The sequence below is a fragment of the Luteibacter sp. 621 genome (genome assembly GCF_050435445.1).
Classification (GTDB): Bacteria; Pseudomonadota; Gammaproteobacteria; order Xanthomonadales; family Rhodanobacteraceae; genus Luteibacter.
In genome coordinates this window covers 1-55,992 of the sequence record NZ_JBNDKI010000017.1, presented here as the reverse complement: position 1 = coordinate 55,992, position 55,992 = coordinate 1, and the positions used below count along the sequence as shown (strand labels likewise).

General features: G+C 64.8%; 53 protein-coding genes and 1 riboswitch (1 of these 54 only partly in view). Of the genes, 35 read left to right on the top strand and 18 right to left on the bottom strand.

Annotated features, from left to right (window positions below; all coding sequences use genetic code 11):
• The 5 genes in view from ABIE56_RS16730 to ABIE56_RS16710 are tightly spaced (at most 58 nt apart) and all read left to right on the top strand, a layout consistent with a single transcriptional unit that may run on beyond the window.
• Positions 1–97: the end of an ABC transporter ATP-binding protein gene (locus tag ABIE56_RS16730; protein ID WP_429244924.1), read on the top strand. It extends 716 nt beyond the left edge of the window; the window shows 97 of its 813 coding nt (coding positions 717–813); the start codon falls outside the window, past its left edge; the stop codon is at positions 95–97.
• On the top strand, positions 94–861 hold the full coding sequence (gene mlaE, locus ABIE56_RS16725) for a lipid asymmetry maintenance ABC transporter permease subunit MlaE (protein ID WP_429244923.1): 768 nt from the start codon (positions 94–96) through the stop codon (positions 859–861). Before ABIE56_RS16730 ends, mlaE begins: the two co-directional genes overlap by 4 nt.
• A 58-nt stretch (positions 862–919) precedes the next feature.
• The gene (gene mlaD, locus ABIE56_RS16720; protein WP_429244922.1) at positions 920–1,795 is read left to right on the top strand and encodes an outer membrane lipid asymmetry maintenance protein MlaD; all 876 of its coding nucleotides are present in this window, start codon (positions 920–922) and stop codon (positions 1,793–1,795) included.
• A gap of 23 nt (positions 1,796–1,818) precedes the next feature.
• Positions 1,819–2,517, top strand: coding sequence for an MlaC/ttg2D family ABC transporter substrate-binding protein (locus ABIE56_RS16715; protein WP_429244921.1), 699 nt, complete (start codon positions 1,819–1,821; stop codon positions 2,515–2,517).
• Positions 2,514–2,810, top strand: a complete 297-nt coding sequence (locus tag ABIE56_RS16710; protein WP_429244920.1) for an STAS domain-containing protein — start codon at positions 2,514–2,516, stop codon at positions 2,808–2,810. The genes ABIE56_RS16715 and ABIE56_RS16710 overlap by 4 nt, the downstream gene beginning before the upstream one ends.
• A 1,079-nt stretch (positions 2,811–3,889) precedes the next feature.
• On the opposite strand, the gene ABIE56_RS16705 is transcribed toward ABIE56_RS16710, so the two are convergent.
• Positions 3,890–4,720 (bottom strand): MlaA family lipoprotein, encoded by an 831-nt coding sequence (locus tag ABIE56_RS16705; RefSeq protein ID WP_429244919.1) that lies wholly within the window; start codon positions 4,718–4,720, stop codon positions 3,890–3,892.
• A 177-nt stretch (positions 4,721–4,897) separates the two neighbouring features.
• Here ABIE56_RS16705 and rpoZ point away from each other — a divergent pair, with 177 nt between their 5' ends.
• From rpoZ to recG, 4 genes are all read left to right on the top strand, one after another.
• On the top strand, positions 4,898–5,188 hold the full coding sequence (rpoZ, locus tag ABIE56_RS16700; protein ID WP_429244918.1) for a DNA-directed RNA polymerase subunit omega: 291 nt from the start codon (positions 4,898–4,900) through the stop codon (positions 5,186–5,188).
• A 119-nt stretch (positions 5,189–5,307) separates the two neighbouring features.
• On the top strand, positions 5,308–7,488 hold the full coding sequence (locus ABIE56_RS16695) for a RelA/SpoT family protein (protein ID WP_429244917.1): 2,181 nt from the start codon (positions 5,308–5,310) through the stop codon (positions 7,486–7,488).
• 51 nt (positions 7,489–7,539) lie between these two features.
• Positions 7,540–7,923: a RidA family protein gene (locus ABIE56_RS16690; protein ID WP_429244916.1), complete on the top strand. Its 384-nt coding sequence runs from the start codon at positions 7,540–7,542 to the stop codon at positions 7,921–7,923.
• A 19-nt stretch (positions 7,924–7,942) separates the two neighbouring features.
• Positions 7,943–10,060 (top strand): ATP-dependent DNA helicase RecG, encoded by a 2,118-nt coding sequence (gene recG, locus ABIE56_RS16685; RefSeq protein ID WP_429244915.1) that lies wholly within the window; start codon positions 7,943–7,945, stop codon positions 10,058–10,060.
• A 78-nt stretch (positions 10,061–10,138) separates the two neighbouring features.
• Here recG and ABIE56_RS16680 read toward each other — a convergent pair whose 3' ends face one another.
• The gene (locus tag ABIE56_RS16680) at positions 10,139–11,113 is read right to left on the bottom strand and encodes a mitochondrial fission ELM1 family protein (protein ID WP_429244914.1); all 975 of its coding nucleotides are present in this window, start codon (positions 11,111–11,113) and stop codon (positions 10,139–10,141) included.
• A 136-nt stretch (positions 11,114–11,249) separates the two neighbouring features.
• Here ABIE56_RS16680 and ABIE56_RS16675 point away from each other — a divergent pair, with 136 nt between their 5' ends.
• The 6 genes from ABIE56_RS16675 to ABIE56_RS16650 all read left to right on the top strand — a co-directional run bounded on the left by ABIE56_RS16675 (position 11,250) and on the right by ABIE56_RS16650 (position 16,176).
• The gene (locus ABIE56_RS16675; protein WP_429244913.1) at positions 11,250–11,843 is read left to right on the top strand and encodes a malonic semialdehyde reductase; all 594 of its coding nucleotides are present in this window, start codon (positions 11,250–11,252) and stop codon (positions 11,841–11,843) included.
• A gap of 72 nt (positions 11,844–11,915) precedes the next feature.
• Positions 11,916–12,500, top strand: a complete 585-nt coding sequence (locus ABIE56_RS16670) for a YceI family protein (RefSeq protein WP_429244912.1) — start codon at positions 11,916–11,918, stop codon at positions 12,498–12,500.
• A gap of 208 nt (positions 12,501–12,708) precedes the next feature.
• Positions 12,709–12,915, top strand: coding sequence for a zinc-finger domain-containing protein (locus tag ABIE56_RS16665; RefSeq protein WP_429244911.1), 207 nt, complete (start codon positions 12,709–12,711; stop codon positions 12,913–12,915).
• A 60-nt stretch (positions 12,916–12,975) separates the two neighbouring features.
• Entirely contained in the window at positions 12,976–14,115 is a 1,140-nt protein-coding gene (locus tag ABIE56_RS16660) for a glycosyltransferase family 4 protein (RefSeq protein ID WP_429244910.1), read from the top strand.
• The gene (locus tag ABIE56_RS16655; protein WP_429244909.1) at positions 14,112–15,392 is read left to right on the top strand and encodes an O-antigen ligase family protein; all 1,281 of its coding nucleotides are present in this window, start codon (positions 14,112–14,114) and stop codon (positions 15,390–15,392) included. Before ABIE56_RS16660 ends, ABIE56_RS16655 begins: the two co-directional genes overlap by 4 nt.
• Entirely contained in the window at positions 15,382–16,176 is a 795-nt protein-coding gene (locus ABIE56_RS16650; protein ID WP_429244908.1) for a glycosyltransferase family 2 protein, read from the top strand. The genes ABIE56_RS16655 and ABIE56_RS16650 overlap by 11 nt, the downstream gene beginning before the upstream one ends.
• Here ABIE56_RS16650 and ABIE56_RS16645 read toward each other — a convergent pair.
• A complete protein-coding gene (locus tag ABIE56_RS16645) occupies positions 16,123–17,037 on the bottom strand; it encodes a VirK/YbjX family protein (protein ID WP_429244907.1) in 915 nt (304 codons plus the stop codon). The two genes, ABIE56_RS16650 and ABIE56_RS16645, sit on opposite strands and share 54 nt — an antisense overlap.
• A 167-nt stretch (positions 17,038–17,204) precedes the next feature.
• A complete protein-coding gene (gene lpxL, locus ABIE56_RS16640; protein WP_429244906.1) occupies positions 17,205–18,122 on the bottom strand; it encodes an LpxL/LpxP family Kdo(2)-lipid IV(A) lauroyl/palmitoleoyl acyltransferase in 918 nt (305 codons plus the stop codon).
• 80 nt (positions 18,123–18,202) lie between these two features.
• Here lpxL and waaA point away from each other — a divergent pair, with 80 nt between their 5' ends.
• Positions 18,203–19,468, top strand: a complete 1,266-nt coding sequence (gene waaA, locus ABIE56_RS16635) for a lipid IV(A) 3-deoxy-D-manno-octulosonic acid transferase (RefSeq protein WP_429244988.1) — start codon at positions 18,203–18,205, stop codon at positions 19,466–19,468.
• A gap of 6 nt (positions 19,469–19,474) precedes the next feature.
• Here the strand turns inward: waaA and ABIE56_RS16630 are convergent, their stop codons facing one another.
• The 3 genes from ABIE56_RS16630 to ABIE56_RS16620 form a co-directional block, all read right to left on the bottom strand.
• Positions 19,475–19,747: a hypothetical protein gene (locus ABIE56_RS16630; protein ID WP_429244905.1), complete on the bottom strand. Its 273-nt coding sequence runs from the start codon at positions 19,745–19,747 to the stop codon at positions 19,475–19,477.
• Between the two features lie 226 nt (positions 19,748–19,973).
• Positions 19,974–21,350, bottom strand: coding sequence for a TolC family outer membrane protein (locus ABIE56_RS16625; RefSeq protein WP_429244904.1), 1,377 nt, complete (start codon positions 21,348–21,350; stop codon positions 19,974–19,976).
• Positions 21,351–21,388: 38 nt separating this feature from the next.
• A complete protein-coding gene (locus ABIE56_RS16620; protein WP_429244903.1) occupies positions 21,389–22,048 on the bottom strand; it encodes a protein-L-isoaspartate O-methyltransferase family protein in 660 nt (219 codons plus the stop codon).
• Positions 22,049–22,412: 364 nt separating this feature from the next.
• Between ABIE56_RS16620 and ABIE56_RS16615 the strand changes: the two genes are divergently transcribed.
• The 4 genes from ABIE56_RS16615 to ABIE56_RS16600 all read left to right on the top strand — a co-directional run bounded on the left by ABIE56_RS16615 (position 22,413) and on the right by ABIE56_RS16600 (position 26,884).
• Positions 22,413–23,069, top strand: a complete 657-nt coding sequence (locus ABIE56_RS16615) for a TetR/AcrR family transcriptional regulator (protein ID WP_247429907.1) — start codon at positions 22,413–22,415, stop codon at positions 23,067–23,069.
• 34 nt (positions 23,070–23,103) lie between these two features.
• A riboswitch (TPP riboswitch) is annotated at positions 23,104–23,203 on the top strand.
• Between the two features lie 70 nt (positions 23,204–23,273).
• The gene (gene thiC / locus ABIE56_RS16610; protein ID WP_429244902.1) at positions 23,274–25,118 is read left to right on the top strand and encodes a phosphomethylpyrimidine synthase ThiC; all 1,845 of its coding nucleotides are present in this window, start codon (positions 23,274–23,276) and stop codon (positions 25,116–25,118) included.
• A 127-nt stretch (positions 25,119–25,245) separates the two neighbouring features.
• Positions 25,246–25,818, top strand: coding sequence for a ferritin-like domain-containing protein (locus tag ABIE56_RS16605; RefSeq protein WP_429244901.1), 573 nt, complete (start codon positions 25,246–25,248; stop codon positions 25,816–25,818).
• A 43-nt stretch (positions 25,819–25,861) separates the two neighbouring features.
• Positions 25,862–26,884 (top strand): DUF2333 family protein, encoded by a 1,023-nt coding sequence (locus tag ABIE56_RS16600; RefSeq protein WP_429244900.1) that lies wholly within the window; start codon positions 25,862–25,864, stop codon positions 26,882–26,884.
• A 150-nt stretch (positions 26,885–27,034) separates the two neighbouring features.
• Here the strand turns inward: ABIE56_RS16600 and ppa are convergent, their stop codons facing one another.
• The 7 genes from ppa to ABIE56_RS16565 all read right to left on the bottom strand — a co-directional run bounded on the left by ppa (position 27,035) and on the right by ABIE56_RS16565 (position 35,000).
• Positions 27,035–27,568, bottom strand: coding sequence for an inorganic diphosphatase (ppa, locus tag ABIE56_RS16595; protein WP_429244899.1), 534 nt, complete (start codon positions 27,566–27,568; stop codon positions 27,035–27,037).
• 121 nt (positions 27,569–27,689) lie between these two features.
• Entirely contained in the window at positions 27,690–29,768 is a 2,079-nt protein-coding gene (locus ABIE56_RS16590) for a prolyl oligopeptidase family serine peptidase (RefSeq protein WP_429244987.1), read from the bottom strand.
• A gap of 350 nt (positions 29,769–30,118) precedes the next feature.
• Positions 30,119–32,167, bottom strand: a complete 2,049-nt coding sequence (locus ABIE56_RS16585; protein WP_429244898.1) for a sodium-translocating pyrophosphatase — start codon at positions 32,165–32,167, stop codon at positions 30,119–30,121.
• A 221-nt stretch (positions 32,168–32,388) separates the two neighbouring features.
• Positions 32,389–32,772, bottom strand: coding sequence for an RcnB family protein (locus ABIE56_RS16580; RefSeq protein WP_429244897.1), 384 nt, complete (start codon positions 32,770–32,772; stop codon positions 32,389–32,391).
• A 15-nt stretch (positions 32,773–32,787) separates the two neighbouring features.
• Positions 32,788–33,222: an RcnB family protein gene (locus tag ABIE56_RS16575; RefSeq protein WP_429244896.1), complete on the bottom strand. Its 435-nt coding sequence runs from the start codon at positions 33,220–33,222 to the stop codon at positions 32,788–32,790.
• A 137-nt stretch (positions 33,223–33,359) separates the two neighbouring features.
• Positions 33,360–34,646: an amidohydrolase family protein gene (locus ABIE56_RS16570; RefSeq protein ID WP_429244895.1), complete on the bottom strand. Its 1,287-nt coding sequence runs from the start codon at positions 34,644–34,646 to the stop codon at positions 33,360–33,362.
• Positions 34,647–34,661: 15 nt separating this feature from the next.
• Entirely contained in the window at positions 34,662–35,000 is a 339-nt protein-coding gene (locus tag ABIE56_RS16565; RefSeq protein WP_429244894.1) for a DNA-binding protein, read from the bottom strand.
• Between the two features lie 429 nt (positions 35,001–35,429).
• Between ABIE56_RS16565 and ABIE56_RS16560 the strand changes: the two genes are divergently transcribed.
• The 7 genes from ABIE56_RS16560 (at position 35,430) to ABIE56_RS16530 (ending at position 44,334) form a co-directional block, all read left to right on the top strand.
• Positions 35,430–36,707: an HlyD family secretion protein gene (locus ABIE56_RS16560; protein WP_429244893.1), complete on the top strand. Its 1,278-nt coding sequence runs from the start codon at positions 35,430–35,432 to the stop codon at positions 36,705–36,707.
• Positions 36,700–38,865 (top strand): peptidase domain-containing ABC transporter, encoded by a 2,166-nt coding sequence (locus tag ABIE56_RS16555; protein WP_429244892.1) that lies wholly within the window; start codon positions 36,700–36,702, stop codon positions 38,863–38,865. The genes ABIE56_RS16560 and ABIE56_RS16555 overlap by 8 nt, the downstream gene beginning before the upstream one ends.
• A 173-nt stretch (positions 38,866–39,038) precedes the next feature.
• Positions 39,039–39,707: a Fic family protein gene (locus ABIE56_RS16550; protein WP_429244891.1), complete on the top strand. Its 669-nt coding sequence runs from the start codon at positions 39,039–39,041 to the stop codon at positions 39,705–39,707.
• A 68-nt stretch (positions 39,708–39,775) separates the two neighbouring features.
• The gene (locus ABIE56_RS16545) at positions 39,776–40,234 is read left to right on the top strand and encodes a hypothetical protein (protein WP_429244890.1); all 459 of its coding nucleotides are present in this window, start codon (positions 39,776–39,778) and stop codon (positions 40,232–40,234) included.
• Positions 40,235–40,297: 63 nt separating this feature from the next.
• Positions 40,298–41,632: a hypothetical protein gene (locus tag ABIE56_RS16540; RefSeq protein ID WP_429244889.1), complete on the top strand. Its 1,335-nt coding sequence runs from the start codon at positions 40,298–40,300 to the stop codon at positions 41,630–41,632.
• Between the two features lie 72 nt (positions 41,633–41,704).
• Positions 41,705–42,925, top strand: coding sequence for a putative DNA modification/repair radical SAM protein (locus ABIE56_RS16535; RefSeq protein ID WP_429244888.1), 1,221 nt, complete (start codon positions 41,705–41,707; stop codon positions 42,923–42,925).
• On the top strand, positions 42,925–44,334 hold the full coding sequence (locus ABIE56_RS16530; protein WP_429244887.1) for a UdgX family uracil-DNA binding protein: 1,410 nt from the start codon (positions 42,925–42,927) through the stop codon (positions 44,332–44,334). Before ABIE56_RS16535 ends, ABIE56_RS16530 begins: the two co-directional genes overlap by 1 nt.
• Before the next feature lie 84 nt (positions 44,335–44,418).
• Here ABIE56_RS16530 and ABIE56_RS16525 read toward each other — a convergent pair whose 3' ends face one another.
• Complete coding sequence (locus tag ABIE56_RS16525) at positions 44,419–45,675, bottom strand: 6-phosphofructokinase (RefSeq protein ID WP_429244886.1); 1,257 nt, start codon at positions 45,673–45,675, stop codon at positions 44,419–44,421.
• A gap of 202 nt (positions 45,676–45,877) precedes the next feature.
• Here ABIE56_RS16525 and ABIE56_RS16520 point away from each other — a divergent pair, with 202 nt between their 5' ends.
• The 6 genes from ABIE56_RS16520 to ABIE56_RS16495 all read left to right on the top strand — a co-directional run bounded on the left by ABIE56_RS16520 (position 45,878) and on the right by ABIE56_RS16495 (position 52,519).
• Positions 45,878–46,459 (top strand): adenylate kinase, encoded by a 582-nt coding sequence (locus ABIE56_RS16520; protein WP_429244885.1) that lies wholly within the window; start codon positions 45,878–45,880, stop codon positions 46,457–46,459.
• A 47-nt stretch (positions 46,460–46,506) separates the two neighbouring features.
• Positions 46,507–47,865, top strand: coding sequence for a UDP-N-acetylmuramate:L-alanyl-gamma-D-glutamyl-meso-diaminopimelate ligase (gene mpl / locus ABIE56_RS16515; protein ID WP_429244884.1), 1,359 nt, complete (start codon positions 46,507–46,509; stop codon positions 47,863–47,865).
• Positions 47,866–47,875: 10 nt separating this feature from the next.
• Positions 47,876–48,481, top strand: coding sequence for an LON peptidase substrate-binding domain-containing protein (locus ABIE56_RS16510; RefSeq protein ID WP_429244883.1), 606 nt, complete (start codon positions 47,876–47,878; stop codon positions 48,479–48,481).
• A gap of 10 nt (positions 48,482–48,491) precedes the next feature.
• On the top strand, positions 48,492–49,307 hold the full coding sequence (locus ABIE56_RS16505) for an SDR family oxidoreductase (protein ID WP_429244882.1): 816 nt from the start codon (positions 48,492–48,494) through the stop codon (positions 49,305–49,307).
• Positions 49,308–49,523: 216 nt separating this feature from the next.
• Positions 49,524–50,861 (top strand): sigma-54 interaction domain-containing protein, encoded by a 1,338-nt coding sequence (locus ABIE56_RS16500; RefSeq protein ID WP_429244881.1) that lies wholly within the window; start codon positions 49,524–49,526, stop codon positions 50,859–50,861.
• 407 nt (positions 50,862–51,268) lie between these two features.
• Entirely contained in the window at positions 51,269–52,519 is a 1,251-nt protein-coding gene (locus tag ABIE56_RS16495; protein WP_429244880.1) for an acetylornithine/succinylornithine family transaminase, read from the top strand.
• A 107-nt stretch (positions 52,520–52,626) separates the two neighbouring features.
• Here the strand turns inward: ABIE56_RS16495 and hemL are convergent, their stop codons facing one another.
• The gene (hemL, locus tag ABIE56_RS16490; RefSeq protein WP_429244879.1) at positions 52,627–53,910 is read right to left on the bottom strand and encodes a glutamate-1-semialdehyde 2,1-aminomutase; all 1,284 of its coding nucleotides are present in this window, start codon (positions 53,908–53,910) and stop codon (positions 52,627–52,629) included.
• Positions 53,907–54,557: a thiamine phosphate synthase gene (gene thiE / locus ABIE56_RS16485; RefSeq protein WP_429244878.1), complete on the bottom strand. Its 651-nt coding sequence runs from the start codon at positions 54,555–54,557 to the stop codon at positions 53,907–53,909. The genes hemL and thiE overlap by 4 nt, the downstream gene beginning before the upstream one ends.
• 95 nt (positions 54,558–54,652) lie before the next feature.
• Between thiE and ABIE56_RS16480 the strand changes: the two genes are divergently transcribed.
• On the top strand, positions 54,653–54,844 hold the full coding sequence (locus tag ABIE56_RS16480) for a rubredoxin (RefSeq protein WP_247429863.1): 192 nt from the start codon (positions 54,653–54,655) through the stop codon (positions 54,842–54,844).
• 268 nt (positions 54,845–55,112) lie between these two features.
• Complete coding sequence (locus ABIE56_RS16475; RefSeq protein WP_429244877.1) at positions 55,113–55,292, top strand: hypothetical protein; 180 nt, start codon at positions 55,113–55,115, stop codon at positions 55,290–55,292.
• A gap of 2 nt (positions 55,293–55,294) precedes the next feature.
• On the opposite strand, the gene ABIE56_RS16470 is transcribed toward ABIE56_RS16475, so the two are convergent.
• On the bottom strand, positions 55,295–55,741 hold the full coding sequence (locus tag ABIE56_RS16470) for a DUF192 domain-containing protein (protein ID WP_429244876.1): 447 nt from the start codon (positions 55,739–55,741) through the stop codon (positions 55,295–55,297).
• Positions 55,742–55,992 lie beyond the last annotated feature (251 nt).

The window sequence follows — 55,992 nt, the reverse complement described above, 5'->3', positions numbered from 1 at the left end:
GCAGTTCTTCGGCGGCCAGGCCGATGGCCCGGTCCCGTTCCAGTACCCGGCGGGCGATTACGCCACGGCGCTCGGCTTTCCCGGAGGCAAGGCATGACAACCAGGGATGACAATGTCGTGATGCGCAGCCTGGCGCAGATCGGCGCCTGCGGGCTGTTCCTGCTCACGATCCTCGCGGCGATCCCGCGCAGCCTCAAGCACGGCCGCGAAACCATCCGCCAGATCTGGTTCGTGGGTGCGATGAGCCTCACCATCGTCATGACCTGCGGCCTGTTCGTCGGCATGGTGCTGGGCCTGCAGCTGTACGACGTTCTGTCGATCTTCGGCGGCACCTCCGCCACGGGCACGGTCGTCGCCATCGCCATCTATCGCGAACTCGGCCCCGTCGTTACCGCGCTGCTGTTCGCCGGCCGCGCCGGCACCTCGGTTACCGCCGAAATCGGCCTCATGCGCGCTACCGACCAGCTCGATGCCATGGAGATGATGGCGGTCGATCCCATCGCCTATGTGGTCGCGCCGCGCTTCCTCGCTGGCGTGGTTGCACTGCCGCTGCTGGGTATCGTGTTCTGTGCCATGGGTGTGTTCGGCGGCCACCTGGTTGGCGTCACCTGGCTGGGCATCGATAACGGCACCTTCTGGTCCAACATGACCGCCGCGGTGGATGTCCACAAGGACATCATCGATGGCGTACTGCTCAAGTCCATCGCCTTCGGCATCGTGGTCTCGCTGATCGCGGTGTTCCAGGGCTACACCACTCCGCCCACCAGCGAAGGCGTCGCGTACGCCACCACGCGCACGGTGGTCGCATCGTCCATTGCCATCCTGGCGCTGGATTTCGTCCTTACCTCGTTCCTGATCTGAAGGCACGGAGGCCCGCCATGAACGCAACCCTTTTCGCTTCTACTTCGAGGATCGTGCCGTGACCCAGAGACGTTCCTATGCCGTCGGCACCGGCCTGTTCATCGTGCTTGGTTTTGCCGCGCTGGCGTATCTCGCCACCCAGACCACCTCCGTCGCCAACCAGGGCGGCGGCGATACGTACAAGGTGGAGACCCGCTTCGCCAATGTTGGCCAGCTCAAGGTGCGCGCCCCGGTGAAGGTCGCCGGTGTCCGTGTCGGCTCCGTGCAGGCGATCGAGCTGGTGCCGGGCAAGGAAGAGGCCAAGGTTACCCTGGCCATCGACGATGCCCGCAAGGACATCCCGAGCGATTCCGTGGCCACGATCTACACCAGTGGCCTGCTGGGCGACCAGTACGTCGGCATCCAGTTCGGCCAGTCGAAAACCCCGGTGAAGGAGGGTGGCGAGATCGGGCTCACCCGTCCGGCGCAGCAGCTGGAAGAAATGCTCGGCAAGTTCTTCGGCGGCGGCAGCGCTCCGGATCGCCTGGGTGGAACCTTCCATGTCACGGGTGATTTCACCAACATCGGCGGCCTGCAGCCGGGCGCCGCGGTGAAAATGGCCGGTGTGCCCATCGGCAGCGTGGAGTCGGTGGTGGTGAAACCGGGTGCGGTCGAAGCCACGGTGACCCTTGCGATCGACAAGCGCTACTCCCAGATACCAGATGACTCGGCCGCGGCAGTGTTCACAAGCGGTTTGATCGGTAGCCAGTATGTTGCGATCCAGCCCGGCGGCTCGCCGTCGTTCCTGGCCGAAGGCGATCAGCTCGTCCTGACGCAGTCGGCGCTCCAGCTGGAAGACCTGATCGGCAAGTTCCTCGTGAACGGCTCGCCGAGCGACAACAAATCCGGTGGCGCCCAGGGCGGCACCCAACCCGATACCTCCGGCAAGAAGTAAGACCGGAACCCAGGAGACACCGCATGTTGCGTCAGCTTTCCCTTGCTATCGCCCTCGCCGTCGGCACGGTTGCCGCGGCCCCTGTATTCGCCCAGGCCGCCGCCCCGGCCGCCCCGGCCGCCGCGACCCAGGGCCAGGGTCCGGAGCAGATCGTCCAGACCATTTCGGATGACCTGGCCAAGGCTATCGAAGGCCACCAGGCCGAGCTGAAGAACGACAAGGAAAAGCTGATCGCCGTCATCGACGACACCTTCCTGCCGCACTTCGATATCGACTACGCGTCCATCCTCGTGCTGGGCCAGAACGCGGTCAAAGCAACCCCGCAGCAGCGCGAGCGCTTTGCCAAGGCGTTTTACAACTCGATCACGCATCGTTATGCCGAGGGCTTGCTCAACTACACCCGTGGCCGCGTGAAGGTGCTGCCGTTCTCTGGCGACCTCAACAACAAGCGTACGGTCGTGCGCACCCAGGTCATGCTGGATGACGGTAAGTCGGTGTCGGTCGATTACGCGTTCCGCAAGAGCGCCAGCGGCGACTGGAAGGCCTACGACGTGATCATCGAGGGCATCTCGTACATCACGAACTATCGCAACCAGGTGGATGCCGAGATCAAGAAGGAAGGCCTGGACAAGCTCACGGCCGACCTTGAGAGCAAGGGCGCTGGCGCCATTGACGAGATGAAGCAGGATACCGGCGGCGCGCAGGGCGGCGCTGGCAAGTGATCCAGTCGGCCACGTATCAGCTGGCCGAAGCGCCGGGGATCCTTGCGATCTCCGGCGCGCTTACGTTTGCGACGGCGGCGTCGGCGCTCGAAACCGGGCGCGCCGCGCTCGGCCGCGGTAAGCCGGCCACGCTGGATCTGTCGGGCGTGACCGAGGCGGATAGCGCGGGACTGGCGACGGTGCTGGCGTTGCTGGCGCACGCGCGCCAGAACGGCACGGACATGAAGGTGGCGAACGCACCCACGGGCCTGGAGGCCCTGGCCCGCGTCTCCGGCGTCACCCCCTTCCTCTAACCCCGTACTGTAGGAGCGCGCTTGCGCGCGATTCCCGACTAAGAAAGCCCGGCTTCGTGCCGGGTTTTTTTATGGTTGCTCGACACGGCTCGCCTTCGGCTTCGCGGGGCTCGGCTTCGCCCTCGCTTTGTACACTTGGGCCATGAGGCAGCGAGCCTTCGGCGCCCACCCTCGCTGCTCAGACAGGTCTCCAGCGTTCGCAAAGGATGCCGCTACGCGGCCATGTACCTATTAGGCCTACGGCCGCGAACCGGGTGCCGTGAGGGGCTTTTCGACGAGACATCCGTGTCTCGTCAAAAAGGAACGGCCATCCATGGCCGTCCCCCCTGCGGGGCTATTCCCTCCCGTCCCCCTCGCCTCCGAAACTCGCCTCGAGGGTGGGCGCCGAAGGCTCGTTTGATGACTGCGGTGAGTGGGCCGGAGAGCGAGGGTGTGGCTCGATGCAACGTCCCGCCAGCCGCCGCAACCCGCTGTAGGAGCCCCCTGTGGGCGACATCTTGTCGCGAGCACGCCCAAGGCCTGTTGCGGTGAGGCGAAAGCTGTCGCCCACAGGGTGGGCTCCCACAACAAGCGGGCATCGCGCGGTCTCAGGCGGATATGCGTATCGGCGTGGCGCGACAACACAGGCAGCGGGAGGGTTGCACGTCGCGACTGGGCGGCGCGAGCGATGACGCCCGGCGCACCGGCTCTCCCACCCATCAACCTCATGGATGAAAAGAGCCCTCGGTGCCCACCCTCGAGGCGAGTTTCGTAGGCGAGGCCGACGGGAGGGAACAGCCCGCAGGGGGACGGCCATGGATGGCCGTTCCTTTTTGACGAGACACGGATGTCTCGTCGAAAAGCCCCTCACGGCGGCCGGTTCGCGGCCGTAGGCCAAGTAAGTACATGGCCGCGTAGCGGCATCCTTTACGAACGCTGGAGACCTGTCTGAGCAGCGAGGGTGGGCACCGAGGGCTCTCCGCCCATACGTTCAAGTGTAGAACGCGATGGCGCAAGCCGAGCCCCGCGAGGCCGAAGGCGAGCCGCCTCTCCCAAACGAAAGCCACAAAAAAGCCGCCCGAGGGCGGCTTTTTCGTCAATCAGTCCGGGTTCTGCCCGTTCTGCTTCTCCCACGAATGCTGCTCCTTGAGCAGTTCATCCGGGTCGAAATCCTTGCTATCACCCACGCCCTGCATCTTCTCGATCACATCCTCCGGCGGGTTGCCGTCGTAGATCTGATACAGGCGCTGCTGGCGGTACGCATCACGCATGAACACATACGGATCGTATGCCGACGCCAGGAAGCTCTCCGCATCGATCGCACGGGCCCGCAAGGTCACCAGGTACAGCACCGACGGCACGTAGTACTCGCCGTGGTGGAAATCGTGGTTACGCGACAGGTAGCTCAGCGGATCGAAGAAATAGCTATCCACCGGCAGGCGCCACACATCGCGGACCGTGGTCGGGCCGACGAAGGGCAGGACCAGGTACTCGCCCTCGGGCACGCCCCAGCGGGCCAGGGTCACGCCGAAGTCGCTGTCATACAGCGGCATGCCCAGCATGCTGGCCGGGTCCTTGAAGCCCAGGAAGCCGATGCCAAGGTTCACGATGAACCGGCCGGTGGTGACCGCGGCCTGGCCCGGGCGGCCCTGGAGCAGCTGGTTACCAATGGTGATCGGCAGGCGGATATTCGTATAGAAATCGCTCACCGCCGTGCGGACGCCCGGGGTGGTGACGTTACGGTAGCCCACAGCGACAGGGCGGATAATCGCCTTGTCGAGCTTGTCATTGAACGCATAAACCTTGCGGTTCACGTTCTCGTTCGGGTCATCGGTGCGCGGCGGCGCCACATGGCAGGCCGCCAGGAGCGCCAGGGCAACCAGGCCAAAGGCATGGCGGGCCAGACGCTTTAGGTTGATCTTGGGGTCCATCGGGGTGACTCTGGGGGTGGGGCGATACTTTAGTGTACCGCTTGGTTTTATTATTTGCACTAACGCCCGTCCTTCCTGGCCAGAACCCGGCATGATACCCCCCACCCCAATGGACAGCCAACCGGCTGGGCCGCTAAACTGCACGGTCATAAGTGTCTTTGTTGTCAAGGATTTGAAATGGCCCGTATTACTGTCGAAGACTGCCTCGAGGTAGTCGACAATCGCTTTGAGCTCGTGCTCATGGCGACCAAGCGCGCTCGCCAGCTCTCCAAGGGCGCCGAGCCCACGCTCGATCCGAACAACGACAAGCCGACCGTGCTCGCCCTGCGCGAAATCGCCGATCGCCGCGTCACCGAAGAGATGATCGACGAAATCGACAAGGCCGCTCGCGAGCGTGCCGAGCGCGAAGCCCTCGAGTGGGCCGCCACGGAAGTGGACGACGACCTCTCGAAGGGCGGAGATGACTGATGACGTCGGGTCCCTGTCGACCCTGCGTTCATTCATTCACTGCGCACGTTGTTGAAGCGCGGCCGCTGAGGCCGCGCGCGGGAGGCCGTGCCGCCTGATCCAGGGCGCGAGGCATTCCCATGGAAGTCATCCCCGCCAAAAAGCTGACCGACGTCTCCGACGACACTCCGGTGCCCGCCTATGTGCAGGCGCTGGAAGAGCGCGTGGGCGCTTACCTGCCCAAAGAGCAGGTCATGCGTATCCGCCGCGCCTTCCTCGTCGGTGCGCTTGCGCACGATGGGCAGACGCGTAAATCCGGTGAGCCGTACATCACGCACCCGGTCGCCGTGGCGCAGGTGCTGGCCGAGCTCGGCCTGGATGCCGAGACGATCATCGCCGCGATCCTGCACGATACGCTCGAGGATACGCAGCTCAGCCGCGAAGAACTCGCCGGCGCGTTTGGCGAGACGGTCGCCGAGCTGGTCGATGGCGTCACCAAGCTCGACAAGATGCGCTTCTCCAGCCGCGCCGAAGCCGATGCGGAAAGCTTCCGCAAGATGCTGCTGGCGATGGCGCGCGATCTGCGCGTCATCCTGATCAAGCTTTCCGATCGCCTGCACAACATGCGCACGCTTGGCGCGAAGGATTCCTCCTCCCGCCGCCGCATCGCGCGCGAAACGCTGGAGATCTACGCGCCGATCGCGCAGCGCCTGGGCATGAACAAGTTCAAGGCGGAGTTGCAGGATCTGGGCTTCAAGGCCCTGTATCCCGATCGCCACCGCATTATCGGCGAGCGCATCCGTGCCGCGCTGGGCAACCGCCGCGAGGCCATGGCGAAGATCGAGATGGCCCTGGAAGGCCGCCTCGCCGCCGACAAGATCCCCGGCCGTGCGGTCAGCCGCATCAAGAGCCCGTGGAGCATCTACTCGAAGATGCGCAACGAACATAAATCGTTCGCGCAGCTCATGGATGTGTACGGTTTCCGCGTGGTGACCGACTCGGCCATGCATTGCTACATGGCACTCGGTGCCGTGCACGGCCTGTACAAGCCCGTGGATGGCCGCTTCAAGGATTTCATCGCCATTCCCAAGGGCAATGGCTACCAGTCGCTGCATACGGTACTGCTTGGCCCGTTTGGCGCGCCCATCGAAATCCAGATCCGTACGTCGGAAATGGAATCGGTGGCCGAGCGTGGCGTGGCCGCGCACTGGGCGTACAAGACCGATTCGGGCCCGGCCAACAGCGCGCAGCTGCGCGCGCGCGAATGGCTCTCGGCGTTGGCCGATAGCCAGGCTAATACCCCGTCGGCCGCCGAGTTCCTGGAAAACGTCAAGATCGACCTGTTCCCGGATGAGGTGTACCTGTTTACCCCGCGCGGCGATATTTTCTCGTTGCCGCGTAACGCCACCGCGCTCGATTTCGCCTACGCCGTGCATACCGATGTGGGCGACCACGCGGTGGCCGCGCGCGTGGACAAGAAGCTCGTACCGCTGCGCACGCGCCTTATTTCCGGGCAGGTGGTCGAGATCATCACGGCGCCTTCCGCCGTGCCGAACCCGGCCTGGCTCGAGGCGGTCGTGACCGGCAAGGCGCGCACTGCCATCCGCCAGTACCTCAAGCACCTGCAGCACGAGGATGCGGTCGATTTCGGCCACCGCATGCTCGATCGCGCGCTGGACGCGCGTGGCCTCAGCCTGGATTCGATCCCGCCAGCCGTGCTCGATCGCTTCCTCGAAGAATCCAAGTTCAAGCGCCTGGAAGAGCTGCTTTCCGAGATCGCGCTGGGCAATCGCTTCGCCGACCAGGTCGCCGGCCAGCTCATCACGGTCATGGGGCCGCGCGATTCGCATCCGCAGGCACCTGCCGAGCACGCGGTCGAGAAAATCCGCATCAGCGGTGCCGAGCGCGGCGTGCTCAGCTTCGGTAACTGCTGCCACCCGCTGCCGGGCGACGAAATCATCGGTTTCCTGTCGTCGGGCAAGGGCATCGTGGTGCACCGCGTGGAATGCCCCAACGTGGCGGAGTTCCGCAAGACGCCCGAGCGCATCGTGGCTATCGAGTGGGATCGCGACGTCACCGGCGATTACCGTGCCGAACTGCGCATTGAAGTGCTTAACCGCCCGGGCGTACTCGCCACGGTGGCGGCGGCGATCGCCGATGCCGGTTCGAACATCGAGAACGTGGAATACATCGAGCGCGACAGCACGGCGGCAACACTGCTGTTCGCCATCGAAGTGAAGGGCCGCAAGCACCTGGCCGACGTGATGCGCCGCGTGCGCCGCACGGGCGTGGTCAGCGGCGTGTACCGCCACCCCCTGTAGGCCCACGTGCGGGCCGGGTAATATCGGGGTCTTCCGCCACGAGGATTCCCCATGTCCCGCACCATCATCGCCACCGACAAGGCCCCGGCCGCCATTGGCCCGTATTCGCAGGCCGTGCGCGCGGGTAACACCGTGTACTTCTCGGGCCAGATCCCGCTCGATCCGGCCACCGGCAACCTCGTCGATGGCGATATCACCGCACAGACGCGCCGCGTGTTCGATAACCTCGTCGCCGTGGCCGAAGCCGCCGGTGGCAAGCTTTCCGATATCGTCCGAGTCGGCATCTACGTGACCGACCTGGGTAACTTCGCCGCGGTGAACGCCGTGATGGCGGAGTATTTCCAGCAGCCGTACCCGGCGCGTTCCACCATCGAGGTATCGGGCCTGCCCAAGGCCGCCCAGGTGGAAGTGGACGCGATCCTCGTCCTGCCGTAACCGGACCAGCATCATTCCCGTGGGCCGAACCGCCAGCCCGTTACCCGCCGCGCCGCCGGCGGATCCGGGCCGTGCACCGCTGACAACGCTCGGCGGGGTCGGCCCTGCGCTGGCGGAAACGCTGGGCCGGCTCGGCCTGCGTGAAGTGCAGGACTTGTGGTTCCACCTGCCGCTGCGCTACGAAGATCGCACCACGATCGTGCCGATTGGCGAGCTGCGTCCCGGCCTGCACGTGCAGGTTGAAGGCACGGTGGATTTCATCGAACGCAGCTTTCGCGGGCGCATGCAGCTGAAGGTCATCATCAGCGATGACTCCGGTCGTGCGCTCCTGCTGCGCTTCTTCCATTTCCGCAAATCGCAGATGGATCAGCTGCAGAAGGGCACGCGCCTGCTCTGCTTCGGTGAGGTGCGCCAGGGCCCGCAAGGCCTGGAGATGGTGCACCCGCAATACCAGCGCATCGAAAGCGATGAGGCCGTGCTGGTGGATGAGCGGCTCACGCCGGTGTATCCCACCACCGAAGGCCTGGGGCCTCGCCGCCTCGCCAGTGTCGTCGCCAAGGCGTTGCACCACCTGCCCGGCGATGACCGGCTCGAACTCATTCCCGAAGAGGTGGGGCGCCCGCTTGGCCTTACCTCGTTGCGCGATGCGCTGGTGTACGTGCACCGGCCGCCACCGGATGTCGATCTGCGTCAGCTTGGCGAAGGCGGCCATCCCGCGCAGAAACGCCTGGCGTTCGAAGAACTGTTGACCCAGCACCTCACGCTGCGGCGCATGCGCGCGGCGGTGAAGAAGCGCAAGGCGCCGGCACTGAAGAGTGCAGGGGTCATGCGCGAGCGCCTGCTGTCCTCGCTGCCCTTCGCGCTGACCAAAGCACAGGCACGCGTGGCGGGTGAGGTGGGGCGCGATCTTGCCCGTGCCCATCCCATGCTTCGCCTTGTGCAAGGCGATGTCGGCAGCGGCAAGACCGTGGTGGCCGCACTGGCTGCATTGGCGGCCGTCGAGGCGGGCTACCAGGTCGCCCTGGTGGCGCCCACCGAGCTGCTCGCCGAACAGCACCTGCGCAACTTCCGTGCGTGGCTGGAGCCGCTCGGCCTGCATGTGGAATGGCTGGCGGGCAAGGTGCAGGGCAGGGCGCGCAAGGCTGCACTGGCCCATGCCGCCGAAGGCACGGCGCATGTCGTGGTTGGCACCCATGCGCTTATGCAGGAGGGCGTGGTGTTCCAGAAGCTGGGCCTGGTCATCGTCGACGAGCAGCACCGCTTTGGGGTGCACCAGCGGCTGGCACTGCGTGACAAGGGCGCCAGTGGCGAGCTTATTCCGCACCAGCTAGTGCTCACGGCCACGCCTATCCCGCGTACGCTCGCGATGAGCGCGTACGCCGACCTGGATGTGTCCTCCATCGATGAGCTGCCGCCGGGAAGAACGCCAGTGCAGACCGTGGCGCTTTCCAACGAGCGGCGTTACGACATCATGGAACGCATCCATGGTGCCTGCATGGAAGGCCGCCAGGTGTACTGGGTGTGCACGCTGATCGAAGAAAACGAACAGATGAATGCGCAGGCCGCCGAGGTCGCACACGCGGAGCTCGCCGCCGGGCTGCCGGATCTCAACATCGGCCTCATCCACGGCCGCATGAAGCCCAAGGAAAAGCAGGCGGTGATGGATGCGTTCAAGCGCGGCGAGATCGCCGTGCTGGTCGCCACCACGGTGATCGAAGTGGGCGTGGATGTGCCCAATGCGAGCCTCATGATCATCGAGAACAGCGAGCGGCTTGGGCTGGCCCAGCTGCACCAGCTTCGGGGGCGCGTAGGGCGCGGATCCATTGCCTCGAGTTGCGTGTTGCTCTACCAGACGCCGCTGTCGCGCCTGGCGAAGGAGCGCCTGCAAGTGATGCGCGAGACCAATGATGGCTTCCGCATTGCCGAGAAAGACCTGGAGCTGCGTGGCCCCGGTGAGGTCCTTGGCACCCGGCAGACCGGCCAGCTGCAGTTCCGTATTGCCGACCTGGCACGCGATGCGCACCTCATGCCGGACGTGCAGCGTGTCGCCGAAGCGATGATGCGCGACCACCCGGCGCGGTGTGAGCGGCTTATCGCACGTTGGGTCGGGGACGCCGCCCGCTACGTCGACGCCTAACCCCATCGCGACGCCCTGTAGGAGCGCGCTTGCGCGCGATGGCTCGTGCCGCACGCCCTATCGCGCGCAAGCGCGCCCCTACAGGGGGAGGCCGAGGTGTTGGCGGATGTGCTCGGCGACCCACGCGGTTTCGCGCAGCAACGGCTGAACGGGTGGGGTGCTGGCCTCGATATCGTGCAGGCGCCGGGTGGAGCGGAGTTCGGCGTGGAACCGTTCGAGCTTGGCGGGTAGGGGATCGGTGACAAGCGTGTGCACCGGGCGGCCGGTGGCACACGCTTCGGAGAGCATGTTCACCGAATCCGGCGTAACCACCAGCCGATCGGCCCAGGCCAGCACGCCGGGGTACGGGTTGGGATCCTCGTCCCCAGGCGCCCAGATAAACCCTGGCACAGCGTGGAATGCGGCCCGCACCATGGGCAGGATGGACGAGGGCGTACGCCGGGAGGCCACGACCATCACCGAACCGCCTTCGCGTGCGTGGCGCTGCTTCACGGCTTCCAGCAGTGCGGCAAGCCCGGCGGCATCCATCGTGGCGCCGTGGCGGGCGCCCCCCAGCAACACACCCAGGCGCGGGCCGGGTAGATCGGCGAAGCCGGCGAACGCATCGCGCGCATCCTCCAGCCACGCATCGTCGATCGGGTTCAGCGAGCCCAGTGGCGTGAGCACGTTATCGCCATGCAGCTGGTCATGCTTTGGGGCCACTACCAGGTCCCAGTGGCCCGGATCGATGCGCGGATCCAGGATCTGCACGGCAAGCGCCCGCCCATCGGACCAGCGCCGCACCTGCCGGGTGGCCCAGGCCGCCGAACGGCCGCAGCCGATCACCAGGGTGGGCCAGGGCGGGCGCAGGCTATCGCCGTTGCGCGAGAAGGCCGCGCGGGCGCCCGGCAGCCGCCGCGGCGCGAACCACGACCACGGCGCACGTAGGTCCACCACGCATTCCCTGATCGATGGGGTGAGCGCCTCGGCCAGCGCCAGCGCCTGACGCCGGTTGCCGGCCGCGCCATCGGTGATGACCCAGCATGAACCTGGGGCCAGGGGATGGGCACTCATGCCGATCCCCTGCGTGGGATTGTTGTCGATTTCGACACAGTTCGTTCCTGCGGCACCGGTCCACGCGACGGCCCGACCCGCTTACACTGTTGGAATGCCGGCACGACCGGCGCCTGTTCACTGTACAAGGAATCCCATGAGCTCTCCGCTGAACGATGCCGCGCTTGACCAGCTCTTCCGCACCGCCCGCACCTACAACGCGTGGCAGGACAAGGAAGTCACCGATCAGCAGCTCAAGGAGCTCTACGATCTGGTGAAGATGGGCCCCACCTCGGCAAACTCCTCGCCGGTGCGCCTGGTCTTCATCAAATCGCAGGACGCCAAGGCGCGCCTTAAGCCGTTCCTTTCCGAGAACAATGCCGAGAAGACGATGGCCGCCCCGGTCACCGCCATCATCGCCACCGATTTCGCTTTCTACGACCACCTGCCGAAGCTGTTCCCGCACGCCGATGCGCGCAGCTGGTTCGTCGGCAACAACGCCTTGATCGAAGCGACCGCCTTCCGTAACAGCACGTTGCAGGGTGGCTACCTGATCATGGCGGCGCGCTCGCTGGGCCTGGACTGCGGCCCGATGTCGGGTTACGACCAGGCCGGTGTCGATGCCGAATTCTTCCCGGGCACCCAGGTGAAGTCGAACTTCCTGGTGAACATTGGCTATGGCGACCCGAACAAGAACCTGTTCCCGCGCTCGCCGCGCTTCGATTTCGACGAAGTCGCCCAGGTCCTCTGATCCTTTCCCGCGGTGACCCTTTGGTCCCGCTGTCCACTGGCAGTACCCAACCCACTGCAGGAGCTTTCACCCATGCGCGCTCTCCGTTACCTCGCCCTCGCGGGCCTGCTCGCCGCCGCCGGCACCGCCACCGCTGCCCCGGTCACCTACAAGCTCGATCCGGGCCACACCATGGTCCTGTTCAGCTGGAACCACTTCGGCTTCTCGAACCCCAGCGCGAACCTGGGCCAGGTCGATGGCACCCTGGTCTATGACGAAGCGGACCCGACCAAGGCCACCGTCGAAGCCACCCTGCCGCTCGCCGGCCTGGATACCTTCGTGCCCAAGCTCGACGAGCACCTGAAGTCGGCCGATTTCCTCGATGCCGCCAAGTTCCCGACCGTGACCTTCAAGAGCACCAAGGTTGCCGCGGCGGGCAAGGGCAAGCTGAAGGTCACCGGTGACCTGACCGTGCACGGCGTGACCAAGCCGGTCACCCTCGATGTCACCCTGAACAAGGTTGGCCCGCACCCGATGATGAAGGTGCAGACGGTGGGCTTTGATGCCACCGCCACCATCAAGCGCTCGGATTTCGGCGTGGGCGCCTACGTGCCGAACGTGTCGGACGAGATCAAGATCCGCATCACCACCGAAGCCCACGACGCCTCGGCCAAGTAAGCCGCTTCGCGGCTTACGTGTAGGAGCGTGCTTGCACGCGAAAAGCCAACGGAACGGAATAGCCGCCACCCCCGGCCCCCATCGCGCGCAAGCGCGCTCCTGCAAGGCCCGCGCAAGCGGGCCTTTTTTTGTGGTTTCACGCCCCCCATGGCGTTCCTGCTACCATCGCCCCATCCCCGGTTCCAACGCATCGCCCGGAGTTTTACCCATGCGCCCCAATCCCGCGGCCGCGCCGCTTATCCCGGCGAACGCCGAAAACCGTTACGAAGTGACCCACGCGGATCTTCCGCTGTCGTGCCCCATGCCCGGCATGTACCTGTGGAACTCGCACCCGAAGGTGTACCTGCCCATCGAAGACGAGGGCGGCACCTCCAAGTGCATGTACTGTGGCGCCACCTACGTACTGAAAGACTGACCGGCCCGGGCGGGCTCGCTGCACGCATCGCCCGCCAACCCATCACCACCGGACCGCGCCATGGCCACCGTCTTCCCACCCCGGACGATGACCGTTGTACAACTCGTACCCGCCCTTCATTCGGGCGGCGCCGAGCGCTCGACCCTGGAAATTGCCAAGGCGCTGGTAGAGGCCGGGCATCGTTCCATCGTGGTCTCCGCGGGTGGTCGCCTGGTCGAGCAGCTGGAAGCCGAGGGCAGCCAGCACATCACGTTGCCGATCGGCCACAAATCGCTGCGTACCCTGTTCACAGTCGGCAAGCTTCGCCGCATCCTGCGCGAGCTCAAGCCGGATATCGTCCATGCGCGTTCGCGCCTGCCGGCCTGGGTGGGCTGGTGGGCCATGCGCCGGGTGAAGCCGCGCCCGCACTTTGTCACCACCGTGCATGGGCTCAACAGCCCGGGGCACTACAGCAGCATCCTGCTGCGGGGTGAGCGCGTTATCGTCGTCTCGCAGACCCTGCGCGATTACGTGCTGCGCCACTACCCCGAAGATATCTCCAGCGCGCGTATCACCGTGGTGCCGCGCGGCATCGATACCGAGGCCTTTCCGTACGGCTACCGTCCGGACGACTCCTGGCAGCGCGCGTTCTTCGAAGAATTCCCACAGCTCGAGGGCGCGCCGCTGCTCACGTTGCCGGGGCGCGGTACGCGCCTGAAGGGCCATGCCGATGCCATCGAGCTGATCGCGGATCTGCAAAGCCGGGCCATCGATGCGCGGCTGCTGCTGATGGGCGCGGATGAACCGGGCCGCGAGACCTACATCGCCGAGCTGCGCCAGCTCATCAAGGAGCGCGGGCTCGAATCCAAGGTCGTGATTTCGCCGCCACGCTCTGATATCCGCGATGTGTACGCGATTTCCAACCTGGTGCTGCAGCTTTCCCAGCGTCCGGAGTCGTTCGGGCGCACGGTGGTGGAGGCCCTGGCCATGTGCCGCCCGGTACTGGGTTACGCCCACGGTGGTGTCGGCGAGCTCCTTGCCGAGCTCTATCCCGCCGGCCGCGTACCCCTGAACGACCGCGAGCGACTGGTGGAGCGCGCGGCCGAGCTGCTGCGTTTCGCACCGCCCATCCCGCCGCCGCGCAGCTACCGGTTGGTGGATATGCAGTCCGCCACGCTGGCGCTGTACGCCGAAGTGGTGGAAGGCGTGCCGACCGCGTGAGCGGCACGGGCCTGAAGGCGGCGCTGGGCGCCGGCTGGCGATCGCCGCTGCTTCCCATCTGGCTGGTGCCGGCGCTGCTGCCGTTCGGGCGCAGCGCGGAACTGGGCGTGTTCCTTTCGCTCGTCGGCGCCCTCCTGCTGCTGGTGCGCGAGCCCGGTGCGATCCGCTATCACCCGGGCGCGAAGCTGTTCCTGTGGCTATTCGCCGCCTACGCCGGTGCCGCGCTCATCTCGGCCGTCGATGCCGTGGCGCCAGGCAAGAGCTGGGGAACGGTCGCCGGCATCCTTCGCTTCGCACCGCTCGGTGTGTACACCTGCTTTGCCATGCGCCGCCCGGGCAAGGTGCGTGCGCTTTACATGGCCACGGCCGTGGTGGTCGCCATCTGGGTGCTGGATGCCTGGATGCAGGCATTCACCGGTATCAGCGTGGCTGGCCACTCGAATGCCGAGCGGCTCTCCGGCATCTTCGGCAGCGATAACCTCAAGCTGGGCCCGGCGCTTGCCGCATGCGCGCCGTTCCTGCTTTGGGCCGTGCGTGAACGCTGGGGCCGGCTGGCGCTGCTGGGCGCGTACCTCGTGACGCTGGGCCCGGTGCTTCTGTCGGGATCGCGCGCATCGTGGCTCTGCTATGGCCTGGTCGGGCTGGCGTTCCTGTGGCGCGAGGCCGGCAACCTCAAGCGCTTCGCCGCCGCGTGCGCCGCGGGCGGTGTGGTCCTGGTGATTGCGGGCCTGCTGGCCTGGCAGGTATCCCCGCGGTTCCGTGAGCGCATTGCGCATACGTTGCCGGCCCTGAGCGGTACCAGCCAGGGCGTGGATGCGGCCCTTACCGGCCGCCTGGCTATCTGGAGCACATCGCTTCGCCTTTACGCCGGCCACCCGGTGAACGGCGTGGGCGTGCGTGGGTTCCGCGTGGCCTACCCGGCGTATGCCGCGCCAGGCGATCACTTCCTCACCATCGAGAAATGCGGTGATGGCGAAGGCGCCTGCCACGCACACCAGGTACTGCTGGAGGTCGCCACGGAAACAGGCACGCTGGGCCTGCTCGCATGGTTCGCCGCCGCCGGTGTCGCCTTACGCGCATGGTGGCGTGCGGGTGCGGATGCCCGCGCCCGGGCGTTCCCTCCTGCCGTCGCGTTGTTTGCCATCCTGTTCCCGCTGAATACACACATGGCGTTCTACTCGGCATGGTGGGGCCTGCTGGCCGCGTGGCTGCTGGCCGTGTGGTGTGCCGCGCTCTATGCCGACCTGCCCGATACGGTGCCAGCGCATGGCGGGTGAGCGGCTATCGGTCGTCATCACCACGTTCAACAACGCCGATACGATTGGCGCATGCCTCGCCTCGGTCGCCTTCGCCGACGACATCGTGGTACTCGATTCCGGCTCCGCCGATACCACGCGCGATATCGCCGAGCGCGAACATGCGCGCGTTTACGTGCAGGCGTTTGCCGGGTATAGCGCACAAAAACAGGCCGCCATCCAGCTGGCGCTCAACCGCTGGGTGCTGCTGCTGGATTCCGACGAAACGCTGCCGCCCGGGGCGGCGGAGCGCATCCGGGCCGCGCTGGACGCGCCGTCCGTCGCGGGCTTTGAACTGCTCCGCCGCGAATGGGTGTTCTGGCGCTGGCAGCCCGGCAAGGCCCGCCTGAATCACTACGTGCGCCTGTTCGATCGCGAGCGCGCACGCATGAGCGGCCACGAAGTGCACGAGAGCGTCGAGGTGGATGGGCCGGTCAGCCGGCTGGATGTGGTGATCGATCACCACGGCGAGCGCGACATCGCCGGCCGCGTCGATAAGGCGAACCGCTATTCATCGTTGCAGGTACGCGACCGGCACACGCGCGAACCGCGCGCGCTGCGCCTGCGCATGGTGGTGTACCCGACCATCGCCTTCGGCCGCTATTACTTCCTGCGTGGCCACTGGCGTGGCGGGTGGGCGGGCTTTATCGCCGCCCGCGTGCACGCGTTCTACTCGTTCCTCAAGTACGCCAAGCTCTACGAACGCCGCGTGTCACGCAGCCACGGCCAGCGCCGGCCGGTCGAAACCGAACGGCGCCAGGATTAGTTCGCACGCCTCGTGGCGCAGTGCCTCGCGGCGGCGGAACTCGCTACGGCGCTTGCTCTCCACCTCCGCTTCAAGGCGCAGCGGATCGCGCGGCGGCACCCGGTAGAAGCCCGCATCGCCCAGCTCACCGCCGGCCTCGAGCCAGAACCCGTCGTAGTCGGCTTTCACCTTGTTGGCGATGCCGGCGAACACATGCCGGTCGTTACCCACGCCGAGCACTTCATCGATGCCGAACGCATCGGCCAGGGCGCGCACCATCGAAAGCAGCAGGTTCTTCGGGCGTAGCCCATGGCACTGTTTGGTCAGGTCGCGAACGGCTTCGCGGCCCGCATCGTTCGCCGCACCCTGCAGGCAGCCGATGACGATGGTGCGGCCACCGTTGATGATGGAAAACTGCACGTAGGAGATCTGCAGCCCTTCATCGTCCGTGAGCGAGAGGCTGAGTTCGCCTTCGCGGCCGCGGCGGATGGGCGCCTTCAGCAACAGGGAAAGCTTGCCGCCATCGCGCAGGGTGAGCTTGCCGGCCAACACCTGGCGTTCGCGGTACAGCATGTGGAAGAGCTGGCGCGGAAAGCGGGCCAGGGCAAACTCGTAGTGATCGCGTACCGCCTGCAGGCGCTGCTCCGCACTCCACGCCTTGCTGATGTAGCGGTGCTGGTAGCGCTCGAGCAGCACCCGGTCCACTTCGGTTATCCCTGCCATGGCGGGTGACTCGAGGAAGGCCAGCCACGCATCGTGTTTGCGCCACCGTTTGACCGAGCGGCCGCAATAGGTGAGCACAGCGCCAAGCGCATGCGAGCGCGTGCTGTGCCAGCCGGCGCGGCCGTGCAGGGATCGTGCGAAGCGAAACAGCGATTGCATGGGGAGGGTCCGTCTCGATGGATATCGACGGACGTTCTACGCCGTGAAATTTTCGCCTGACTTTCGTGAGAACAGACGATTTAGCCGCTGTTGCCGCGTAGAAAGTTTCGGGAAAGTCCCACGAAAGCTGGCTTGTACCGGATGGTCGCGCCTGCGCGTGGTGCGCCTCAATAAATCTTCGGCTCACCCGGCGGGCGCGTCTTGAATCGCTTGTGCACCCACAGGTATTGCTCCGGTGCCTCGCGCACCATCTGCTCGATCTGCGCGTTGACTCGTTCCGTATCGCGCGCAGCATCTTTCGACGGGAAATCGTCCATCGGTGCGCCCAGGCGCATGGCATAGCCGGAATCATCCGGCAGCCTGCGGTGGTAGAACGGGATGACCACGGCGTTGGAAAGGCGCGCGAGGTGGTGCGTCGCCGTGATGGTGGCGGCCCTTACCCCGAAGAACGACGCGAACACGTTGTCCTTGCTGCGCATGTCCTGGTCGGGCGCATACCACAGCGTGCCGCCGGCCTTGAGGTATTTCACCGTGCCGCGGATATCGTCCTTCTCGAACATGGCCGCGGCGTAGTGCAGGCGCGAGCGCAGCACGGCGAACTCAAACACATCCGAATCCATGCGCCGGTACATGCCAGCGATACGGATGCGCTGCGAGACCAGGCGGGCGCACAGTTCCAGGTGCGAGAAGTGCCCGCCCACCAGCAGTACGCCACGCCCTGCGGCGCGCGCCGCTTCCAGGTGCTCCAGCCCCTCAAGGGTGACGGGTACGTTGGCGATCGCCTTGTCCGAGCCCATCCAGCCCAACGCGAACTCGGCCAGCATCATGCCCACATCGCACAGGTTGGCCCGGACGAGCGCCTTTTGCTCATCCGGCGATAGCTCGGGAAAGCACAAGGCGATATTGGTGGCCGCGATCCGCCGGCGCTCCTTGTTCAGGCGCAGGGCAAGCCGGCCGGCCAGGCGGCCCAGGCCCATCAGCCAGCGGAACGGCAGGTGCGCTATCAGCCAGATCACGCCCACGCCGAGCCACGCCGGCCAGTTACGGGGCGCGAGCAGCGAGCGGGTCAGGGTAGGGCGGGGCATACCAGGCATGGCCGGGCATTGTAGCGGACCGGGGCGGCTATACTGCCGGGCCAACCGCCCACCCCGGGGATAGCGTGCTCCTGCGCCTGATCTACAACCTGGCCATGTACCTGTTCACGCCGCTGGTGATGGTTCGCCTGATGGCGCGCGGCATGCGCTACGGCGATTACCACGTGCGCTGGCGCGAGCGTTTTGGCAGCTTCAAGGCCCCCCGGATGAGCGGGTGCCTGTGGGTGCATGCGGTCTCCGTGGGCGAGGTAAATGCGGCGGAGCCCCTGGTCAAGGCACTGATGGAGGCCTACCCGCACGCCCCCATGCTGGTGACCACGGTCACCCCCACGGGCTCGGAGCGCGTACGCCAGCTGTTCGGCAACGCAGTGCACAGCGTGTACCTGCCGTATGACCTCCCCTTTGCGGTGAAGCGGTTCCTGCGCAATACGCGGCCGCGCCTGGCGGTGATCGTCGAAACCGAGATCTGGCCCAATCTCTATTTTGCCTGCCGCCGGCACGGCATTCCGCTGCTCATCGCCAACGCCCGCCTTTCCGAGCGCTCGCTGCGTGGCTATGCGCGCATGAGTTCGCTGGTACGCCGCGCGTTGCGCTGCGTAAGCCATATCGCCGCGCAATCGCGCACCGATGCCGCCCGCTACCGCCTGCTGGGCGCTGAGCCCAGCCAGCTCACCGTGTGCGGCAACCTGAAGTTCGATATGCCGGTGCCGAGTGCGGCGCTGGAAGCGGGCAAAGCCATGCGCGAAGCGTGGGGCAGCGGCCGGCCCGTGTGGATCGCCGCCAGCACGCACGAGGGCGAAGAAATGTGCGTGTTCGAGGCGCACACCGAAGTGATGCGCCGCCTGCCCGATGCCTTGTTGCTGATCGCCCCACGCCATCCGGAACGCTTCAAGGCGGTGGAAAGCGCTGTGCGCAGCCTGGGCTTTAACGTGGCTACCCGCAGCGCCGACAAGGTGCCCGGGCCGTCCACGCAGTGCTTCGTCATCGATTCCATGGGTGAGCTGCTGCGTTTCTTCGCGGCATCGGATGTCGCCTTCGTCGGCGGCAGCCTCGTTTCGATCGGCGGCCACAACGTGCTGGAGCCCGCCGCGCTGGGCAAGCCCGTGCTCGTGGGCCCGTATACATATAACTTCGAGGAGATCACCCAGGCCCTGCTCGATGAGCACGGCGGCCACCGGGTGAAGGACGGCACGGAACTCGGCGCCGAAGTGCTGTCGCTGCTGCGCGATGAAACGCGCCGCCTGCCGATGGGCGTGGCGGCGCGCCAGGTGTTCGAGAGCGAACGTGGCTCCGTCGGCAAGGTCATGAAGCTGGTGGATACCCTGCTGCAGGAGTGACCTCGCTTACGACATGCTGCAGGTAAGTTCGGCCATGACCTCGTAGGTGCCGTCGCCGCGTTCGAGTGTCTCCGTGGAGAAGCCGAGCACCTTGCCGCCGGTGGATTGGCAATCAGCCGTCATGGCGTTCTGGAGCTGGCGCTGCATGGTGCTGACATCCGTACCGTTTAGGCCGCCACGCAGGCGTTCGACAGTGTCGCGCTGGATGGACGGTGCCGAGGCCATCGCCTGGGTTGCGGTCAGCAGGGCGAAGAGGCCGAGGGGGATGATGGCTTTCATGGTGTTCCTTCCTTGGGTAGTGGCGCTTGGCCCGTCATTGGGCATGCAAAGGATGAAGGTGCATGTGGGCCGGTGCTGTAGGCGAACGCCTTCAATCGGTGTGGGGCGATGCTCCTTGAAACCTCGGGTATCCACCGCTTCGTTCACCGCAGGCGCCCGTCGATAAGGCAAAAAAAGCCCCGGACAGGCCGGGGCTTTTTCCTGGTCGTTTACGTTACGGCGTTTCTTACTGGAGAAGTGAGTTCACCGCTTCCAGGTCCTTCACGTCCACCGTGCCCGCCGTCTGCTTCAGCAGCAGCTTATCCAGCACGAACTGGTGGCGCGCCTGCGAATAATCGCTCAGTGCCGACGTCAGGTTCTGCTGCGCGATCAGCACGTCCACGATCGTACGCGTACCCACCTCGAAACCGGCCTGGGTCGCATCACGCGCGCTCTCCGCCGACTCCACCGCCGCCTTCGTCGCCTCGACCTTGCTGATGCCAGCCACCACCGAACGGTAGTAATTCAGCGTATCGCGCACCACCTGGCGGCGAGCGGTCTCCAGCGAATCCTGCGCCGCATCGCGCTGGTAGATCGACTGGCGCACGCGCGACTGCGTGGCACCGCCCGAGAAAATCGGCACATCCAGCGTCAGGCCCACCGAGGTGGAACCGCGGCCGTTGGAGCTCAGCGTGCCCGAGGTAGAGGCCACGCCCGCGTTCTGGTTCCACTGCGTCGCCTTGCTGTAACCCAGCGTGGCGTTCAGCGTCGGCAGATGGCCAGCGCGTGCCGACGAAATGCTGTGTTCGGCCGAATCCACGTTGTACTGCGCGGCAATGATCGTCGGGCTGGTCTTCACCGCTTCGGCCACCCAGGCCTGCGCATCGTTCGGGCTCGGCGGATCCATCGGCAGCTGCTCGCGCAGCTTCTTCAGGTTATCGGCCGGCTGGCCCGTGATCTGGGTCAGCGCCTCGCGCGAATCGGCCAGCGTGTTCTCCGCCGTGATCACCTGGGCCACAGCGGTATCGTGCTGCGCCTTGGCGTCCTGCACGTCCGTGATCGCCGACAGGCCCACGTCGAAACGCTGCTGCGCCTGTTCCAGCTGGCGGGCCAGCGCCTGCTCGTTGGCCTTCTGGAAGGTCAGCGCGTCATCGTTGGTGAGCACCTGGAAGTACGCCGTGGCCACGCGCGTCGACAGCGCCTGCAGCGCGGCATCGTACGTGGCGTTCTGCGAATCCGCCGACGAACGGGCGGCCTTCAGGTCGGCGTACTTGCTGAAATCGACCACGCTCTGGCTCACCGTGGCGCTGGTGGTCCGGGTGCGGCTGTGGCCGATATCGCCCGTGAAGCCGGTAATGGTGGTGCCATCGGCGCCGTAGATCGGCTCGCGCGTGGGGCCATTCGGGTCGGTCTGGACCAGGCTGAGCTGGGCGCTGACCTGGGGCAGCAGCAGCGCACGGGCCTGGGTCACGCCCTCACCGGTTGCGAGGCGGGTGGAATCGGCCTGCGACAGCACAGGGTCGTTCGCCCGGGCCTGGCGGTAAGCATCAAGCAGGTCTTCGGCATGGCTGGCGAAGGGTGCCGCTGCCAGGGCCAGCGCAACGGTGAGTAGCTTCAAGCGCATGGGTTCGCCTCGTGGGTGATGGGGGGATCTTGTAAAAGTCAGAGCACGAAGCGCTTCACCGGCGCGGCATGCGCCAGGTAGGGAAGGTCCGTTTCAAACAACGATTCCTCGCGGTAGCGGCCCTCGCCCTCGTGGGTGAGCAGCACCGCGGTCTGCGCCGGCGAATCGCCGCGGACCACGAACATGCGGCCGCCCGGCTTCAGCCAGCGTACGAACTTCTCGGGAACCGCGTGGACCGCACCGGTAACCACGACGACGTCGAAAACGCCGGCCGGGGTGTAGCCGTTGACCGCCTCGGCCACCTCGACCGTGGCGTTGGCCACGCCGGCGGCCGAAAGGCGCTGGCGTGCGGCTTCCACGAAATCGGCATGCATATCGATGCTGGTTACCTTGCCGGCCAGGTTGGCCAGGCAGGCCGTGAGGTAGCCCGAGCCGGTGCCGATTTCCAGGACCTCATCGGTCTTGGTCAGCGCCACGGCCTGCAGGACACGGCCCTCGATCACCGGCTTCATCATGACCTCGTCATGCCCCAGGGGCAGGTTCAGGTCCGCGAAGGCGACATTGCGGTGGGCCGGGGCCACGAAATCCTCGCGGCGGATCGCCTTCAGGGTGTCGAGTACCGAGTACTCCAGCACTTCCCAGGGGCGGACCTGGTTCTCGACCATGTTCTGGCGGGCCTGCTCGAAATTCATCGCCATGGTGTTCAATCCCGTACGAAAAGCTGAAAAAAGATTCGGAAGGATAACGGGTTACAAGCCGCTTTTCCTGATGTGCAAAGGCTGCGGTCCCGGTGCTTTCAGGCGAAGTGCCGGAAGTCACCGCCCGGGGCTGACGTAAGTCACCCCCAAAGGCTGAACCCCATGCCGGCTGAATGGCAGGCGGGGGGCGGGGCCGGGTAGCCATGGAGACCGCGGGCACGCGGCCCCACATCATTCTAAGGTAGGACGGCGGTTCCGCTCGTGTTCCCACTTGCTGTCGCGACAAAAAGATACGCGCCATGCTGGAAATAACTGAACCGCCGCGTATAATAAAGTCATAACTTTTGTTTGTGAAGGTGCAGCCATGAACGCCAGCCCGAAAATGAAGACCCAGGGCCCGGGGCGTCCGAAAGACATGGAGAAGCGCGCGGCCATCCTCGATGCCGCCAAGGCGCTCTTCACCCAGGGCGGTTTCGCCGGTACCAGCATGGATGCCGTCGCGGCTTCGGCCGGTGTGTCCAAGCTCACCGTCTACAGCCATTTTGGCGACAAGGACAACCTCTTCCGCGAGGTCATCCGCGCCCACGTGCAGGAACGCCTGCCCGATGACCTGTTCGATTTCAGCGCCGGCGCCGATATTCGCGCCACGCTGACCAATATCGCCAGCCGCCACGCGGCCATGGAAACCAACACGGAATCCGTGGGCACCTTCCGCGCCATCCTTTCCGATTGCCAGTCGGGCGGTAACCCCCGCTTTGGCCGCCTGGTATGGGAAGAGGGCCCGGTGCGCATGCACAAGCTGATGAGCCGCCTGCTGGGCGATGCCGCCGAGCGCGGCCAGCTCGAGATCCCCGATGTCAGCCGCGCCACCACCCAGTTCCTGGCCCTGCTCAAGGGCGATCTGCTCATCCGCCGCCTGTTTGGCTGCGAGGATTGCGCCGTTCAGTTCGCCGAAGAGGTGAAGAACAACGCCCTCGCCGCGGTCGAGATGTTCATGCGCGCCTACGCGCCGCGCGGTTAAGCCTCGCGTTCCTCCCCGCTTCGTGCTTGAATCAGCCCCGAAGCGGGGGTGCCGGCGCATAGTGCGCAGGCTGAGAGAGTCCCTTTGAACCTGATCCGGTCAGTACCGGCGTAGGAAGCTTTGTCCACGGTCGCCGTGCGCGTATGCGCGCCGGTGCCCCGTGGCGGCGCGTCCGCTTCTCCCTCAACCTGAGTCGAGAAGCCGATGAATGCCATCTCCGAAGACCTCGCCCGCGCCGCCCGCGAGCTGTCCGCCTCCGTTACCGCCCCCCTCCCGGGATCGCGCAAGGTCCATGTGACCGGCAGCCGTCCCGATCTGCGCGTGCCCATGCGCGAGATCACCCAGGCCGCCACGCCCACCCTGTTCGGTGGCGAGGACAACCCGCCTATCGTCGTGTACGACACCTCAGGCCCCTATACGGACCCCGGCTACACCGTGGATCTGGCCGCCGGGCTGCCGCCGCTGCGCGCCAACTGGATCGCCGGGCGCGGCGATGTGAGCCGGCTGGATGGCCTCTCATCCACCTTTGGCCGCTCGCGGGCCGGCGATGCCCGTCTCGACGCGATCCGGTTTCCTGCCCAGCGAGCACCCCTGCGGGCCGTGCGCGGGGCCAATGTCACCCAGATGCACTACGCCCGGCGCGGCATCGTCACGCCGGAAATGGAGTTCATCGCCCTGCGTGAAAACCAGCGGCTGGAAGCCCTTGCCGCGACCAGTGGCCTGCGCACCCAGCACCCGGGCGAAGCCTTCGGCGCCCGCCTGCCCGCCGCCATCACGCCGGCGTTCGTCCGCGACGAAGTGGCCCGCGGCCGCGCCATCATCCCCGCCAACATCAACCACCCCGAAGCCGAGCCGATGATCATTGGCCGGCACTTCCTCACCAAGATCAACGCCAACATCGGCAACAGCGCCGTGAGCTCCGGCATCGCCGAGGAAGTGGAAAAGCTGGTGTGGGCGATCCGCTGGGGCGCCGACACGATCATGGATCTGTCCACCGGCAAGCACATCCACGAGACCCGCGAGTGGATCCTGCGCAATGCGCCCGTGCCCGTCGGCACCGTGCCGATCTACCAGGCCCTCGAGAAGGTGGGTGGGGTGGCCGAGGACCTGACCTGGGAAATCTTCCGCGACACGCTCGTTGAGCAGGCGGAGCAGGGCGTGGATTACTTCACCATCCATGCGGGTGTGTTGCTGCGCTACGTGCCGCTGACCGCCGGCCGCGTCACCGGCATCGTCTCGCGCGGTGGCTCCATCATGGCCAAGTGGTGCCTGTCGCATCATCGCGAGAATTTCCTCTACACGCACTTCGAGGACATCTGCGAGATCATGCAGGCCTACGATGTGTCCTTCAGCCTGGGCGATGGCCTGCGCCCGGGTTCGATCGCGGATGCCAACGATGCCGCGCAGTTCGGTGAACTCGATACGCTGGGCGAACTCACCAAAGTGGCCTGGAAACACGACGTGCAGTGCATGGTGGAAGGCCCGGGCCACGTGCCGATGCACTTGATCCGCGAGAACATGGACCGCCAGCTGGCCGTATGCCATGAAGCCCCGTTCTACACGCTGGGCCCACTCACCACCGATATCGCGCCCGGCTACGACCACATCACCAGTGCGATCGGTGCCGCCATGATCGGCTGGTTCGGCACGGCCATGCTTTGCTATGTCACGCCGAAGGAACACCTTGGCCTGCCGGACCGGCAGGATGTGCGCGATGGCATCATTGCCTACAAGATTGCCGCGCACGCGGCCGATCTCGCCAAGGGGCACCCGGGTGCACAGGTGCGCGATAACGCGCTGTCGAAGGCGCGTTTCGAGTTCCGCTGGGACGACCAGTTCAACCTGGGCCTGGATCCGGAGAAGGCGCGTTCCATGCACGATGAGACCTTGCCGAAGGATGCGCACAAGAGCGCGCACTTCTGCTCCATGTGCGGCCCGAAATTCTGCTCGATGAAGATTACCCAGGATGTGCGTGACTACGCCGCGGGCATGGATGCAAAGGCGCTGGAGTTTCGTGCCCAGGGCGGTGAGGTTTACGGCAAGGCGTAGGAGCATCGCGCGCGAGCGCGCTCCTACATGGGTTAATGCGTCGCATTAACCCGCCTTCACCCCGTTTTTTCGGCGCCCGCCCTACCGTCGTGGCCCTACCCAACTCCCCTTCCATGGAGCACAGGCAATGGCCAGCGTGAAACCCTTTGTGAGCGATATTGAGAACATCCGTAAGCGTGCCCGCGAGCATATCGATAAGGGCGCGGTGACCGCCGGTTACCGCGCCGACCGCGAGACGGTGATCAAACTGCTCAATGAAGCACTGGCTACCGAGATCGTCTGCGTGCTCCGCTACAAGTACCACTACTACATGGCACCGGGTATTCATTCGCAGAGCGTGAAGGCCGAATTCCTGGAGCACGCAACCCAGGAGCAGGAGCACGCGGACCGTATCGCCGAGCGCATTACCCAGCTCGACGGTACGCCCAATTTCAGCCCGGAAGGCCTGCTTTCACGCAGCCACGCCGATTACGTGGAAGGCGTGGACCTGGTCGACATGATCAAGGAAGACCTGGTGGCCGAGCGCATCGCCATCGATAGCTACCGCGAGATCGTGAATTACATTGGCGACGACGACCCGACCACCCGGCGGATCATGGAAGACATCCTGGCGCAGGAAGAAGAACACGCCGAGGACATGGCCACGCTGCTGGAAAACCTGGGTAAGAAGGGCGAACCGGCGAAACCCTCGAAGCACTGATTAGGTAAGCTTGGGGCATCGCTCGCACCGGAGAAGGATCAGCATGAACGCGACCGCCGCCCCATCGCCTGCGCCCCGCCGCAGGCGCCGCCCGCTCAGCCTGCTTATCGCCGTGCCTGTCGCGGTGCTGGTGCTGCTCTTGCTGTTCTTTATGTGGTGGTGGGACAAGGAGCCGGCGCAGTTCGATCCGGTGCAGGTCACCACCGCCCACATGAAGGATATCGGCCGGCCCATGAGCACCGGCGCGGTCACCACCTACACGCTGATCCGCTCGGTGGATACGCTGATGGACAAGCGGGGCGGCTACCTCAGCAACGACAAGTTCCCGCCCGGCGCGTTCATGGACAACATTCCCAACTGGGAATTTGGCTCGCTGACCGCCTCGCGCGACCTGGCCCGCGCGCTGCGTAACGACTTCAGCCGCTCGCAAACCCAGTCCACCGAGGACAAGGCGCTCGGCGAGGCCGATCCGCTGCTCAACAGCCCGAACGATCGCTGGCTGTTTCCCAGCTCGGAATCGCAATACGGCAAAGCCGTGGATGATCTCAGTGATTACCTCGGCCGCCTGAGCGATGCCGAAGATGGCAATGCGCATTTCTATGCGCGCGCCGATAACCTCGCCGATTACCTGCAAACGGTGTCCGCACGGCTAGGGTCCTTGTCGCAGCGCCTTTCCGCCAGCGTCGGCCAGTTGAAAGTGGATGCGGCGCCCAACGCGGACGTGGCCGGAAATGCCGGTGCGTCCAAGGCGGTCTACGTCAAGACGCCCTGGAACAAGATCGACGATAACTTCTACGAAGCGCGCGGCTATACGTGGACGTTGCTGGAACAGCTCAAGGCCATCCGCCACGACTTCGGCCCGATCCTGCGCAGCAAGAACGCCGATGCCAGCCTGCAGCAGGTGATCCGCGAGCTCGAGGAGTCGCAGAAATCGCTGGGTAGCCCGGTGGTGCTCAACGGCTCGCCGTTCGGCTTCTTCGCCAACCACTCACTGGTGATGGCGAATTACATCTCGCGTGCCAACGCGGCCATTATCGACCTGCGCGGCCTGCTAGGCCGCGGCTAAAAGAAAAGGCCCGCTGCGCACAGCGGGCCTCTTGCTTTCTGTAGGAGCGCGCTTGCGCGCGATGGGTGCTAGCGAAGACGGATAGGCGGGCGTGCCGCATCACCGCTTTGTTGGCTTTTCGCGTGCAAGCACGCTCCTACATCGCCTTGTTTATTTGGACGCCTTGTAGCGCTCGATGCCGGCGTTGATCTCGGCCTTGGCCTCTTCGGCGCCGACCCAGCCTTCCACCTTCACCCACTTGCCCTTCTCCAGATCCTTGTAGTGCTCGAAGAAGTGGCCGATGCGCTCCAGCCAGTGGCCGGACACCTGCTTGATGTCACGGATGTGGGCGTAGCCGGCGAACACCTTCTCGACCGGGACCACGACCAGCTTTTCATCAGCGCCGGCTTCGTCGGACATCTTCAGCATGCCGACCGGGTAGCAGCGGATGACCGAGCCCGGCACGAGCGACAGCGGCAGGATCACCAGGGCGTCCAGCGGGTCGCCGTCGCCACCCAGGGTGCCCGGCACGTAGCCGTAGTTGCACGGGTAGCGCATCGGGGTGGAGAGGATGCGGTCGACGAAGATCGCGCCGCTGTCCTTGTCCACTTCGTACTTGACCGGCTCGGCGTCCTTGGGGATTTCGATGATGACGTTGATTTCGTCCGGCACATTCTTGCCGGCGGGGACGAGGTGCAGGCCCATGGGCGTTCCTTGATGCAGTTGGGATAGTGAAGCAGCCCAATAGGATACAAGAACGCGGGCGGACGGGGCGCGGGGACCGTCCGGGGCCGTTCAGCCCCCGGAACGGCCCCGGGCCGGGGCCTTATTTCAGGTGGTCCCAGAGGTACGTGTAGGCCAGGGCGCTCATGAAGGCGGCCTGCTTGTTATCCGCCGCGGCGCCGTGGCCGCCCTCGATGTTCTCGTAGAAGCTGGCATCGAAGCCCATGGCCTGCATGCGGGCGGCCATCTTGCGGGCGTGCACCGGCCCCACGCGGTCATCGCGGGTGGAGGTGGTGAACAGCACGGCCGGGTAATGGGTGCCCTTGTGCAGGTTGTGGTACGGCGAGAAGGTCTGGATGTACTTCCATTCCTCCGGCTTGTCCGGGTCGCCGTACTCGGCCATCCACGAGGCGCCGGCCGACATGTGCGGGTAGCGCTTCATGTCCAGCAGGGCCACTTGGCTCACCACCGCGCCGTACAGCTGCGGGTACTTGGTCAGCATATTGCCGGCCAGCAAGCCGCCGTTGCTGCCGCCCATCATGCCCATGTGCTTCGGCGTGGTGATCTTGCGGTCGATCAGGTCCTGCGAAACGGCTGCGAAATCCTCGTAGGCACGCGGGCGGTTGGCCTTCAGCGCCGCCTGGTGCCAGCGCGGGCCGTACTCGCCGCCGCCACGGATATTGGCGATGACGTAGACGCCACCCTTCTCCAGCCACGAGCGGCCCGGGCCTGCCAGGTAGGCCGGCTGCAGCGAGATCTCGAAGCCGCCGTAGCCGTACACGAGGGTGGGGTTGGTGCCGTCGGCCTTCATGGTCTTCGGCGCGATCTCGAAATAGGGCACCTTGGTGCCGTCCTTCGAGGTGGCGAAGTGCTGGCTCACGGTGAATTTCGAGGCATCGAAGAACGCCGGGGTGTGCTTCAGCGCGTCCTGGCCACCCTTGCCAAGCACGCCGTAGTAAAGCGTGGTGGGCTGCAGGAAGCCGGAGACGGTGAGGAAGTAATCATCGCCCTCGTCCGCATCGATGCCGCTGGCGGCCATAGTGCTGAGCGCCGGGGCACCGCCCAGCGATTCGCTCTTCCACGGGCCGTTGGTCGCCGGGGTCAGCACCTGGATCTCGCTGACCACATCGCGCATGAGGTTCAGGATGAGGTGGTTCTTCGTCCACGAATGGCTGGCCAGCGAGCTGTGCTCATCCGGCGTGAACAGCACGGTGATATCGCGCTTGCCCGCCATGTAATCATCGAACTTCGTGGCCAGCAGGGAGCCGGAGGGGTAGGTCTTGCCGCCCACCTTCCAGTCGGTACGCGGCTCGATCAGCAGCCACTCGCGCTCGACGTCGGTCTCGGCATCGTTGGGCACATCGACCTTGGTGAGCTTGCCATCCGTGCCGCGCACGAAGGTTTCGCTGCTGTAGAACTCCAGCGCGCGCATCACGAACTCGCGCTCGAAGCCCGGCGTGAGGTCGCGGTAAGCCGAGATGGACATATCCGTCTTCTTGCCCTCGTACACCGTGGTGGCGGAGGACAGCGGCGTACCGCGCTTCCATTCCTTCACGATGCGCGGGTAGCTCGAATCGGTGGTGCTGCCCGGGCCGAAATCGGTGGCGACGAACAGGTGATCCTTGTCGATCCAGGCCACCTGGCTCTTCGCCTCGGGCAGGCTGAAGCCGTCCTTCACGAAGCGCTTGGTGGAAAGATCGTACTCACGGATGACGTCGGCATCGGCACCGCCGCGCGACAGCGAGACCAGGCAGAGGCGGTTATCCGGCTTCAGGCACTGCACGCCGTGCCACACCCAGTTTTCCTTCTCGGCGGCCGAGAGGGCATCCACGTCGATCACGGTTTCCCACGCCGGGCTTTCCTTGCGGTATTCGGCCAGGGTCGTGCGCCGCCAGATGCCCTTGGGGTGCTGCTTGTCGCGCCACAGGTTGTAGAAGTGATCGCCGATCTTGTTGACCATCGGGATCTTGGCGTCGGAATCCAGCATCTCGAGGATGCGGGCATCGAGGGTCTTGAACTCGTCCGATGAGGCGTATGTCGCCACCGTCTTCGCGTTCTCGTCCTTCACCCATGCGAGCGGCTTCGCGCCGTCGATGTCGTCGAGCCAGAGGTTTTCGTCATCGCCAGCGGCCTGGGTGGCCGGGGCGGCGGGGGTCTTGTTCGGTTCGTGTGCCTGGGTCATGCCACTGAAGGTAAGGGCGATGGCCAGCGCAATCCAGCGTCGGTGCATGGGCGGGTGGTCCTTGGGCGAAAAATCACCTGAGGACCTTACCCTAGCGGGGTGGGCTTACGGGCCATGACTTCCTTCATATAGGCGCCCGCGTCCACGCTTCGTTGGCTTTTCGCGTGCAAGCACGCTCCTACAAACGCCGCTTCGGTCCGGGGTGATCGGGGGCGTTTCGCGTGCAAGCGCGCTCCTACAAATGCCGCTTCGGTCCGGGGTGATCGGGGGCGTTTCGCGTGCAAGCACGCTCCTACACGAGGCCTGCGCAGGCTCGTGTAGGAGCGCGCTTGCGCGCGATGGGCTGCACCTCAGAGCAGAGGAATAAGCAGCAGCGCCACGATATTGATGATCTTGATCAGCGGGTTCACGGCGGGGCCGGCGGTGTCCTTGTACGGATCGCCCACGGTATCGCCGGTGACGGCCGCCTTGTGCGCATCGGAGCCCTTGCCGCCGAAGTTGCCATCCTCGATGTACTTCTTGGCGTTATCCCAGGCGCCGCCGCCGGTGGTCATCGAAATGGCCACGAACAGGCCGGTGACGATGGTGCCGATCAGCACGCCACCCAGCGCCTGCGCACCCGCTTCGGGGCCGCCCAGCCACTTGAAGCCGAAGATCACCACCACCGGCACCAGTACCGGCAGCAGCGAAGGCACCAGCATTTCGCGGATAGCCGAGCGGGTGAGCATATCCACGGCGCGCGAATAATCCGGCTTGGTCGTGCCTTCCATGATCCCGGCGATTTCGCGGAACTGCCGGCGGACTTCTTCCACCACCGCGCCGGCCGCACGGCCCACCGCTTCCATCGCCATGGCGGCGAACAGGTACGGGATCAGGCCGCCGATGAGCAGGCCAATGATCACGTAGTGGTTGGAGAGATCGAAGCGAACATCCGCCCCGCCAAAGTGCAGGTTGAGGTTGTGGGTGTAGTCGGCGAACAGCACCAGCGCGGCGAGGCCGGCCGAGCCGATGGCATAGCCCTTGGTCACGGCCTTGGTGGTGTTGCCCACCGCATCGAGCGGATCGGTGACCCCGCGCACCTCGGCTGGCAGCTCGGCCATTTCAGCGATGCCGCCGGCGTTATCGGTGATGGGCCCGTACGCATCCAGCGCGACCACCATGCCGGTCATGCTCAGCATGGCCGTGGCGGCGATGGCGATGCCGTAAAGCCCGGCGAGCGAGAACGCGCCCCAGATCGCCGCGCACACCGCCAGCACCGGCAGTGCCGTGGATTTCATCGAGACACCGAGGCCCGCGATGATGTTGGTCGCATGCCCCGTGGTCGAGGATTGCGCCACATGGCGCACCGGGCGGTACTCGGTGGCGGTGTAGTACTCGGTGATCACCACCATGGCGCCAGTCAGCACCAGGCCGATCACCGCGCAGCCGAACAGGCGATTGGCGCCGAACGCGGAGTCCGCCATCAGCGATTGCGTGATCGGCCAGAACGCGATGGCCGCGAGCAGGGCCGATACGAACACGCCCGCGTACAGCGCATTCATGATCTTGCCGCCGCGGGTTTTTACGAAGAACGTGCCGATGACCGAGGCCACGATGGAAGCGCCGCCCAGCACCAGCGGGTAGAGCACGCCGGAGGGACCCACTTCGGTCGCCATCACACCACCCAGCAACATGGTCGCGATCAGGGTGACGGCATACGTCTCGAACAGGTCCGCGGCCATGCCGGCGCAGTCGCCGACGTTATCGCCCACGTTATCGGCGATCACCGCCGGGTTGCGCGGGTCATCCTCGGGAATGCCGGCCTCCACCTTGCCCACCAGGTCGGCGCCCACATCGGCGCCCTTGGTGAAGATGCCGCCGCCGAGTCGGGCGAAGATCGATATGAGCGAAGAGCCGAAGGCGAAGCCGACCAGTGCGTGCAGCGCGTGCGTACGCTCGTAGCCCATGTGCAGGAGCACGCCGTAATAGCCGGCGACACCCAGCAGGCCCAGGCCCACCACCAGCATGCCGGTGACCGCGCCGCCGCGGAACGCCACCGCCAGGGCAGAAGAAAGGCCGCTCCGGGCGGCCTCTGCGGTACGAACGTTGGCACGAACCGACACGTTCATGCCGATGTAGCCCGTGGCCCCCGAGAGGAGCGCCCCCAGCGCGAAGCCGATGGCCGTACCCCAATCGAGGAATATGCCGATAACGAGGAAAAGCACGATGCCGACGACGCCAATGGTGGCGTACTGGCGGTTGAGATAGGCACGGGCGCCTTCCTGGATGGCGGCTGCGATTTCCTGCATTCGTTCGTTGCCCGGCGAACGCGCCAGGACCCAACTGACCGAAAACGCGCCGTACAGAATCGCCACGACCGCACATCCCAGCGCGATCCATAAACCGTACTGTTGCAGCATCGAAGCCTCCCCGAATTGTGGGAGCCCTTGCAGGGCTCGCCCCGAGTATAGGCAGGGGAGGCGGGGAAACGTGTTGTGCGCTGCGGTAGGGGTGATGTGGCCCCGAGCGTGCCGGCCCCTGTAGGAGCGGGGGGGGGGGGGGGGGGGGGGGGGGGGGGGGGGGGGGGGCCGGCCCCGCCCCCCCCCCCCCCCCCCCCCGCTCCTACAGGTTTTCTACGTGCTTAGTGGCTCTGCAGCACGATGTCCGTGATGATGCCCGTGGCGACGGCCACCAGCAGGAACTGGCCATCGTCGTCATCGCGCACCCAGTGGTAACCACGCGGCGGCTCGCGCAGGCGGCGGGTGCGCCAGTCGTCCACGACAACGACGCGGCCGTCGTAACGGTGGCCGCGCTGCCAGTCGTGATGCGCATAGCGCTGCGGCGGCGGCCCGCGGTGGTCACCGCGGTCGTCATGCCAGTCGCGGCCATGGTCGTCGTGGTGGTCGCGGTCATCGTGATGGTCGCGATCGTCATGGTGCGGCGGGGGCGGCGGATCCCACGCGAAGGCGGGGGCGATCGAGCCGGCGGCCACGAGGCAGAACGCAAGTTTGCCAATCATCTTCATAAGTGTCTCTCCGGCTTAGCGGGTGGCAATGTCGAGGATCACGCCAGTCGCGACGGCGACCAGCAGGAAATCGTTGTTCTCACGGACCCAGTGGTAGCCGCGCGGCGGCTGGCGCAGGCGGTAGCTGCCGTAGTCATACACGACCACGTTGCGGCCGTAGTAGCGGTGCCCGCGCTCCCAGTGGCCGTAATAGCGCGGCGGCGGGGGCGGCGGCGGGCGGTGATAGTAGCCAGGGCCGCCGTGGTAGTAGCCGTGGCCGTAGTAACGCGGCGGCGGCGGGGGCGGGCGGTGGCCGTGCCAGCCGTTGTCGTGGTGCCAGTCACCACGGCCGCGATCATCGTGGCCGCGGCGGTCGCGGTCATGATCGTGGTCCGGGGCCGGAGCGGCAGCCGCTGCCGTCGTAGCAGCAAGCGCCAGGGCGGCGAGGGCGGTGCGCAGCATCATTTTCATCACGGCTCTCTCAGTGACGATCCGCAGGAAGGGGACCGACGATTCGCATCCTAGGAATGGAAACCTGAACGGAAGAGCTTGGTTTTGAAAGATCCGCGAAAGTATTAAGTAACGCGACAGCTATTGAACCCGCGCGTTCAGTAAAGCGAGCCAGGCCGAAACTCAAGTGTCAGATTTGACGGGCTTTCCGGAAGGAACAGCTCGGTGCGCCGTTCAGGTGAGCGGGCAAGAATTTTTCCACCGCGAACCACCAGCAGGCGATTCGCCTTCAGCCGGATCGCCTCGTAGGCATCGCCTGCCTGCAGCAGCACGCAGTCGGCACGGTTGCCCGGCGCAATGCCGTAACCCTCCAGGCCGAGCACGCGCGCGGCGTTGGTCGTCACCGCATCGAAGCAGTGCGCGACGCCGGCGGTCGAGGTCATCTGCGCCACATGCAGGCCCATGTGCGCCACCTCGAGCATGTCGCCCGAGCCCATCCCGTACCAGGGGTCCATCACGCAATCGTGGCCGAAGGCGACATTGACGCCAGCGGCGAGCAGCTCGGGCACGCGGGTCATGCCGCGACGCTTCGGGTACGTGTCGTGGCGGCCCTGCAGGGTGATGTTGATCAGCGGGTTGGCGATCGCGTGTACGCCGGCTTCCGCGATGAGCGGCAGCAGCTTGGACACGTAGTAGTTGTCCATCGAGTGCATGGAGGTCAGATGCGAACCGGTGACCCGATCCTGCAGGCCCGTACGTACGGTCTCGGCCGCCAGCGTCTCGATATGCCGCGACCACGGGTCGTCGGACTCATCGCAGTGCATATCCACGCGCAAGCCGCGCTCCGCCGCCAGCTCGCACAGCCAGCGGATGGATTCCGCGCCATCGGCCATCGTCCGCTCGAAATGCGGGATGCCGCCGACCACGTCCACACCCATGTCCAGCGCGCGCACCAGGTTGGCCTTCGCCGTCTTCGCGCGCAGCAGGCCATCCTGCGGGAACGCCACCAGTTCCAGATGCAGGTAGGGCGCGACCTTGCGCTTCACCTCGAGCAGCGCTTCCGTCGCCAGCAGGCGGTCATCGCAGATATCGACATGGCTGCGGATCGCAAGCAGGCCCTGCGCCACCGCCATGTCGCAATAGGCGAGCGCGCGCTTCACCAGCGCATCGATCGTCAGGTCAGGCTTCAGCTCGCCCCACAACGCAATGCCTTCGAGCAACGTGCCCGAGGCGTTGAGCCGCGGCAGGCCCAGCGACAGCGTGGCATCCATATGGAAATGCGCATCGACGAAGGGCGGCGCGACCAGACGGCCCTGCGCATCGATTTCTTCCACGCCTTTCGCTGGGAGCGCTGGCTGGATCGCCGCGAAGCGCCCGTCCTTGATGCCGATATCGATGTCCCTGCGTCCATCAGGCAAGGCGGCGTTGCGAATGATGAGGTCCATGCGTTCTATTCCGGGTCAGGCGATTTCGGCGTCGACGAAGCTCACGCTCATGCGCATGGGCCGCTTCGCGATCTGTAGGGTGAGGCCACGCAAAATGTGGGATAGGGCGTTCATGGTCGGATTTCCCGACGGGCTCAGCTGACGATGAAGCGTCTTCGCATGAGTGCCGGTAGCGCGTGCCAGATTTTTGAATCCTACGGCATTCGCCAACGTCCGGAGAATCGAGCCCGCTTCCTCTGCATGGCCGTCGGCGAGCAACTCAACCGACTCCCCCACCAGGGACATGGCGAAGGCGGGCTCCTGGCGGATGCGCGTGATGATGCGTTGGCGAGGATCGGCGTTCATCGTGGTCATGGGGTGATCGATACAGCGGAATACGGCGACTAGCCGTGTGGCAGTGCCAGCTCGCATCATAATGCGATGAGTGCCTTCTCAAATTTTTTTCTTCGTTCACTGGCGGCTCGATTGGTATGGCAGCCCTTGGCGCACATGGTCCATCCGAAAAAAGGGCGCGCAGCACGAAATCGGAAGAAGCTGGCACACTTTCCATCTTCGTAACTATCTGCGGTCTTCCGAAAAGAAGATCAATATAACAATATCAGAGAGTTCCCACATCCGGCCCGCGATGCCGCGATGTATCTTGCGCATGACTCGTTGAGTTCTTGCGCTATCGAAACAAATTACTGTAGGCCTTCGCCTACACGTACTTCAGAAAAATCCTGCATAAACGCTCGCTCGCTCTACACACTATCTGCAGGGTCACGGGCGACGAAAGCACGGAATATGACGGATCTATTTCGATCTGAAGTGGTCGAAGCACAGAGTTACGCATGGCTCGGCCATGTACGAATTGCAACACCGCTATCGCACCGCGTGTGGGTCGCCGCGGCCATTGTGCTTGGTGCTTCCCTCATCGCGCTGGCGTGCTTCGGTCACTACACGCGACGAGAGCACGTGCAGGGAATGTTGGTTCCATCATCGGGCCTGACCGATATCTCCGCGCGCATTCCAGGATCCGTGCAAAAGATATTCGTAAGGGAAGGCGACATCGTCAACGCCGGCCAGCCCATCATTGTTCTTTCTGGCGAGCGAACCAGTGAGTTGCGGGGCTACACTGATGCTGGGGTTTCAACGGAACTCTCTGCGCAGAAAGGGCGACTGGATGCTGAGATTCGCGACGAGTTGGCACTGCGCGGCGAGCAGATCGTGGCCCTCTCGAGCCAGGAGGGAAGTCTGCTAAGCCAGATATCGGGTTTCGATCACCAGATCGGCATTGTCAGTCAGCAGGTCAAGAGTGATCGCGAGCTGCTTGAGCACATCCGGCCCCTCGCAGGTAAAGGTTACGTATCGGCGTACCAATTGCAGCAACAGGAAGACGTCGTGTTGTCCGCCGAGGCGCAGATCCAGGACCTGCTCCGGCAGCGAGAAGCTACGCAGGCGCAGCTTGGCTCTGTGCGCGATCAGAAGCGTCAGGTGCCTATCAGCTCGCAGGGAAAGGTCGACGAGTTGAGGCGTCAGCTCTCCCAGGCCGAGCAAGCACTTGTACAGAATGAAGCTGACAGGGCTACGGTCATTAGCGCGCCGGTGGAGTCAGTCGTGTCGTCAATCCTTGTTAACGTCGGGCAGACAGTGCAAACCGGCCAGCACGTCGTTTCGCTGATGCCTCGCGATGCCGTGCTTATTGCACAGATGCTTGTTCCGAGTAAGTCCATCGGCTTCGTGACGCGTGGCACTCAGGTCGCGATGCACTACCAGGCTTTCCCTTATCAGAAGTTCGGCGTCCCGAGGGGACGGGTCATCGAGGTGTCTCGCAGCGCGCTAACGCCAACGGCCGTAACAGAAATCACCGGTGAGCAGAAGGCGCCAGACGAGGCGATGTATCGAGTTAAAGTCTCGCTCGATAGTCAGTTCATCAATGCCTATGGGAAGCGACAATCGCTGCGTCCCGGCATGGCGGTCGATGCTGATCTCCTTCTCGACCATCGTCATCTCTATGAATGGGTGTTCGCGCCTCTCTATGCGATGCGGCACCAGAGCCTTGAGGAAGGAAGCCATGAGTGAGCCTGAATCGACGGAGCGCTCGGCGGCCTGGAACGACTTGCTTAACTTCAGGCTACGAAAACGAGTTCCGATGATCCGCCAGGTCGAATCCGCAGAGTGCGGGCTTGCGTGTCTTGCCATGATATCGGGCTACTTCGGCGGACATGTTGACCTGCCCAAGCTGCGCACGATGTTCAGCTCATCCCTCAAGGGGCTCTCCCTCGCGGACCTCATCGACCATGCACGGGTACTGAACTTCGCGTCGCGTCCCATCCGCGTCGAACTAAGCGAACTCAGCAAGATGCGGCTTCCATGTGTCATCCACTGGGATATGGACCATTTTGTCGTCCTCGTGCAGGTCTCGGAGCGCTACATCACAATCCATGATCCAGCGGTGGGCATCCGGAAGCTGCGCTTGGAGGAGGCATCCCGTCACTTTACGGGGGTCGCCTTGGAACTTACAGCTGGTCCGCAATTCGCGAGGGCTGTCCCGCCGCCGCCGATATCGTTGCGCAGGCTTGCTGGATCGGTCGACGGCTTGAAGCGAAGCCTGTTTCAGCTATTTGCGCTCGCAGGTCTTCTCGAGCTGCTGTCCCTGTTAGCCCCTCAGCTTACGCAGGCTGTGGTCGATCAGGTTCTTGCTGACGGCGACCACGATCTGCTTACGCTAGTCGGTATCAGTTTCTCGATGATCCTGATCTTCCAGGTCGTGTTTACGTCGTTCCGTACGTGGCTTGTGACGTTCATCGGGACACAGTTCAACCTCAATTGGTCGGGAAACGTATTCCAGCATCTGCTCCGCCTGCCACAAGAGTACTTCCTGAAGAGGCATCTCGGCGACATCGTCTCGCGCTTTGGATCGATCGCAAATATACAGCAAACGCTCACCACGCAATTTGTAAGTGTCATGCTCGACGGAGTAATGGCGGTACTAACGCTCGCTATGCTCGTTGTATACAGTGCTTCGCTTGCCGCCATAACAGTATCGGCAGCCCTTGCCTACGCCGTAATACGTACGCTCTACTTCAGAGTCTACCGGGAGGCAAATCTCAGTCAGATTATCGTCAACGCGAAGCAGCAATCTACCCTGATGGAATCCGTTCGAGGGGTGAGCACCGTCAGGCTGCAAAACAAGGGTTCCATCCAAACTTCGCGCTTCATGAACGTCGCCGCCGACGCACTGAATACGTCAGTCGTCATACAACGTCTCAACCTGGCGTTCACCACCGCCAGTTCGTTCTTCTCAGGCGCCCAGCGCATCGGTGTCATCTGGTTGGGCGCATCGCTTGCCCTGGATGGAAGTCTCAGTGCCGGCATGCTGATGGCCTACGTAGCGTACGCCGATCAGTTTTCCGAACGCTGGTCGAGCCTGGTGGATTACTTTATCCAGCTGCGCATGTTGAGACTCCAGGCAGAGCGCTTGGCCGATATCGTACTGACACCGCCTGAGCCATTCGAAGAAGGAACCTACGCAGGTCCCGATCCCGTCGCTTCCATCCGGTTTGAAAACGTGTGTTTCCGTTACGCCGAGAACGAGCCGTGGATCTTGTTCAATGCCTCGTTCGAAGTGGGCCCCGGTGAATCTGTGGCCATCACGGGTTCGTCCGGGTGCGGAAAGAGCACAATTGCAAGGCTCATCCTCGGCATGCTCGAGCCGCAGATGGGTGCGATCTACATCGGCAACATCAACATCCGCCATTTTGGCAAGCGCAGGGAGCGGGACATGATGGGCTCGGTCATGCAGGACGACCGCCTGTTCTCAGGAAGCGTTGCGGACAACATAAGCTTCTTTGACAAATCCGCCACGCCTGAATTGGTGCAAGCCGCTGCGCACGCGGCGGAACTTCACGACGATATCGTGCGGATGCCCATGGGCTACCACAATCTCGTGGGCGACATGGGTAACACGTTATCGGGTGGCCAGCGCCAACGCCTGATCATCGCGCGTTGCCTGTATCGAAAGACACCCATCCTTATCCTTGACGAAGCGACAAGCCACCTCGATGCCGAGCGTGAGCGCCTGATAGTCGAACGATTCAAGCTGCATCGACCTACCGTAATCGCCATTGCACACCGGCCGGAAACTCTAGCAAGGGCGGACCGGGTCTTAGTCATGCATGCCGGCTCGCTGGCGCCCGCAAAGCTTCGCGGACGCCTCGAGAGCGAGGTCGAGGCATGAGCGCTCCCATATGTAATCGGCACATACGCCTACTCCGGACTCCCACTTATATCGACATTGCGCCAGCCTCGCGATTGTATATTGAGGCATCGTGCGCCGCGCTGGAGGATTTGGGTGATATCCCGATCGACTTCTTACGTCCAGTCTTCGGTGAGAGGACGCGCGAAGTCCATGTGGACGACTTCGAGTTCTCCGGGCCTCTCAAGAAGCTCGAGCACCGGCTATCCAATGCCAGGGTGCGCGCAACTGGGCCGAGGCGGACGTACAGGCTAGATAGCGCGATGCAAGAGCGTGCCTGTGCCAGTAATCTTGGTCCGCATTTCGGGCATCAGTTGATGGGTAGCTTCGAGGAATTCAAGTCGGGGCTTGCACGTGCTGCGACAGGGATGTTGGGCGAAGAGAATCCCATTCGCGACGGCTTTAACGTCTTCACCGTCCGCGGCGACGATGGCGTCAGCTGGATGTTCAGTGATTATCTGAACCTTGATGATCAGTTGGCGTGGCTGCATGATTTCCTCAGAGAACGCATTCACATCGACCCACCAATCTTCGTTGCGGCCGCATTTATGGGCCTTTTCCTGACCGCGCACCCGTTTCGTGATGGCAACGGACGAACGTCACGTCTCCTGTTCAACGTGGTGCTTCGCGAGGCCTTCAGGCACCGCGATATTCCTTACATCCCGTTGAAGAACTTCATGGACCTGAGCAGGCACGGGTTCGAGATCCGACTGCATCAGGCACAGGTGCTGGGTCGGTGGTCACCCTTGGTTCGCTGGTGCTGCGATGCAATCGGAATGATGTCTCACTGGAAGCAATCTGGTCACGGGCCGAATTCCTGGTAATTCCTGCAACCTCTGCAGGGCCCTGCCCATGGGGAATGGGCACATCTGGAGCAACACGTACGCGGGACTTGAGCAGTAAGGAACTGTACTTGATCGCAGGCGGCAGAGCCGCGAAGACACAAGACGACGGCGTAACCGTCACAGCGACGGTCGGCCCTGATCCTTCTGGTAATCCGACGAGCGATAATCCACCCCCGAGTAGCGGCGGTGATGGTGGCGGTGGTGGCTCGGGCGGCGCGTCCAGTTGGACTGACTCCGTACAGGTAACTCCGAACCATGCGGTGTTGCTGCCTGGTTTTGAGGTGCACTCCACAACCTATGGAGTCGTCTCTGTGATGCAGAACGCTGATTTGACGCTTGGTTTCTATGCACAATCCGGTAGTCTGATTGGCGAGGCGACGGCGGATGGCCACGGTGGCTATTATCTCGGCGTAATGGATAGCACGGGGCACCTCGATATCTCGTTCTCGGCGTCCTACGGCAACAACAATACTTCGGTTTCCATTAACGTCGCTTACCACTTCTGAGTAACAGGGGCGGCCGGCTGTCCGGCCGTCCCACTCATGCTTCCTGTCTGGATGGCCCCGGTGATGAAAGTCTTTGCGTTTGTTCGGTACTGTGTCGTCCTCGCCTCGCTCCTCGCCACGGGTCACGCGGTTGCGACGGCCAAGGTTCCGTCGTTGTTGGACGATACTGGCATTACGTGGGCGATTATGCAGGGCGACTTGACTTTGCTGCAGGGGACACTAGACAAAATGAAGGCCCCACCCCAAGTCAGGCAAACAGCGTTGTCGGCACTCCAGGGCGACATCCGCGCCACAGCCAAAGCGGCGAAATCGTGCAGGGACGCGGGGCAAGCGGTCATGGAAAAGGCACCAGCGGCCATTAAACTCACCATGCTGTGCAACATGTTTCTGTCGGGCGCGACGATGGCCGATGGTGATCCCCGTGCATGGGCGGAGAGCGCCGTATGGGCGAACGACATCGGCCTGCCTGCGCTTGCGAAATTCCAGGGTATTTCTGGCAGCGGGACGAGCGGCCGCGACATGAGCGGGATCCGACGGCTCGCGGCGAATGGCCCGACGACGCAGGTTTCCGTACCCGGCGGTCGATTGGTTGCACCGGCATCGTTCGAAGCCTCCCGCGACGGCAGCGGCGGTGAATTTCTGACGGCCGACGTCCTCGTTAACGGTACGAAGCTCCGCGCAATGATCGATCTTGGCTATAGCGGCGGTCTACTGCTGACAGAGGCTGGCGCGAAGAAGGCTAGAGTAGACTCGATTCCGGGAACGGAGAGCGGGCTGGATTCACCGTATTCGGTAGTGCTCGTGGCAAGCCGACGTCAGCTCGGCGTGGCGAAGAATCTGACGTTTGCCAACATCACCTGGCATGATTATCTAGTCAGCGTGACTCCAGCAAATACAGGGTTTGACGCGACGATTGGCGCACACATGCTGCTCAGTCAAGACGGTGTCAGCGTATCTCGTGACGCCGTTAACTTGGCGCCGGAAAGCTGCGACCAGGGGCTTCCTCTCACGTTGCACACCAACCCCTATCTGGATATGCGGCTGACGTTCCCGGCGAAGGTGGGCAATGCAGACACCACGTTGTCCGTCGATACAGGGGCCATGCCAAGCTTGCTGGGCATGGGCGGGCTTTATGCGACGTTACGGTCAGTGCTTCCGCCGCTCGGGTCTGCCAGGGCGAACCTTGCCGGCGCGTCTACATCGTTCCGCTCGACCACGGGCCCTGTGGTGGTTAGTCTCGGTGGCGCGACGTATCCGATCAAGGATGCGACCTTCCTGCCGGATTCGCCGGACACGATCGGCGGCGTGCTTGGTGCCGGGTTTCTGCGCGAGCACAGCCTTACTATCGACGTGAAGCGCCGGAGGATGTGTGTCGATCGTCAGTCGGCCGGGACGTGACGCTCGTCGATAGCTTTTCGTTCGCGCGTCTTCACACGGGTTGGTGAGGATCGGGGCACCATAAGGGTCCCTATGAAGATCTCCCAGAAACTCGCCATCCTGGCCGATGCCGCCAAGTACGATGCCTCGTGCTCGTCGAGTGGTGGGAAGGGCCGCAACTCACTCGCGAGCGGCGGTATCGGGTCCACCGAGGGCATGGGTATCTGCCATGCCTACGCGCCGGATGGGCGCTGCATTTCCTTGCTGAAGATCCTGCTGACGAACTTCTGCGTGTACGACTGCGCGTACTGCGTGAACCGACGCAGCAGCAACGTGCCGCGCGCGCGGTTCACCGCCGAGGAAGTGGTGAACCTCACCCTGGAGTTCTACCGCCGCAACTACATCGAAGGCCTGTTCCTGTCCTCGGGCATCATCCAGTCGCCCGACTACACCATGGAACAGCTGGTGCGCGTGGCACGCTCATTGCGCGTCGATCACAAGTTCGGCGGCTATATCCACCTGAAGACGATTCCCGACGCCTCGCCGGAACTGATCGATGCGGCCGGCCGCTGGGCCGATCGCCTCAGCATCAACGTGGAGATGCCGACCGAGGGTGGCTTGAAATCGCTGGCGCCGGAGAAGCACCTGGGCGATATCCGCAGCGCGATGGGCCGGCTGCGGCTGTCGATCGACGAGGCGAAGGCGGAGAAGAAGGCGCCACGCTTCGCGCCGGCGGGCCAAAGCACGCAGATGATCGTCGGCGCCGATGCGGCGAGCGATCGCGATGTGCTCACCGCCAGCACCAACCTCTATACCAACTACCGACTGCGCCGGGTTTACTACTCCGCCTTCAGCCCGATCCCCGATGCCTCGAAGATCCTGCCGTTGAAGCCACCGCCGCTGGTGCGTGAGCATCGCCTTTACCAGGCCGACTGGCTGATGCGCTTCTACGGCTTCGGCGCGGATGAAATCGCGCCGCCGGGTGACGATGGCATGCTCTCGCTCGATGTCGATCCGAAGCTGGCCTGGGCGCTACGCCATCGCGAGCAGTTCCCCGTGGACGTCAACAAGGCCTCGCGTGACATGCTCCTGCGCGTGCCGGGGTTGGGCGTGAAAACCGTGGACAAGATGATTGCCATGCGCGGGCACCGCCGCATCCGCTATGACGACCTGATCCGCCTGCGCCTGCCGGTGAAGAAGGTCGCGCCGTTCGTGGAAACCGTCGACCATCGCCCGCGCGGCGATCACGAGAGCACGGCGCTGCACCGCGACCTGCGCGAGCCGCTGCCCACGCAGCCTGATCTGTTCGGCTGATGCTGCGCGTTTCGCTGGACGATCCGTCAGACCTTGGGGAGTGGCGCGGCAAGGCCCGTGCACTGCTTCTCGCAGGTATCTCGCCTGATAACGTTGAGTGGGGCGGCGGAGGCCTGTTCGGTGGCAACGACGACATACCGCCGCCACGCGCCGGCGCCGCGCCAGGCGTGCCCCGCGATTTCCTCAACCTGGCGAACACTGTGCTGGCGCACTCGGACCCACGGCGCCACGCCGTGCTCTACCGCATGCTGTGGCGCCTGACCCATGGCGAGAAGGGTTTGCTCGCCATCGCCACGGACGATGACGTCGCCTGGGCGCATGCCTGCGTAAAGCAGGTGAACCGCGACATGCACAAGATGAAGGCGTTCGTGCGCTTTCGCGAGGTGGCCGTGGACGACGGCACGGTGTACGTCGCGTGGTTTGAACCCGGCCACGATATCGTCACTCGCGTCGCGCCCTTCTTTGTGCGCCGCTTCACCGGCATGCGCTGGTCGCTGCTGACGCCCGCGCGCACGGCACACTGGGATGGCGAACAACTCACCTTCGGCCCGGGTGCGAGCCGCACCGATGCGCCCTCGGATGATGCACTGGAAGACCTGTGGCGCACGTACTACAGCAGCATCTTCAACCCGGCGCGGCTCAAGGTCGATGCGATGAAGCGAGAGATGCCGGTGAAGTACTGGAAGAACCTGCCGGAAGCCTCGCTGATTCCTGAGCTGGTGCGCGATGCCTTGCCGCGGATGCAGGCGATGGTGGCTCGCGATGCGACGGTACCGAAGAAGAAGTTCGCGGCATGGCAGAAGGCCGAACGGGATGTGCCCGCAGGCAGCATCGCCGCGTTGCGTCAGCAGGCGAGGGATTGCCGTGCGTGCGACTTGTGGAAACCGGCCACGCAAACCGTCTTCGGCGAAGGCCCCGACGATGCGCGCATCGTGGTGATCGGTGAGCAGCCGGGCGACCAGGAGGACCTGGCCGGCAAACCCTTCGTCGGGCCTGCAGGCAAGCTGTTCGACACGGCGCTGGAGGAGGCGGGCATTGCGCGTGATGCGCTGTATGTCACCAACACCGTCAAGCATTTCAAGTTCGAGCCACGCGGCAAGCGCCGGCTGCACAAGCGTGCGAACGCGGCAGAGCAGGCGGCATGCCAGCCGTGGCTGGCGGCGGAGATCAATCGCATCCAGCCCGTGGCGCTGGTATGCCTGGGTGCCATGGCAGCGCAAGCGGTATTCGGCGCATCGTTCCGGCTGATGGAACAACGCGGGCAGTGGATCGACTTGCCGGGCGGCCGCCGGGCTATGGCGACGGTGCATCCGTCGTACCTGCTGCGCTTGCCGGGGGAGGCCGAACGCGAGGCGGCATACGCCGATTTCGTCCGCGACCTCACGCTCATTAGCGCGGCGCTCGTGTAGGAGCGCGCTTGCGCGCGATGGGTGTTGCGGCAAGGCCCCATCGCGCGCAAGCGGCGCTCCTACAGACGAACGGCGAGGCTTTGGTTACGCCGGCACGAACTTCTTCAGCTTCTTCGGTACCGACGTGTTCTTCAACGTCACGTACACCGGCAAGCCATCCTCGCCATACGGCGGCGGTGCCTCGCCCATGATCAGCGGTGCCAGGTAACGCCGTGCCGCGGCGGTGATGCCAAAGCCATCCTTCGAGATGAAGGCCTTCGGCATCTTCTTTTCCTGGTTGGCGATCTTGTCCAGCGGCGCCGCTTCAATCTTCCACTTGTACGGCTCTTCGGAGGTCCGCACGATCACCGGCATCACGGCGTTCAGCCCTTCGGCCGCGTATTCCACGGCCTTCTTGCCCACCGCATAGGCCTGTTCCACGTCCACCTTCGAGGCGATGTGGCGCGCCGAGCGCTGCAGGTAGTCGGGCAGGGCCCAGTGGTATTTGTAGCCGAGCTTCTCGCGCACCAGCGCGGCCAGCACCGGCGAGGCGCCGCCGAGCTGCGCGTGGCCGAAGGCATCGCGCGCGCCGGATTCGGCGAGGAACTTGCCGTCGGCGCCTTTCACGCCCTCGGACACCACCACCGAGCACCAGCCCACTTTCTCTACCGTGGCCTTCACCCGGGCCAGGAACGTTTCCGGGTCGAACACGTTTTCCGGGAACAGGATGATGTGTGGCGCATCGCCCGGCTTGCTGCCGGCCAGGCCCGCGGCGGCGGCAATCCAGCCCGCGTGGCGGCCCATGACTTCCATGATGAACACCTTGGTCGACGTGTCCGCCATGGAGGCCACGTCCAGGCCGGTCTCGCGAACGGCGATGGCGGTGTACTTGGCCACCGAACCGAAGCCCGGGCAGTTGTCGGTTACCACCAGGTCGTTATCGATCGTCTTGGGCACGCCGATGCAGTTCACCTCGTAGCCCAGCGTGTGGCCGATCTTCGCCACCTTGTTCGCGGTATCCGCCGAGTCGTTGCCGCCGTTGTAGAGGAAGGTGCGGATGTCGTGCGCCTTGAATACCTCGATCAGGCGCTCGTACTCGGCCCGGTTCTCCTCCAGCGACTTGAGCTTGTAGCGGCAGGAACCGAAGGCCCCGCCCGGGGTGTGTTTCAGGCCGGCAATATTGGCCTTGGCTTCCTTGGTGGTATCGATCAGCTCCTCGCGCAGGGCGCCTAGGATGCCATTGCGGGCGGCGTAGACCGGTATCCCCTTGTCGCGGGCGGTCTCGATGACCCCGGCGGCGGTGGCGTTGATGACGGCGGAGACACCGCCCGACTGGGCGTAGAGGAGCTTGCCGGCGGCCATGCTGCGGTTCCTTCTGGTCTGGTCGAGGGCCCGAGGTTACCCCGACTGGCGTGGCCGTGGCTTGAAGGCGGCCCCTGCGGCGCACTGCCACGCCCATGTGGCAGCCGTTTGACGGGGTGGCGCCCGTGCCGTTACCTTGGGACCCATTTTATTGTGCCCGGCGGCGGGGTTAGCCCTGCCAGCCCGGTAAATTGGAGCATCAATGCGATTCGTGCTTTTCGGCGCCCCCGGTTCGGGCAAGGGCACCCAGGCCGCCCGCCTCAAGCAGGATTTCGGCATCCCGCATATCTCCACGGGCGACCTGCTCCGTGCCGAGATCAAGGCGGAAACCGAACTCGGCAAGAAGGCCAAGTCCCTGATGGATGACGGCCACCTGCTGCCGGATGACATCATGCTGGGCATCATCGAGCACCGCCTCGCCGAGCCGGACGCCAAGCCGGGCTTCATCCTCGATGGCTACCCGCGCAACCTGGCCCAGGCCGACGCGCTCGATGGCGTGCTGGCCAAGATCGGCCAGCCGCTCGATGTGGTGATCAAGCTGGACGTGCCGTTCGAGGCGATCGTGGGCCGTTGCGAAGTGCGCTTTGCCGCCGAGCACCGCCCGGATGACAACCCGGAAACGGTGACCAAGCGCCTCAGCATCTATGCCGACCAGACCGCCCCGGTCGCCGATTTCTACGCCAAGCGCGGCAAGCTCAAGATCGTCGACGGTGTCGGCGAACTCGATGAGGTCACGGCACGCATCAAGGCTGCCCTGACCGAAGCCAGCGCCGCCAGCGCCTGATCCAACCCGGGCCGGCGCCGCGTGCGCCGGCCGCGAGGCTTTAAACGATGCGCGTCCATATCCTCGGTATCGCCGGCACCTTCATGGGTGGCGTCGCTGCGCTCGGCCGCGAGCTGGGTCTCACGGTTGAAGGCTCCGATGCCAACGTCTACCCGCCCATGAGCACCCAGCTCGAGGCGCTGGGTATCAGCCTCATGCAGGGCTATAAGGCCGAACACCTGCAGCCAGCACCGGACCTCGTCGTGGTCGGCAATGCCATGACCCGCGGCAACCCGGCGGTGGAATACATGCTCAACCAGGGCATGCGTTACATCTCCGGCCCGCAGTGGCTGGGCGAAACCCTGCTGGGCGGGCGCCAGGTGCTGGCCGTCGCCGGTACGCATGGCAAGACCACCACCACCAGCCTGCTCGCGCACCTGCTCGAGCAGGCTGGCATGGATCCGGGCTTCCTGATCGGCGGCGTGCCGGGCAACTTCGATGTCTCGGCGCGTCGCGGTGGCGGCAAGCCTTTCGTGATCGAGGCCGATGAGTACGATTCGGCGTTCTTCGACAAACGTTCGAAATTCGTCCACTACCGCCCGCACATCGCCATCCTCAACAACCTGGAATACGACCACGCGGATATCTTCCCCGACGTGGCCGCCATCCAGCGCCAGTTCCACCACCTGGTGCGCACGGTGCCCGGCAACGGCCGGCTTATCGTCAACGCGGAGGATCCGTACCTGGCCGAAGTGCTCGCCATGGGTGCGTGGACCCCGGTCGAAACGTTCGGCTTGGACGTGGGCGACTGGCGCGCTGAACTCATCGCCGCCGATGGCTCGCACTTCCGGGTCAGCCGCCAGGGCGTGACCCTGGGTGAGATTCGCTGGAATGCGCTCGGCCGGCACAATGTGATGAATGCGCTGGCCGCGCTCGCCGCGGCGACGGCCGCCGGTGCCGACCCGATCGCGCTGTTGCCCGCTTTCGAAAGCTTTGCCAGCGCCCGCCGGCGCATGGAAGTGATCGGTGAAGCGCGTGGCGTCACCGTGTACGACGACTTCGCGCACCATCCCACCGCCATCGCCACCACGCTTGCCGGCCTGCGCGCGAAGGTTGGCAAGGCACGCATCCTCGTGGCACTGGAGCCACGTTCGAACAGCATGCGCCTTGGTGCGCACGCCGATGCGCTGGCGCCGTCGCTGGCCGATGCCGACCGTGTCGTGTTCCTCCACCGCCCCGAACTGGCGTGGGATGCGGCGAAGGTGACCGGTGCGCTGGATGGCCGCGGCACGACGGTTCCGACCGTCGATGACCTGGTGGCCAGCCTCGCCCACCAGGCACGCGAAGGTGACCAGGTCATCTTCATGTCCAACGGCGGCTTCGAAGGAGCGCCGCGGCGCTTCTTCGACGCACTGCGCGCAGGTTAGACTGGTGGGCATGGCCGCGACCTTGCCCACGCTCGACCTTCCGCTGTTCCCTTTGTCGAACGTCCTCTTTCCGGGCGGTCATCTCCAGCTGCGCATTTTCGAACCGCGTTACATCGATCTGGTTCGCGAGTGCGCACGCACGGGCAGGGGCTTTGGCGTATGCCTCATCCTGGAGGGCCGCGAAGCCGGCCAGCCGGCGATCCCTGCCGCCGTCGGCACACTTGCGACCATCACCGATTTCCACACGCGTGACGATGGCTTGCTCGGCATCGTGGCCGAAGGTGGTCAGCGCTTCCGGGTCACCCGCACCCGCGTGCGCTCCGATGGCCAGGTGCGCGGTGATATCGCACCGTGGGACCCCGAGACGAAGATACCGGTGCCGCCGGAATTCGGCTTGCTGACCACCATCCTCGAGCGCCTGGCCGAACAGATGGGCCCGCCGTGGAAACAGGATGTCGCCGGCCGCGCGGATAACGATGCCAGCTGGGTGGGCTTCCGCTTGTGCGAGCTGCTTCCGCTGGATCCGAACGAATGCCAGCACATGCTCGAGCTGGATGATCCGCTCCAGCGCCTGGCCGAATTGCGTGACATCCTCCCGCGCTTCCAGCGCGCCTGAGTAATCCTCCATGACATCGCTCGCCGGGAAGACCCTGTTCATTACCGGTGCCTCGCGCGGCATCGGCCTCGCTATCGGCCTGCGCGCCGCACGCGATGGCGCCAACGTGGTCATCGCGGCGAAGAGCGGTGTGCCCAATCCGAAGCTGCCGGGCACGATCCACACGGCCGCTGCCGAGATCGAAGCGGTCGGTGGCAAGGCGCTCGCGCTCAAGGTGGATATCCGCGAGGAAGATGAAGTGCGCATGGCAGCGGCCACGGCGGCGGAGCGCTTCGGCGGTATCGATATCGTGGTGAACAACGCCAGCGCGATCTGGCTGGCGGGTACCGAGAACACGCCGATGAAGCGGTTCGACCTGATGCACCAGGTGAACACGCGCGGCACCTTCCTGGTCACGCAGGCCTGCCTGCCGTTCCTGAAAGAAGCGGCCAACCCGCATGTGCTGATGTTGTCGCCACCGCTCAGCATCGATCCGCACTGGTACGCACCCCACGTGGCGTACACCATCGCCAAGTTCGGCATGAGCCAGTGCGTGCTCGGCATGGCCCCCGAGTTCGCGCCGATGGGCATCGCGGTGAACGCGTTGTGGCCGAAAACCGTCATCGCCACGGCCGCCATCGGCATGATCGATGGCGTGAAGCCCGAAAACTGCCGCACCCCCGAGATCGTGGCCGATGCCGCGCACGCGATCCTCACCCGCCCGGCCCGCGGATACACCGGCCACTTCGTCATCGATGAAGAACTGCTGCGTGAAGAAGGTGTGACGAATTTCGATCACTACGCCGTCACGCCGGGCCAGCCTCTACTACCTGACTTGTTTCTCTAGCAACCGCAAAACGCCGTCCGGACCGCTGTGTGAGCTAGCCCGTTTGGTGTATGGCCGGTTTTTGCATGCCGGGGTAACGTCGGTTCGTCGCCCTGTGGCATGACATGACACGGGACGGTGTGGGGCTTGCCGGCCTGCAGGGGGTGCCGGCGGCGGGTCCAAGGGTGAACCCGCTACAGCCGGCAGCAGGCCACTGAACGGGTGTGAGGAGCAGGCATGTCACGCGGGGAATCGACGGGGCGTTGCGTCGTCTGGGTTGGAAGGCCGAGCGTTGAAGAGCATTTCGGACTGATTCGGGCCGGCTGGCGCACGCTGGTGGCCGATCCAGCCCGGCTGGATACGGCCTTGCCCGAATGTGGAGATACGGCTATCGCCGTCGTGGACCTGCGCGCCAGCGCCCAGGCCGCGGTACGGGTGCTCCAGGAACTGCGCGATAACCACCCGGGCCTGGCGTGGATCGGCCTGACCGGCCACCGCACGCCGGCGAACGATCCCTCGATCCAGCATGTGCTGCCGCAGGCCTTCGAACTGATCGATGGGGCCTCGTCGTTGCAGGCCCTGCGCCAGGCGCTGCAACGTGTGCCCGCCGATGGCATCCCGGTACTCGACGACGACCAGCCCAGCGTCATGACCGGCACCAGTGCCGCGATCCGCGCGCTCTCCCAGAATATTCGTAAGTTCGCCCCGGTCGAGCTGCCGCTCCTGATCACCGGCGAAACCGGTACCGGCAAGGAAATGGCCGCACGGGCGCTGCACCAGCTGTCCGGGCGCCGCGACAAGCCGTTCGCCGCCATCAACTGTGGGGCGCTGCCGGCCAACCTCGTGCAGTCCGAGCTGTTCGGGCACGAACGGGGTTCCTTCACCGGGGCCACGGCGCGGCGCATCGGCCACTTCGAGTCCGCCGACGGCGGCACGGTGTTCCTCGACGAAATCGGCGACCTGCCGCTGGATGCCCAGACCAACCTCCTGCGTGTGCTGCAGGAAGGCACCATCGAGCGTATCGGCAGCTGCCAGTCGATCAAGGTCAATGTCCGCGTGCTCGCCGCCACCCACGTCGACCTGGAAAAGGCCGTGGCCCAGGGGCGGTTCCGCGAGGATCTGTTCTACCGGCTCAACGTCCTGCGCCTGCGCATGCCGCCGCTGCGCGAACGTAATGGCGATATCGAACTGCTGGCCCAGTACTTCCTGGATGCGTTCCGTGAGAGCTACGGCACCCGCGCCCGCGCCTTCAGCACGGCGGCGCGCAAGGCCATGAATGCCTTTGCCTGGCCGGGCAACGTGCGTGAGCTCATGAACCGGGTCCAGCGTGCGGCCGTCATCGCTGACGATGCGCTGATCACCCCGGATGACCTGGAACTCAACGCGGATATCCCCGGCCTGGATCGCGACAGCCTGGGCAGCGCGCGCACCTCGGCCGAGCGCGAGGCCATCGTCGATTGCCTGCGGGCCAGCGCGTTCAATATCAGCGAGTGCGCCCGCCGGCTGCGGGTATCGCGCGTCACCGTGTACCGCCTCTGCAAGAAGCACCAGCTGGCCCTCGATCAGTTGCGCTAGCGGCACCCCCCTGAAAAGAAAACTCCCGGTCCTCTGGGGGACCGGGAGTTCCCGTTCGATCGTCCGGCTTGGCAGGGTCGTCGGTCGAGCGAACCACGTGGGCCTCCAGGGGGCCTCCCTGTCATGGGAGCAAGCCGCATGCCACCCGGGGCACGCTTTGATTCGCAAGGAATTTCTGCCCTGGCGGCATTTCCGGGCCGTTCATCGGCTGTAGCGTTGTGTAACAGCCCGTTACAGCAACGGAACAGCCGTTGTCCGCGGGGCCCGTGCCTTATACGATGGGTATCCCCGCGCCGCACCATGGCCGCGCGGGCATCGGATCGATGTCGGACCGCAGAACGTACCGTGCGATTCCATCCGTTCCTGTTTGGGGCCAGGCGCTGCGGCCGGGCCCGGGAGTCGTTTTCATGTCGTCGCATCCTGTCGAACCCTCCGATCTCATCGGCCTGGGCAAGCGCTATTGGCTATCCGTGTACCGCCCCCGTGATGTCGTGCTCGACCACGGCAAGGGCGCACGCGTGTGGGATACCGAAGGTCGCGACTATCTCGATTTCGGCGCGGGCATCGCCGTCAACGCCTTGGGTCATCAGGAACCCGAGCTGGTCGAGGCGCTGGTTTCGCAGGCGCACAAGCTGTGGCATGCCAGCAACGTGTTCTGGACCGAGCCGCCGCTGCGCCTGGCGGAAGAACTGATCGAGCACGCACCGTTCGCCGATCGCGTATTCCTGTGCAACTCCGGCACCGAGGCCAACGAAGCCGCGATCAAGCTCGTGCGCAAGTGGGCCGCCGGCCAGGGCCGCGCACCGGAAGATCGCGTCATCATTACCTTCTTCGGTTCGTTCCACGGCCGCACGCTGGCCTCGGTGACCGCCACCGCGCAGCCGAAGTACCAGGAAGGCTACGAGCCGCTGCCCGGCGGTTTCCGCTACGTGGCGTTCAACGATGAAGCGGCGCTGGAAGAAGCCTTCGCCAAAGGTGGCGTGGCCGCGGTCATGATCGAGCCCGTACAGGGCGAAGGCGGTGTCACGCCTGCGGCACCGGGTTTCCTGAAGAAGATCCGCGAGCTGTGCGATGCGCACAACGCGCTCATGGTGCTGGATGAAATCCAGTGCGGCATGGGCCGCACCGGCACGCTGTTCGCGCACACGCACGACCATGTCACGCCGGATATCGTCACGCTGGCCAAGGCCCTGGGTGCAGGCTTCCCGATCGGCGCCATGCTGGCGGGCCCGAAGGTATCCGAAGTGATGCAGTTCGGCGCGCACGGCACGACGTTTGGCGGCAACCCCATGGCGGCTGCGGTCGCGCGCGTTGCGCTAAGGAAGATCGCTTCGCCGGCGGTGTTGCTTAACGTGGAGCGCCAGGCCAACGACATCCGCAAGGGCCTGGAAAAACTCAACCACGAGTTCCACCTGTTCGCGGAAATCCGCGGCCGCGGCCTCATGATCGGCGCGCAGCTCAACGATGCGAACAAGGGTCGCGCCGGCGAGATCCTGGATATCGCCGCTGCCCACGGCCTGCTCATCCTGCAGGCCGGCCCCGATGTCTTGCGCATCGTGCCGCCGCTCAACATCACCGATGAAGAAACCGCCGCGGGCCTCGAACGCCTGCACGCGGCGCTGGCGGAATTCGCCAGCCGCGAGGCCAAGGTGGCCTAACGCAAAGGCCCCTCGCGGGGCCTTTGCTTTTGTAGGGGCGCGCTTGTGCGCGATGGGGTCTTGTCGCAAGCACCCATCGCGCGCAAGCGCGCTCCTACAGTTCTGCCTTAGGCCTTCAGCGTAGCGAGGACCTCATCCGCGATCGCGATCGTCTCGTCGATGATCGCGTCGGTATGCGCACTCGAAACAAAGCCCGCTTCGAACGCCGACGGTGCGAGATACACCCCACGCTCCAGCATCCCGTGGAAGAAGCGGTTGAACGTAGCAACATCCGCCGCCGTCGCTTGCGCGTAGCTCTCCACCGTCGCCTCGGTAAAGAACAGGCCGAACATTGCGCCGACGTGGTTCACGCTAAACGGAATGCCGTGCTTCTTTGCCGCCGCCGCGATACCGTCGGTAAGCTTCACCGTGCGAGCGGCCAGCGCGTCGTAGAAGCCCGGTGCCTGGATCAGTTCGAGCATGGCCAGGCCCGCCGCCATCGCCACCGGGTTACCGGACAGCGTGCCGGCCTGGTACACCGGGCCCGCGGGGGCGACCTGTTCCATCAGGTCGCGACGGCCGCCGTAGGCACCGACGGGCATGCCGCCGCCGATCACCTTGCCGAAGCAGGTGAGGTCGGGCTTGATGCCGTAATGCGCCTGCGCGCCGCCGAGGGCCACGCGGAAGCCCGTCATCACTTCATCGAAAATCAGCAGCGCGCCATGCTGCGTGCACAGTTCGCGCAGCGCCTGGAGATAGCCATCTTTCGGCGGAATGCAGTTCATGTTGCCGGCGACCGGCTCGATGATCAGGCCCGCGATATCGGCGCCGTGTTCAGCGAAGAGGGTCTTCGCCGCCTCGATGTCGTTGTACGGCAGGGTGAGCGTGAGGTCGGCGGCGGCCTTCGGCACACCGGGTGAGGTCGGCACGCCGAAGGTCAGTGCGCCCGAACCCGCCTTCACCAGGAAGCTATCGCCGTGGCCGTGGTAGCAGCCTTCGAACTTCACGATCTTGTTGCGGCCGGTGGCACCACGCGCCAGGCGAATGGCCGACATGGTGGCCTCGGTGCCCGAGTTCACCATGCGCACCATGTCCACCGACGGGATCAGCTTCACGATGGTTTCGGCCATGGTGACTTCCGCAGGGGAGGGCGTGCCGAAGCTCAGGCCATCCTGCGCGGCCTTGACCACCGCATCGCGCACGACCGGGTGGTTATGGCCCACGATCATCGGGCCCCACGAGCCCACGTAATCGATATAGCGCTTGCCTTCCACGTCCCACAGGTACGGGCCGTCGGCGCGCGCGGTGAAGAACGGCTCGCCACCCACCGATTTGAAGGCGCGCACGGGCGAGTTCACGCCGCCGGGCATCAGCTGGCGGGCGCGGGCGAAGAGTTCGTGGTTCGTGGTCATTGAATGATTCCGGGACGAGCATCGAAAAGGTCAGCGAAGCGGCGCGTGGCCGCCTGGATGTCGGGCGCGGCGAAAATGGCGGAAACCACGGCCACGTAATCCGCACCGGCATCGATCACAGGCCCCGTATTGTCGGGGGTGAGGCCGCCGATCGCCACGACCGGGAGGCCCAGCTGGCTCGCCTGCGTCAATACGTCGTGCGTGGTCACCGGGGCATGCGGCTTAGTGGTGCTGGGGTACATGGCGCCGAAGCCCAGGTAATCCGCGCCCTCGTCGCGCAGCTGCCTTGCCCTATCCAGGGAGCCATAGCAGGACACACCGATGATGGCGTCCTCGCCCAGTTGCTCGCGGGCCTCGGCGATCGGGACATCCTGCACGCCCAGGTGCACGCCGGCGGCTCCGGTTGCCTTCGCCAGGCCGACATCGTCGTTAATGATGAGGGGCACGCCGTAGCGGGCGCAGATCGAGGCCAGTTCGGTGGCTTCCTGCAGGCGGCGCTCACCATCGGTGGTCTTGTCGCGGTACTGGAGCAGCCGCGCACCACCGGCCAGGGCCGCCTCCACGGCCGCGAAGAGGTCGTCGCGGGGGCCGTCGGTAATGGCGTAGACGCCCTTGCCGCGGAGTCGGGAACGGAGGAGGGTGCTCATGGGTATCCTTCGAAAGTAGGGTGGGCGCCGCGCTATCGCGCTCACGCCGGGGGTGACAGAATGCGGGACTTTCCAGTGAAACAGTACGACAGGCCATGAGCAACGAGACCCAAACCGCGACCCGCAAATGGATGTGCGTCGTCTGCGGCTTCATTTATGACGAAGCCGAAGGCCTGCCCGATGAGGGCATCGAGCCAGGCACCCGCTGGGAAGATATCCCCGATACCTGGACCTGCCCCGATTGTGGCGTGACCAAGGACGATTTCGAGATGGTCGAGCTCGACTGATCTCCCGCCCGGGCCGGCCGCGTGCCCCGCACCGGCCGCCCCCCAGCGCGCGCCGCACCGGCTGCCCCCAGCGCGCCCTCCCGGATGCCGTCGTCCTTGTAGGAGCGCGCTTGCGCGCGATGGGATCGCCTCACGGTCCAGGCCCACAGGCACCACGCCGAAACCGCCCTGACACCATTTCGCCTCATTCCGCCACGGCGCGGGCTCAATCCTCTGCTTTCATATTCCCAAGGCCGCGCAACGTGGCCGAATCGCGGAGGAAGCGGCCATGCAGCAATTCATTCCCTTCAACGACCAGTGGGACGAGCTGGCGGCCCTGGTGCCGTACCACGCCCAGGAAGGCTCGCTGGGACCGTTGCCTGCGCCCGTGAAGCCCGCCGCGACCGCCCTGTGCGGCAGCCGCTATAACGAGGAAGACCTGTTCGCCGGTTGGCCTGAGACCCGCTGAGCTCAGCGCGCCGGGGCGGGCGTGCCCGAAACCGTCAGCTCATCGCCCAGGTTCAGGCCCAGCCGGCCGGCTTCGCCCGCGTTGAGCTCCAGCACGTAGCGGGCGGGCAGGTTGCCGCTGGGGTAGATGGCGCAGGGATCCGCCTTGCAGGGCTGTGCGTTCAGCTGCATGGCCACCAGCTTGCGTGCCTGGTCGAAGTACAGGATGTCGAGCGGGATAAGCGTGTTCTTCATCCAGAACGCGCGCGGCTCGTCGCTGGGGAAGATAAAGAGCATGCTGTGGTCCGCATCCATGTGGGCGCGGTCCATCAAACCGTGCTCGCGCTGGGCGTCATCGGTGGCGAATTCGGTGGAGTACGTCTTCCCGTGAAGCGTGACCGACGGGGCGTCGGCAGCGGCGGCGCCCAGGGTGGCTCCGCACAGCGCTGCGGCGAGCATCCACTTCATCATCGTTTACACCTTATTAGTGTGATCAGGAGTGGTGAGTCTATCGCGCAATTTTTTTTCAGAAATATGTCGAAAACCTCTTCACAGAAGTGCTCCGCGACCCTATACTTTCCTTCTGGTCGCGAACAAAGCAGCCCACGCGACAGTTCTTCGCTTCACCAACCACCTCGAAAAAATGTTTCACGAGGGTGTTGACAGAAACGAAAAACGATCTAGAATGGGCGGCTCACTCAGGACGAAATGTCTTGAAGCGG

What these genes read in the sequence shown, in the direction of transcription:
- ABIE56_RS16715 (WP_429244921.1), top strand. Translation starts at nt 1,819, where the DNA reads ATGTTGCGTCAGCTTTCCCTTGCTATCGCCCTCGCCGTCGGCACGGTT.
- ABIE56_RS16625 (WP_429244904.1), bottom strand. Translation starts at nt 21,350, where the DNA reads ATGCGCTTGAAGCTACTCACCGTTGCGCTGGCCCTGGCAGCGGCACCC.
- ABIE56_RS16520 (WP_429244885.1), top strand. Translation starts at nt 45,878, where the DNA reads ATGCGATTCGTGCTTTTCGGCGCCCCCGGTTCGGGCAAGGGCACCCAG.
- ABIE56_RS16665 (WP_429244911.1), top strand. Translation starts at nt 12,709, where the DNA reads ATGCGCCCCAATCCCGCGGCCGCGCCGCTTATCCCGGCGAACGCCGAA.
- ABIE56_RS16500 (WP_429244881.1), top strand. Translation starts at nt 49,524, where the DNA reads ATGTCACGCGGGGAATCGACGGGGCGTTGCGTCGTCTGGGTTGGAAGG.
- ABIE56_RS16660 (WP_429244910.1), top strand. Translation starts at nt 12,976, where the DNA reads ATGGCCACCGTCTTCCCACCCCGGACGATGACCGTTGTACAACTCGTA.
- ABIE56_RS16570 (WP_429244895.1), bottom strand. Translation starts at nt 34,646, where the DNA reads ATGGACCTCATCATTCGCAACGCCGCCTTGCCTGATGGACGCAGGGAC.
- ABIE56_RS16495 (WP_429244880.1), top strand. Translation starts at nt 51,269, where the DNA reads ATGTCGTCGCATCCTGTCGAACCCTCCGATCTCATCGGCCTGGGCAAG.
- ABIE56_RS16475 (WP_429244877.1), top strand. Translation starts at nt 55,113, where the DNA reads ATGCAGCAATTCATTCCCTTCAACGACCAGTGGGACGAGCTGGCGGCC.
- ABIE56_RS16565 (WP_429244894.1), bottom strand. Translation starts at nt 35,000, where the DNA reads ATGACCACGATGAACGCCGATCCTCGCCAACGCATCATCACGCGCATC.
- ABIE56_RS16575 (WP_429244896.1), bottom strand. Translation starts at nt 33,222, where the DNA reads ATGAAAATGATGCTGCGCACCGCCCTCGCCGCCCTGGCGCTTGCTGCT.
- ABIE56_RS16630 (WP_429244905.1), bottom strand. Translation starts at nt 19,747, where the DNA reads ATGAAAGCCATCATCCCCCTCGGCCTCTTCGCCCTGCTGACCGCAACC.
- ABIE56_RS16535 (WP_429244888.1), top strand. Translation starts at nt 41,705, where the DNA reads ATGAAGATCTCCCAGAAACTCGCCATCCTGGCCGATGCCGCCAAGTAC.
- mlaE (WP_429244923.1), top strand. Translation starts at nt 94, where the DNA reads ATGACAACCAGGGATGACAATGTCGTGATGCGCAGCCTGGCGCAGATC.
- ABIE56_RS16585 (WP_429244898.1), bottom strand. Translation starts at nt 32,167, where the DNA reads ATGCTGCAACAGTACGGTTTATGGATCGCGCTGGGATGTGCGGTCGTG.
- ABIE56_RS16705 (WP_429244919.1), bottom strand. Translation starts at nt 4,720, where the DNA reads ATGGACCCCAAGATCAACCTAAAGCGTCTGGCCCGCCATGCCTTTGGC.
- mpl (WP_429244884.1), top strand. Translation starts at nt 46,507, where the DNA reads ATGCGCGTCCATATCCTCGGTATCGCCGGCACCTTCATGGGTGGCGTC.
- ABIE56_RS16620 (WP_429244903.1), bottom strand. Translation starts at nt 22,048, where the DNA reads ATGGCGATGAATTTCGAGCAGGCCCGCCAGAACATGGTCGAGAACCAG.
- ppa (WP_429244899.1), bottom strand. Translation starts at nt 27,568, where the DNA reads ATGGGCCTGCACCTCGTCCCCGCCGGCAAGAATGTGCCGGACGAAATC.
- ABIE56_RS16650 (WP_429244908.1), top strand. Translation starts at nt 15,382, where the DNA reads ATGGCGGGTGAGCGGCTATCGGTCGTCATCACCACGTTCAACAACGCC.
- thiC (WP_429244902.1), top strand. Translation starts at nt 23,274, where the DNA reads ATGAATGCCATCTCCGAAGACCTCGCCCGCGCCGCCCGCGAGCTGTCC.
- ABIE56_RS16590 (WP_429244987.1), bottom strand. Translation starts at nt 29,768, where the DNA reads ATGACCCAGGCACACGAACCGAACAAGACCCCCGCCGCCCCGGCCACC.
- ABIE56_RS16680 (WP_429244914.1), bottom strand. Translation starts at nt 11,113, where the DNA reads ATGAGTGCCCATCCCCTGGCCCCAGGTTCATGCTGGGTCATCACCGAT.
- ABIE56_RS16560 (WP_429244893.1), top strand. Translation starts at nt 35,430, where the DNA reads ATGACGGATCTATTTCGATCTGAAGTGGTCGAAGCACAGAGTTACGCA.
- ABIE56_RS16670 (WP_429244912.1), top strand. Translation starts at nt 11,916, where the DNA reads ATGCGCGCTCTCCGTTACCTCGCCCTCGCGGGCCTGCTCGCCGCCGCC.
- thiE (WP_429244878.1), bottom strand. Translation starts at nt 54,557, where the DNA reads ATGAGCACCCTCCTCCGTTCCCGACTCCGCGGCAAGGGCGTCTACGCC.
- ABIE56_RS16600 (WP_429244900.1), top strand. Translation starts at nt 25,862, where the DNA reads ATGAACGCGACCGCCGCCCCATCGCCTGCGCCCCGCCGCAGGCGCCGC.
- ABIE56_RS16555 (WP_429244892.1), top strand. Translation starts at nt 36,700, where the DNA reads ATGAGTGAGCCTGAATCGACGGAGCGCTCGGCGGCCTGGAACGACTTG.
- rpoZ (WP_429244918.1), top strand. Translation starts at nt 4,898, where the DNA reads ATGGCCCGTATTACTGTCGAAGACTGCCTCGAGGTAGTCGACAATCGC.
- ABIE56_RS16615 (WP_247429907.1), top strand. Translation starts at nt 22,413, where the DNA reads ATGAACGCCAGCCCGAAAATGAAGACCCAGGGCCCGGGGCGTCCGAAA.
- ABIE56_RS16695 (WP_429244917.1), top strand. Translation starts at nt 5,308, where the DNA reads ATGGAAGTCATCCCCGCCAAAAAGCTGACCGACGTCTCCGACGACACT.
- ABIE56_RS16605 (WP_429244901.1), top strand. Translation starts at nt 25,246, where the DNA reads ATGGCCAGCGTGAAACCCTTTGTGAGCGATATTGAGAACATCCGTAAG.
- ABIE56_RS16690 (WP_429244916.1), top strand. Translation starts at nt 7,540, where the DNA reads ATGTCCCGCACCATCATCGCCACCGACAAGGCCCCGGCCGCCATTGGC.
- ABIE56_RS16510 (WP_429244883.1), top strand. Translation starts at nt 47,876, where the DNA reads ATGGCCGCGACCTTGCCCACGCTCGACCTTCCGCTGTTCCCTTTGTCG.
- lpxL (WP_429244906.1), bottom strand. Translation starts at nt 18,122, where the DNA reads ATGCCCCGCCCTACCCTGACCCGCTCGCTGCTCGCGCCCCGTAACTGG.
- ABIE56_RS16470 (WP_429244876.1), bottom strand. Translation starts at nt 55,741, where the DNA reads ATGATGAAGTGGATGCTCGCCGCAGCGCTGTGCGGAGCCACCCTGGGC.
- ABIE56_RS16675 (WP_429244913.1), top strand. Translation starts at nt 11,250, where the DNA reads ATGAGCTCTCCGCTGAACGATGCCGCGCTTGACCAGCTCTTCCGCACC.
- ABIE56_RS16580 (WP_429244897.1), bottom strand. Translation starts at nt 32,772, where the DNA reads ATGAAGATGATTGGCAAACTTGCGTTCTGCCTCGTGGCCGCCGGCTCG.
- ABIE56_RS16525 (WP_429244886.1), bottom strand. Translation starts at nt 45,675, where the DNA reads ATGGCCGCCGGCAAGCTCCTCTACGCCCAGTCGGGCGGTGTCTCCGCC.
- hemL (WP_429244879.1), bottom strand. Translation starts at nt 53,910, where the DNA reads ATGACCACGAACCACGAACTCTTCGCCCGCGCCCGCCAGCTGATGCCC.
- ABIE56_RS16540 (WP_429244889.1), top strand. Translation starts at nt 40,298, where the DNA reads ATGAAAGTCTTTGCGTTTGTTCGGTACTGTGTCGTCCTCGCCTCGCTC.
- ABIE56_RS16505 (WP_429244882.1), top strand. Translation starts at nt 48,492, where the DNA reads ATGACATCGCTCGCCGGGAAGACCCTGTTCATTACCGGTGCCTCGCGC.
- ABIE56_RS16645 (WP_429244907.1), bottom strand. Translation starts at nt 17,037, where the DNA reads ATGCAATCGCTGTTTCGCTTCGCACGATCCCTGCACGGCCGCGCCGGC.
- ABIE56_RS16480 (WP_247429863.1), top strand. Translation starts at nt 54,653, where the DNA reads ATGAGCAACGAGACCCAAACCGCGACCCGCAAATGGATGTGCGTCGTC.
- ABIE56_RS16530 (WP_429244887.1), top strand. Translation starts at nt 42,925, where the DNA reads ATGCTGCGCGTTTCGCTGGACGATCCGTCAGACCTTGGGGAGTGGCGC.